This window comes from Stenotrophomonas sp. KH_029 (assembly GCF_057839765.1).
Genome location: NZ_CM174498.1, coordinates 2,631,858 through 2,687,419, shown reverse-complemented (window position 1 = coordinate 2,687,419; position 55,562 = coordinate 2,631,858). Strand labels below are relative to the sequence as shown.

The following is a 55,562-nucleotide window of genomic DNA, read 5'->3' as shown; positions in this document are numbered from 1 at the left end:
CCCGGCCTTCTACGGGATGATGCCGGCCTCGATCAGCCACGAAGGCTATTCGGCCAAGCCGATGCATTCGTACTGGGACAACTTCTGGGCGCTGCGCGGCTACAAGGACGCGGCGATCATCGCCAGCACCCTGGGCAAGCTGGATGCGATGCAGATCAGCGCGTCGCGCGACCAGTTCCGCGATGACCTGCAGGCCTCGCTGCTGGCCGCGGTAAACCTGCACAAGATCGATTACCTGCCCGGGTCGGCCGAGCTGGGCGACTTCGATGCCACTTCCACCACCATCGCACTGGCCCCGGGCGGTGAACAGGGCCGGCTGCCGCAGCCGTACCTGGACAACACCTTCGAACGTTACTGGACCGAGTTCGAGCAGCGCCGCGACGGCAAGCGCGAATGGAAGGACTACACCCCCTACGAATGGCGCAACGTCGCCGCGTTCGTGCGCCTGGGCTGGCGCGACCGTGCCTGGCAGGCCACCGGCTTCTTCTTCAACGACCGCGCCCCGCAGGCGTGGAACCAGTGGGCCGAAGTGGTCTCGCGCACTCCGCGCAAACCGTTCTTCGTCGGTGACCTGCCGCACGCCTGGGTGGCCTCGGACTTCGTGCGTTCGGCGCTGGACATGTTCGCCTACAACCGCGACGTCGATGACAGCCTGGTGCTGGCCGCCGGCGTGCCCTCGCGCTGGCTGGAGGCACCGGGCATCGCGGTCAAGGGCCTGCGCACGCCCAACGGCCTGCTCAACTACGCGCTGGTCCGCAACGACAAGCAGCTGGTGCTGGAACTGCCGGCCGGGCTGGTGCCGCCGCACGGCGGGGTGATCCTGCCGTGGCCCTACAGCGGTGAGCCCGGCGACACCACCATCAACGGCGAAGCGGCGCAGTGGTTGAACGGCGAGCTGCGCATCACCCAGGTGCCGGCCCGGGTCGAGATCGACATCCCGGCCGCGGTGCGCCGCGCCGAACGCAAGGTGCCGTAATGCAGCCGATGCAGGCATTGCGCATCGGCTGCGCCGGGTGGCTGTGCGCGCTGCTGCTGGCCGCCGTGCCGGCGCTGGCCGGTGCGGCCGACCGCGCCGATGCGGCCGCGCCGGGCATGAGCATGGTCACCTTCAACCTGCACCACGACCGCGAGGACTGGCCGGCGCGGCGCCGGGTGATCCTGCGCGAACTGCAGGCATTGCAGCCGGACGCGATCGCGCTGCAGGAGGTGATCCAGAAACCCCGGGTGCGCAACCAGGCCGCCTGGCTGGCGCGCAGGCTGGGCTACGACTACCAGTTCGTTTCCACCGACCCGCCCGGCAGCGCCAAACGCTATGGCAACGCGCTGCTCACCCGGCGCCCGGTGCTGGCGCGCAACGAACACCTGCTGGCGCCGCTGGGCGACTACCGCACCGTGGCGCACCTGCGCATCGCCATCGACGCACACGCCGTCAATGTCTATGCCACCCACTTGAACGAACGCAGCGATGCCGACGGCAGCCGCATCCGCGCCGAGCAGGTGGCCGATCTGTTGCGTTTCATCGCCGCCACCGCCGACGGCGCCCCGGTGGTGATTGCCGGGGATTTCAACGCGCTGGTCGATGCCGGCGACCTGAGTGAACTGCGCAACCGCTACGGCGACAGCTTCGGCAGCGTGCACGTCAATACCGCGCAGTCCCCGGTCAGCACGCTCAACCGGCACTACTTCGATGCGCCACGCCGCATCGACCACATCTTCTTCCAGCAGGACCAGCTGCTCGCGCGCGAGGCAACGCTGCTGTTCGACCAGCCCTATGCCGAAGGCCGCTGGGCCTCGGACCATTACGGGGTCTGGACGCGGCTGCAGTTCGCCCCCAGCCCGGGCAGCCCGGCCGCCACCACGCCCTGATCGGGGAAACGCAGCCACGCGTGGCGTGGCTCTCCCCCCGGGTTGCGTGGCCGCGTCGATAGCGTAGAGCCACGCCATGCGTGGCTGTTCCTGCACCATCGGCGCGCAACCGGCGCGTTACGGAACGGTCTGCTCGCTGATCTTTTCCCACGCCTGGCCGTCGCGCGTACGCCAGGTGCCGCCCGTGGCGCAGCACCCGCCGGCGCCGAACGCCATCCGGCCAAGCACCGCAACCACCGCGCCGTCTTCCTGCCGCAGCGACTGCCGCTGGCAAGCGGTGAAGAAGGGGTAGGGCGGCGGAGCCAGTACCTCGGTAAGCGTGACCGCCTCATCAGGCCCACGCGTCACCCGGAACACCTTGCAGTCCTGCGCGAGCAGTTCGACGTCAGCGCCCCCCAGCCGGTTGCGGACGACATCCTCCGGTGCGGCATCGCGCAGGGCGATGGCGTCCTTGCTGAGCACGGGCGGGTCGGGCTGGCAGGCGCAGAGCGCGCACAGCAGCAGCGGGCACATGGGCAACAGCAGGCGCAGGTTCATCGGCCGAGCATGCCACAGCAGGCCGTAAACGCAGACAGCGGCCCGAAGGCCGCTGTCTGCGTTTGCTGGTGACGCCTGGCCGGTATCAGCCCTTGTCGTGCTTTTCCGGATCCTGCGGCTCGGCCTGCACCACGTCGGTGGAGGCTTCATCGCTGGTGTCGGCCGGCGCGGCCGGATCGGCAGCGTCGTTGCCGGCCACGGCCTGACCGGCGGCGTTGCCGAACAGCTGGCCGCTGCGCGCGACCGGGGCGGTGTCGACCGCTTCGGCGCGTGCCACCGGCGCCGGGGCGGCCGCTTCGGGCTGGGCCCGGGCAGCGACCACGGCATCGAGCATGCTGGTCTGCACTGGGCGCGGGGCCTGTACCGGGGCGGCTTCAACGACGGTCGGGGCTGCGACCGGGGCGGCTTCCACCGCCGGGGCAGCAGCGACGACCGGCGCCGCTTCCATCACCGGGGCGGGCACAACCACCGGGGCCGGGGTCGGCTCCGGGGCAGCGGCCACGGCCGGGGTCTGCGCCACCGGCTCCACCGCCACCGGGGCAGTGGCCACCGGCGCGGCCGGCGTCACCACCGGGGCCACGGCGACCGGGGTCACCACGGCAGCCGGTTCGGCGGCAACCGGGGCGACCGGAGCCGGTGCCGGTTCCACCACCGGGGCAGCGGCCGCAGCCGGGCGCGGGGCCTGGACGGCAGCGACCGGCGCGGTGGCTTCCACCCGGGCCGGGGCCGGGGTCGGGCTTTCCACGAACGGGACGCGGTCGGTGTAGGAGGCCGGGGCCTTTTCGGCCGCCGCTTCAGCCACCGGGGCCGGGCTCGGCTCGGCCGGGGCGGCGTTCACCACCGGGCTGCTGACCACCGCTGCCGGTGCGGCAGCGGCGACGGCGGCGACCGTCGGGGCCGGGCGCGGAGCCTGGACCGGTGCGGCGGCCGGCGCACTGCCGGCTTCGTCATCGAACTCGAACTCCGGCTGCGGCTGGCCGTTGTCGGCGGCCTGGCGCTCGAAGGCGGCGGTGTTGCCACCGTCCAGATCGCCGTCCTGGTCGTCGCCGTCGTCATCCAGACCGTTGTCGTCGCCATTGAGCCCATCGCTGCCCGCTGCCTGCTCGCCATTGCCACGACGACGACGACGGCCACCGCGACGGCCGCGACGACGGCGCGAGGCGCCTTCGCCATTGGCATCGTCGCCATTGGCCGGCGCATCGCCGTGATCCAGCGCATCGCCTGCGTCGGCTTGGGTCGCTGCGCCGGCCTGCTCGGCCTGCGCGGCGGTATCGGCCGGGCGCTCGGTGCCATCCAGCGCATCGCTGACGGTCAGTGCGGCAGCGGCCAGCACGGCGGCATCGGCCGGCGTTGCAGCGGCCTGCACCGGCTTGGCGGCGTCGGCCTGCGGCTGGCGGGCCGGGCGTTCACCGGCCACGGCCTTGTCGGCCTCGCCCTGCGGCGGCCGGGGCTGCTTCTGCTTCAGCTTGGGCTGCTGCTGTTCATTGCGCGGCTTGGCCGGCTGCTGCTCGTTGCGCGGCTTGCCCTGGCCGGGCGCCTGCACCTGCGCGGCATTGCCGTTGGCCGGAGCGGCGGCGGTGTCCTGGCGGCGCTCGTCGCGACGCTCGTTCTTGCCGCCGCGCTCGCCACCACGCTCGCCACGTTCACCGCGCTGGTCCTTGCCACGGCCCTGGGCCTGCTGGCCGCCGCCGTTGCCGTTGCGCTCACCGCGCTCGTCGCGGCGACCGTTACGGTCCTTGTTGCGGTCCTTGTTGCGGTTGTTGCGGTTGCCGTCCTGGGCCGGGCGATTGCCCGCCTGCGGGGCGGCGGCCGGAGCCGGTTCGCCACTGAAGATGCGCTTGAGCCAACCGACCACGCCGGTTGCCGCCGGTGCGGCCACCGGGGCAGGGGCGACCGGCGCCGGTGCGGTTTCCGGTTCGGGCGCTTCGCGCACCGGGGCCGGCTGGCTGTGCTTGACCTGGGTCACCGCCGGGGCCACCGGGATGTTCAGCTGGGCCTTGGTCAGGGCGTGCACCGGCAGCTTGCGCGGGGTGCCGCGCTGGTAGCTCGGCTTGCCGCTGTCCTCGCCCAGCTCGTTGTCGCGCAGGCGCGTGACTTCGTAGTGCGGGGTATGCAGCTGCTCGTCGGCCACGATCACGATCGGCGCGTCATGGCGCTGTTCGATTTCCCGCAGCGCGCCGCGCTTTTCGTTGAGCAGGTAGTTGGCGATCTCGACCGGGGCCTGGACCAGTACCTGCCCGGTGTTTTCCTTCATCGCATGCTCTTCGGCCACGCGGATGATGGCCAGCGACAGCGACTCCACGCTGCGCATGCGGCCATGGCCATCGCAACGCGGGCAGATGATCTGGCTGGATTCGCCCAGGCTCGGTCGCAGGCGCTGGCGGCTCATTTCCATCAGGCCAAAGCGCGAGATGCGGCCCAGCTGCACGCGTGCACGGTCGTACTTGAGCGCGTTCTGCAGGCGGTTTTCGACTTCGCGCTGGTGCTTGTTGGAGGCCATGTCGATGAAATCGATCACCACCAGGCCGCCCAGGTCGCGCAGGCGCAGCTGGCGGGCCACTTCTTCGGCCGCTTCCAGGTTGGTCTGGAACGCGGTGTCCTCGATGTCGCTGCCCTTGGTGGCGCGCGAGGAGTTGACGTCCACGGCGGTCAGCGCTTCGGTCTGGTCGACCACGATCGAACCGCCCGACGGCAGGCGCACGTTGCGCTCATACGCGCCTTCGATCTGCGATTCGATCTGGAAGCGGTTGAACAGCGGGATGTCGTCCTTGTAATGCTTGAGCTTGCGCAGGGTCTGCGGCATCACCTGCTGCATGAACTCGCGGGCGGTCTCGTACAGCTCCTCGGTGTCCACCAGGATCTCGCCGACGTCGGCGCGCAGGTAGTCGCGCAGGGCGCGCACGATCAGGCGCGATTCCTGGTAGATCAGGAACGGAGCCGGCTTGGTCAGCGCCGCTTCGGCGATCGACTTCCACACCTGCAGCAGGTAGTCCAGGTCCCACTGCAGTTCTTCGGCATCGCGGCCGACGCCGGCGGTGCGGATGATCACGCCCATGTCGTCGGGGATGTTCAGCTTGTCCAGCGCTTCCTTCAGCGCGGCGCGGTCTTCGCCCTCGATCCGGCGCGAGACGCCGCCGGCGGTCGGCGAGTTGGGCATCAGCACCATGTAGCGGCCGGCCAGCGAGATGAACGTGGTCAGGGCCGCGCCCTTGTTGCCACGCTCTTCCTTGTCCACCTGGACCACCACTTCCTGGCCCTCGCGCAACAGCTCGCGGATGCCGGCCTTGTTGTGGTCGACCCCGGCCTGGAAGTAATCGCGGGAGATTTCCTTCAGCGGCAGGAAGCCATGGCGCTCGCCACCGTACTCGACGAAGGCTGCTTCCAGCGACGGCTCAAGGCGGGTGATGCGGCCCTTGTAGATGTTCGACTTTTTCTGTTCCTTGGACGGCTGTTCGATGTCGATGTCGTACAGCGTCTGGCCATCCACGATGGCTACCCGCAGCTCTTCGGCCTGCGTGGCGTTGATCAGCATTCGCTTCATACTTGCGTTCCTCGCGCGCTGCTACCGCGCGGAACGCCATGGGGTTTCGCTTCTGGTCACGCTTCGACGCCCATCGCGCAGGCGCGGGGAGGACGGCTTGGGTTTCCAGCGCTACAACACCACGGCAGGCCGCGGGAGCGCTTCTTTGTGTTTTGGTTTGGGTGTTACGGGGCCGGAGGCAGCTGTCAGCCAGGCTGGAGCGCCACAGGGACATGTTTTTCAGCACAAATGCTTGTCAGGCATCCGGCGATGGCCGGGACCGCCGGTGAGCCGCTAACATGGCCGCCCCGGGGGCGGTGGCTGCAGCACTGTGCCGGAATCGCGGGAAGTCGGGCTTCTGGCCCAGAGCAACTTCCAACGAAATCAATCCCTTATCTCGCCCGCCGAGTGTAACAGAATAAAAGGCCAATGACCGTTACCGAGCCCACCCCCAAAGCCGCTGAAGCCATGACCAGCGTACGTATCATCACTGTCCCGGCCGACCGCGCCGGGCAACGCCTGGACAACTTCCTGCTCGGCCAGCTCAAGGGTGCACCGCGCAGCCTGATCTACAAACTGGTGCGGAGCGGGCAGGTCCGGGTCAACGGCGGCCGTGCCAAGGCCGAGCGCAAGCTCGAAGGCGGCGACGAAGTACGGGTCCCGCCGGTTCGTCTCACTGAAGAAGGAGACAAGGCCGGGCCGCCGCCTTCGTTCATGAAACGTCTGGAAGATGCCATCGTGTTCGAGGACGATCGGCTGCTGGCGCTGAACAAGCCGTCCGGCGTGGCCAGCCACGGCGGCAGCGGGATCAGCTTCGGCGCGATCGAGACCCTGCGCGCGCTGCGCCCGGGCAAGACCCTGGAACTGGTGCACCGGCTGGACCGGGACACCTCCGGCCTGCTGATCGTGGCCAAGAAGCGCTCGGCCCTGAGCGAACTGCAGGCGCTGCTGCGTGAAGACCACGGCGCCGGCATCCGCAAGCGCTACCTGACCCTGCTGGTGGGGCGCATGCCCGACGGCACCATGACCGTGGACGCGCCGCTGCACGTGGGCCTGCGCCAGGGCGGCGAGCGCCACGTCCAGGTCAACCCGATCGGCAAGGAGTCGATCAGCCACTTCAGCGTATTGGAGCGCAAGGGCGGGCATTCGTACTGCGAGGTGCGCATCGAGACCGGCCGCACCCACCAGATCCGCGTACACGCCCAGCACCTGGGCCATCCGGTGGCCGGGGACGACAAGTACGGCGATGCGGACGTCAACAAGCGGCTGCGCGAGCAGATCGGTCTCAAGCGCCTGTTCCTGCACGCCGCCTCGCTGGAGTTCGCGCTGGACGCGGGCAAGACCCCGTACCTGATCAACGCGCCGCTGGCCGATGAGCTGGTGGAGGTGTTGAACCGGTTGAAATAGTGCCGGCGTAGGCCGCATCGACGGGGTAGGTACCGACCGTTGGTCGGTACGCGCCCACGCCAATCACCCCAGGCCGGCATGACCAACGGTCATGCCCTACCGCTTCCCGCCCACACGGGCCAGCCTCACCATTTGAACAACACCAGGCTGATCGCCAGGCTGCCCATGCCGGCCACCAGGCCGTACACGGTTTCGTGGCCCTTGGCGTAGCGTTTGGCCGCCGGCAGCAGCTCGTCCAGGGCCAGGAACACCATCACCCCGGAAATCAGCCCGAACACCCAGCCGAAGGTGGCGTGGTTGAGCATGCCCGACAGCGCGAAGTAGCCGATCGCCGCGCCCACCGGCTCGGCCAGCCCGGACAACAGGCTGGCGCCGAAGGCATACCACTTGTTCTGCGTGGCGAAGTACACCGGCACCGCGATGGCGATGCCTTCGGGGATGTTGTGGATGGCGATGGCGAACGCCAGCGGCATGCCCACCGCCGGGCTTTCCAGGGTGGCAAAGAAGGTGGCCAGGCCCTCGGGGAAGTTGTGCGCGGTGATCGCAATGGCGGTCAGCAGGCCCACCCGCCGGATATAGGCCTTGTTGTTGTCGCGGAACAACGGGTCCTGCTTGTCCAGGCTCTCGTGCGGATTGGGAATGAGGTGGTCGATCACCACGATCAGCAGCACCCCGGCCAGGAACGCGGCGGTGCCGTAGGCAAAGCCCAGGCGCGCGTCATAGGCCTGGGTGAACGAGTCGATCGCCTTGTTGAGGATCTCGGTCAGCGACACGAACACCATCGCGCCACCGGCAAAGGCCAGCCCGAACGCCAGCAGGCGCGGGTTGGGGCGGCGCGAGAACAGCACCATCAGGCTGCCCAGGCCGGTGGCCAGGCCGGCGGCCAGGGTTACGCCCAGTGCGATCCAGACGTTTTCAGAAGAGATTTCCAACATGCGCCACGGCATCCTTGTTCAAGTACGGCGCGCCCCGGTGGAGGCGCGCGACGGGAGGCGTGGCGAAGGCTGACCTCGATCAGGGGGGGCAATCAACCGCCCCGGCGCAACCGCTCTTCCACGGCAAAGCACTCATCGGGCTTGGGTTGCGGCGGATTGAAGCTGACCGGCACCTGGATGGTGGTCGATACCGTCTGCCCGGCGCGGGTGGCGGCCTTGAACTGCCAGCCCTTCACCGCCTTGCTGGCCAGTTCGTCGAGCTGGATGTTGCCGCTGCCGGTCACCAGGTTGACCTGGGCCGGCGCGCCGTCGCTGGCGATCACCACCTTGAAGGTGCTGGTGCCGCCGATGCCCTGGCAGGCCAGTTCGATCGGGTACTGCGGTGGCGGGGTCTTGACCGCGGCCACCTCGGTCGGCGCGGCTACCGGGGCTTCCGGCGCGGCCGGCTGGTTGCAGCCGGCCAGGGCGGTCAGGGCGATGCTGGACAACACAAGGGTCTGCAGTTTCATGGGAATCACTCCGTCAGGGCCGAAGCCCTGGCTGCACAGATGAAGTCGTTTTCGCTCAGCCCGCCCACGTCGTGGGTGGAAAAGCGCACCACCGCGCGGTCGTAATGCACCCCCAGGTCCGGGTGGTGGTCCTCGCGGTGGGCCACCCAGGCCAGGGCGTTCACGAACGCCATGGTTCGATGGTAGTCCTTGAAGCGGAAGGTGCGGGTCAGCGCCTGGCCCTGCTCGGCCAGCTCCCAGCCCGGGACCTGCGCCAGCAGTTCGGCCACCCGGGCCTGGCCCAGCTTGTGGTCGCTGCCCTTGCGCGGCACGCAGTGCGCCTGTGCCAGCGGAATCGAGTCGGCCATGAAAATCCTCCACTCCAATGTTGTTGCGGGATGCCTGAACGATGCGCCGCCCGGTGTATAAGCCGAATGAGCGCATAACATGTAAGCCGCTAGAATAGCCCGATGATCCAGATATCCGACACTGCCCAGACCTATTTCCGCAAGCTGATCGAGCGTGAGGCCGTGCCCGGCATGGGCGTGCGCCTGAGCGCGGTCGACCCCGGCACCCCGCGCGCCGATGCCCGCCTGGAGTTCGCCGAGCCGAGCCAGTTGCTGGGCGATGAGTGGGCGGTGGACTGCGACGGCTTCACCCTGTTTGTCGATGCCCCCAGCGTGGGCTGGCTGGATGGGGCCGAGATCGACATCGTCAGCAACGCCGCCGGCAGCCAGCAGCTCACCATCAAGGCACCGAAGATCAAGGGCGAAGCCCCCGGCCAGTCCGATTCGCTGATCGAACGGGTGCGCTGGGTGGTGGAGAACGAAGTGAACCCGCAGCTGGCCTCCCATGGCGGCAAGGTGGCGGTACAGGAAGTCTCCGCCGACGGCGTGGTGCTGCTGCGCTTCGGTGGCGGTTGCCAGGGTTGCGGCATGGCCGATGTCACGCTCAAGCAGGGCATCGAGAAGACCTTGATGGGCCGTGTGCCGGGCATCACCGCCGTGCGCGATGCGACCGACCACGACAGTGGGCACGCACCGTACATCCCGCGCGGCACGGCCGCCTGATCGCGCTGCGTGCCATTGCGCCGGGCTGACGAGATCCTCGATTGGCTGCTGGCACGCCAGCCGGACAACCGCATCCTTGAGAAAACCACCGGCCTGCCCTATGGGTGGGGCCTGTGGCTGCGCGCGCTGACCCCGTTGCCGCGACCGTTCCGCGCCGGCGAGGTAATCGCCGTGCTGATCGGGCGCCCGTTGCCGGGCCCGCCCGGCCGACTGCCGTCGCTGGGGTCGGTACAGGCCCTGCGCCGCCTGCTCTGGCAGGGCTGGGAACCGGCGCCGCGCGACCAGCGCTGGATGCGATGGAGTTCGGCCGGTATCAGCTTGTTGCTGCACGTGCTGTTTGCGGTGTTGCTGTTGTGGGTGGCCCTGGTGCGCCCGCCGGCTGAACCGGAACAGGGCGGCGAAGGCGAACGCATCGAAGTGTCGCTGGTCGGCCGCGGCACCCTGCAGGAGCAGGGCGGTGGCGAACCTGCCGCTGCTGCCGCGACCGCCACCGCCACCGCTGACACCGGCGCGGCGCCGGCGTCCACGCCGACCGCATCGGCATCGGCGCCACAACTGCCGTCCGAACCGACCGCCAGCGAGCCGCAGCCGGCCCCGCCCAGTGAGGTCACCCCAGCGGTGGAACAGCCGGTGCAGGCCACCGAGGTGGCGCAGGCCACGACCGATTTCGTGGTGCCGCCCACCAGCGTGGCGCGCACCGAAGTGCGCGTGGTGCCGCGCCAGCCGCAGGACATCGCGGTGCGCGAACGCAGCATCCCGCTGGTGCAGGCGCCGGCGCCGGTTGCGGCCGTACCGGCCCTGCGCCCGCTGGCCCCGGCGCTGCGCAGCCCGGAACTGGCCGTGCGCGAGCGCGAGGTCAGCGTGCCCAACGCGCCCGCCCCGACCGTGCCCGTGCCCGGCCCGCAGGTGGAGGCACGCCTGCCGCAACGCGAGCTGCAGGTGCGCGAACGCCAGATCCAGCCGGCGCCAGCGGCCACGGTGGCGGTGGCCGCCGTGCCGCAGCGGGAGATCGTGGTGCCCGGGCGCACGCCGGAGTTGTCCGTGCGCGAGCGCAGCGTGCCCAATGCCACCACGCGCCCGGCACCGCCGAGCCCGGTGCCCGCGACCGCCAGTGCCAGCACGCCCAGCCCGACCGCGACCTCGTCCACTGCACCGGCGGCGGCGCGCAGCAGTGCGCCTGCGCCTGCGGCCAAGCCCGCCGCCGACCCGGGCAACTGGGCCACGCCGACCCGCGGCGACGACTGGGGCGCGGCCAACCATCCGCAGGATGCCGACCTCAATGGCCGCGCGGTCGCGGCCATCGGCAACCGCGGCGGAAGCCTGTTCAATGCCGACGGCAGCGCGCGCGTGCCCAGCCAGGACGGCAAGGGCGCCGGCGAACGCGGCGCGCCCGGCGGCGACAAGGACGGCTGGACCAAGGAGCGCATCGCCCAGTCCGGCACCTGGCTCAAACGCCCGCCGTACAACTACACGCCCACCTCGCTGGACAAGTACTGGGCGCCGAACGAATCGTTGCTGGCCGAATGGGTGCGCAAGGGCATCAAGGCCGTGGAAATTCCCATTCCCGGAACCAACAGCAAGATTTCCTGCGTGGTGTCGATGCTGCAGTTCGGCGGCGGCTGCGGCCTGACCAACCCGAACATGCAGGACCAGCCGGCCGTGGCGCGGCCGCCGCCGGATATCCCGTTCAAGAAAGAGCTGCAGGAAGACAACGGCAGCCGCTGAGGCTGCGCCTCAGCGGCTGCCGTTGTCCGCGCATTCCAGCTTATCCCCGCGCCGTTGGCGCGCCCCCTTGAACAACAAGGGGGCTCCTGATGGATGCGTTACGGGGCTTGCAGAGCGTGTGGGGATGTTGCGCCGGTAGAGCCACGCCATGCGTGGCTGGCAGCTGCGATGACGCCGGGCCGGAGAGCAGCCACGCATGGCGTGGCTCTACCTGGTGTGGGGTGTGCCTGATCCGGCGTGGGGCTACCGGTCCACGTCCACATCGGCATCCTGCAACGCCACGAACGCCCAGAACGGTACGTTGCTTTCGCTCCAGAAGCCGCTGGCTTCGTCGAGCACGTCCAGCAGGGTGTCGAAATCGGCGGCCGCCTGGGCGCGTAGCGCGTCGGCGTCGGTGAAGAACAGCGCATAGCCGTTGGCCGGCAGCCAGGCCAGGTCGCGCAGGCTGTCGGTCAGCGCATCCCAGTTGCCGCCGAAGCCGGACGGAAAATCCAGCCGCGTGGCGATCCGCATCAGCAGCGTGCGCTTGTCCCGGCAACCGTCCAGGTCGATCTGCACCACGCGCAGGCCGGCGTCGCGCATCGCCGCCGACAGCGGCCCCACATCGTCGTTGCCGATCGCATACACGCCGGCATTGTTGATGTCGTGCAGGCCCATCTCGAATCCATCATGGTTCATTGCCAGCTCCCGGCCGGTGGAACATCGAAACTGCGGAAGGTCTCGTAGTGGTCGTCGGTATAGAACCAGCCGGTCGGCGGGGTGCCGCCGGTGACGATGCGGCGTGCGCCGCGGTTGCCGGCCCCGGGGGTGTCCACCGTGTACTCGTGGTAATAGCCGCGCGGGCGCGGCGGCAGGCGTTGTTCGCGGTTGCCGAACACGCTGCCGTCCTGGCGGTGCGGGAACGGGCCGCCGCGCTGGATCAGGGCGATGGTCTGCCGCGCCTGGGCCGGCAGGAAGGCCGGCAACGGGTCGTGCGCCGGACTGGCGCGGGCCGGTTCGGCGGCGGCCGGCTGGGTCAGCGACGGGGCGAACTGCGGCGCCGGTGGGCGCTGCAATAGTTTGGCCGCGGCCAGCCCGCCGACCAGCAGCACGATGGCGACCAACAACAGCAGGGGCTTGCGCATGGGTGGGGGCAGGGCAGCGGAGGGTGGCCACTACTCTACTGCGATTGCGACACGCGGCGATGAGGCGCAGCCGAACGCCGGCTTGGCCGCCGTGGGCGGTTATCGCGATGTCACATCGATGCAGCGGCGCCACCAGTTTTCCTTTACATCGCCCTTGGTATGCTTGGCGACCATCCCCATCATCCACAGCGCAACGCCCGGTCTTCGCCGGGTGAGTGAGCTACCAGGAGAACCACATGGCCTACACCCTGCCCAAGCTGTCCTACGCCTATGACGCGCTCGAGCCGCATATCGACGCGGCCACGATGGAAATCCACCACACCAAGCACCACCAGACCTACATCAACAACGTCAACGCGGCCCTGGAAGGCACCGAGTTCGCCGACCTGCCGATCGAAGAGCTGGTGAAGAAGACCAAGTCGCTGCCGGAAAACCTGCAGGGCCCGGTGCGCAACAACGGTGGCGGCCACGCCAACCACAGCCTGTTCTGGACGGTGATGTCGCCCAACGGCGGCGGTGCCCCGGTTGGTGAAGTCGCCAAGGCGATCGACGCCCAGCTCGGCGGCCTGGAAAAGTTCAAGAAAGCCTTCACCAAGGCCGCGCTGACCCGCTTCGGCAGCGGCTGGGCCTGGCTGAGCGTCACCCCGGACAAGAAGGTGGTGGTGGAAAGCAGCGCCAACCAGGACAGCCCGCTGATGGACGGCAACACCCCGATCCTGGCGCTGGACGTGTGGGAACACGCCTATTACCTGAAGTACCAGAACCGTCGCCCGGAATACATCGGCGCGTTCTTCAACGTGGTCGACTGGAACGAAGTCGAGCGTCGTTACCAGGAAGCGATCGCCTGATCGATCCCGCCAGGGACCGATGAAGACGGCCAGGCAGCGATGCCTGGCCGTTCTGGTTTTGGCGTTCGTTGGCGCCGTGCGCTCAGGGCGCGCTGGCCGGCAGTGCCGACTGCAGCCGCAGGGTGGCCATCACCCCCAGCCGCAGCGCGCCGGCGCCGGCCTCGCCGCCTTCGCCGGGCGGCAGCCGCAGTGCCTGCTGGCCGATCCCGTCGAAATGCTTGACCTGGAACAGCACGTCCAGCCCGTGGCCGCGCGCGCTGCCCGCTGCCGAGGGCGGGTCGACGCGTTCGCCCGGGTTCTTGCGTGCCGGCTGGAAGCCGGGCGAGCTGCGCACCAGTTCGGCGGTGTCGGCGGCGAAATCCCCGGCGATCAGCGACGGCAGGCCCTCGGCGGTGGCGCCGATCCAGGTCATCAGGTCGCTGGTCTGGTGCTGGCGCACCTGCGCCTGGTCCTGTTCCGGGCGCAGCCGCGCCACATAGATGTTGACCAGCTCTTCGCGCAGCTTGACCCGCAGCATCCCGGCCGCGCTGTACAGGCCCGGCGGGTGCAGCAGGGTCACCCCGTCCTCGCTGACCGGCAGCCGGGTCAGCATCGCGCTGCCATGGCGCAGTGCCTGGCTGGGCGGGTCGGCGGTGACGAAATCGCAGCTGTAGCGCAGCCGCGTGGCCAGCCAGCAGGCCGGGTTACGGCCCTGGGTCTGCAACACCCGCTGTACCGCGATCACATCCGGCTGCAGGCCCTGCAGCAGCTGCAGCACCTGGTCGCGCTGCTGTTGCCACTGCGCTTCGTCCTGGCTGGGCAGTTCCAGGGTGGCTACCGTCAACAGGCGCGGCTGCGGCTCGGCCGGGTGCGGCTGCGCCGGCGCGCCGGGGGCGGCCAGCAGCAACAGCAGCAGCCAACCCGGCCGACGTTCGGTGACAGCAGTCCAGAGGATGCGCATAACGATAAGTTTACGCTTTGTCCGTGGACGCTTCGTGACTTCCGACGCGATCGGCCATGTCTGCCTGCCATGCCGGGGGCGCGCTGTCACGCAGCTGTGCAGCGTGCGCTGGGGTAGCCGCTTCCGGTACCCTTGCCGCCTTCCGTATTTGCAGGACAACCCCACAGGATGAGCACGATCGCCGCCGCCAGCGCAGGCAAGGGAAAGATGCCGCGCCAGATTCCGTACATCATCGGCAATGAGGCCTGCGAGCGGTTCAGCTTTTACGGGATGCGCAACATCCTGGTGCAGTTCCTGATCACCTCGCTGTTGCTGCAGGAGATCACCGCCGAGGGCCGGGCGGGCGAGGCCAAGGACATCATGCACAGCTTCATGATCGGCGTGTACTTCTTCCCGCTGCTCGGTGGCTGGCTGGCCGACAAGTTCTTCGGCAAGTACCACACCATCCTGTGGTTCAGCCTGATCTACTGCGCCGGCCACGCCTGCCTGGCGCTGTTCGAGGACAGCCGCCAGGGCTTCTTCCTCGGCCTGGGCCTGATCGCGCTGGGCGCCGGCGGCATCAAGCCGCTGGTGGCTTCGTTCATGGGCGACCAGTTCGACCAGGGCAACAAGCACCTGGCCAAGATCGTCTTCGACGCCTTCTACTGGATCATCAACTTCGGCTCGCTGTTCGCCTCGCTGCTGATCCCGCTGGCGTTGAAGAACCTGGGCCCGCAGTGGGCCTTCGGCATCCCGGGCATCCTGATGTTCGTGGCCACCTTCGTGTTCTGGTTGGGCCGCAAGCGTTACGTGCTGGTGCCGCTGCCGCCCAAGGACCCGCATTCGTTCGGCAACGTAGTGCGCACCGCGCTGTCGGCGCAGCTGCCGGGCAAGGGCCGTCCCGGCCGCACCCTGGCCATCGCCGGCGCCGTGCTGGCGGTGGCCTCGCTGGGCCTGGTGGGCAGCCTGGGTATCGTGATCTGCCTGTGCATCGCGCTGGTGCTGGTATTGGCCGGCGTGGGCGGCGGTACCTGGATCCAGCTCGACCGGGCCCGCGCGGTGCACCCGGCCGAAGCGGTCGAGGGCGTGCGCTCGGTGCTGCGGGTGCTGGTGATTTTCGCGCTGACCACCCCGTTCTTCTCGTTGTTCGACCAGAAGGCCTCCACCTGGGTGCTGCAGGGCCAGCAGATGGCCATGCCGTCGTGGTTCACCGCCTCGCAGATGCAGGCGCTGAACCCGCTGCTGGTGATGATCCTGATCCCGTTCAACAACCTGGTGCTGTACCCGGCCCTGCGCCGCTTCGGCTTCGAGCCCACCGCGCTGCGCCGCATGACCGCCGGCATCGCCTTCAGCGGCCTGGCCTGGATCGTGGTCGGCGGCATCCAGGTGATGATGGACGGCGGCAACGTCATGTCCATCTTCTGGCAGATGCTGCCGTACGCGCTGCTCACCTTCGGTGAGGTGCTGGTCTCGGCCACCGGCCTGGAGTTCGCCTACAGCCAGGCACCGCAGGCGATGAAGGGCGTGGTGATGAGCTTCTGGAACCTGACCACCACCATCGGCAACCTGTGGGTGCTGCTGTCCAACGCGGCGGTGCGCAACGACACGGTGACCCACAACATCGCCAGTACCGGCCTGAGCGAGGCCGCGTTCCTGATGTTCTTCTTCGCCGGCTTCGCGTTCCTGGCGGCGTTGGCCTTTGGTTGGTATGCCAAGCGCTATCGTATGGTCGACAACTACCGCACCGCCTGAGCCCCGCCATGACCCCCGTCAATCTGCTGCTGATCGCCATCACCGTCCTGGTGTCGTGGATGGCATTCAACAACCGCAAGCTCGGCGACCGCCTGATCCTGTGGCCGCCGGCGCTGGACCGCCATCGCCAGTACGACCGGCTGATCACCTACGGCTTCATCCACGCCGACCTGGCGCATCTGGCCTTCAACATGATCACGCTGTTCTTCTTCGGCGGCCAGATCGAGAAGGTGATGCTGCAGCTGACCGGCAGCTACCTGACCTATCCGGCGTTCTACCTGGGGGCGCTGGTGGTGTCGATCCTGCCCAGCTACCTGAAGAACCAGAAGAACCCGAACTACCTCAGCCTGGGCGCGTCGGGTGCGGTGTCGGCGGTGTTGTTCGCCTTCATCCTGCTCAGCCCGTGGAGCGTGATCTTCGTGTTCTTCATCCCGGCACCGGCGATCATCTACGCGGTGTTCTACGTGGGCTACAGCATCTGGATGGACCGCAAGGGCGGTGACCGCATCAACCACAGCGCGCACCTGGCCGGTGCCGCGTTCGGGGTGATCTTCATGCTGGCCATGCAGCCGAGCATCTTTGCCCACTTCCTGCGTGAACTTGGCAACCCGAGCTTCCGCCCGCTGGGCTGAGCCGGTGGTGGCGTACCGACCAACGGTCGGTACCTGCCACCGCTGCCGGGGATCTGGTAGGTCACGGCCGTTGGCCGTGACCTGTCTGCCGTGGCGCCGCTGGCCGCCTATGCGGGCTTCTTGCTGTCGGTGCCGTAGGCGCTGAGCAGGCGGGCATAGACCTCGTTGTCGATCTGGTCGAATTCCCAGCCCTGGGTCTGGCCGTTCACGGCCAGCTGGAACAGGCCTTCCAGCAGCGAGCTGTCGGCATCGCCGGGGGCGGGGGAGGTGAGTGCATTGTCCATCAGGACCTCCTTGTAGAGCGCGATCGGTCAATCAGGTATCGCAAAAGCCGTGCCAGCTTTCGCGCCCTGTCCGTAACCGATATCGGCTTGAGCGGATCAGACTTTAGCCGCGCCCCAACCGGCGTCTTCGCACCGGCGCGGCCATGGCCGGGTGCGTGTCGGTGCGGGGTGGCAGCAGGCCTGCCGGTCGGGGTTGCGGCCGGATGTGACGCTGTGCGTCCAAGCTTGCCCCTGTTCAGACTTCACACGATCATGGCGCTACGCTGCGCACTATCGCGTCAGTCGCCGCAGGAGACACCGCCCATGGCTTCGGTCACCCCGCCCGGATTGGCTTACGAGGTGGAGCATGATCTTGCCAACCACCGGTTCCAGGCCCGGGTCCAGGGGCATCTGGCGCTGTTGGACTACCAGATCCAGGTCCGCCGCCGACGCAAGCACATGGTCATCACCCACACCGAAGTGCCCGAGCCGATCGCCGGCCGGGGCATTGCCGGGGAGCTGACCAAGGTGGCCCTGCGCTACGCGCGCGAACACAAATTCAAAGTGGTGCCGGCGTGTGCCTACGCCGAAGCCTTCATGCAGCGGCATGAGGAATACGACGACCTGCTGGCGGGCTGACCGCGGCCGGTCCTGCTTCAGGGACGAGAGATCAAGATGCTGGATATCCACAAGGGGATTGCAATGAACAACGTAGTAAACCGTCGCGCGCTGCGCGCCAGCGCGTTGGCACTGGCCGTGGGCCTGGTGCTGGTGGCCGGCTGCAAGCGTGACGCCGACAGCACCGCGCCGGCGCCGGCCGAAGGCACCGCCGCAACGCAGCCGGGCACCATCGAAACCCCGGCCGCGACCAGCGCGCCGGTCGAACTGCGCGATGTGATCGAGACCTCGCCGCAGGCCGTGGTCGGGATCAGCTACCCGGCCGACATCGCGCGTTACCCCGGCCTGGCCAAGGCCTTGTCCGACTACGCCGGCAGTGCCCGCGGCGAACTGCAGCAGGCCGTGGACGGGTTGGGCAACGACAAGCCGACCATGCCCTACGAGCTGTCGCTGAGCTTTGAGAAGGTGCTGGAAACCCCGCAGCTGGTAGTGGTCAGCGCCGACGGCAGCCGCTACACCGGCGGCGCCCACGGCGAGCCGCTGGTGGCCCGCTTCGTCTGGCTGCCCGAGCAGCAGCAGATGCTCACCGCCGACAAGCTGGTGGCCGATGCCAAGGGCTGGAAGGCGGTCAGCGACTACGTGGCCGACCAGCTGCGCGAGCGCGTGGCCACCCGCCTGAGCAGCGAAGACATGGACCCGGGCCAGCTGCAGGAATCGCTGCGCAGTGCCAGCCGGATGATTGCCGACGGCACCGAGCCCAGCGCCGACAACTTCCGCCAGTTCCAGCCGCTGACCGGGGCCGACGGCAAGATCAGCGCGGTGCGCTTCGTGTTTCCGCCCTACCAGGTAGGGCCGTACTCCGATGGCACCCAGACCGTGGATGTTCCGGCCAGCGTGCTGGCACCGCATGTCGGTGCGCCGTACGCAGGCCTGTTCGCCGCCGGTTGAGCGGGGGAGGCGGGGTGGACGCGGGACTGCAACGGCGGGTAACCGAATTGCTGCAGGAAGCAGGGGTCGCCGTGGGCGGCGACCGCCCGCACGACATCCAGGTGCATGACCCGCGGTTCTACACGCGGGTCATGGCCCAGGGCTCGCTGGGCCTGGGCGAAAGCTACATGGATGGCCAGTGGGATGCCGCCGCGCTGGATGACTTCCTGTTCCACCTGATGCAGGCCCACCTGGACGAGCGCGTCCATGGCTGGCGCGAGCTGGCCGACGCGCTCAAGGCGCGGCTGTTCAACCTGCAGGCCGGCGCCGGCAGCTTGGAGGTGGGCAAGCGCCACTACGACCTGGGCAACGACCTCTACCAGGCCATGCTCGGCCAGCGCCTGGTCTACAGCTGCGGCTACTGGGCGCACGCTTCCAACCTGGATACCGCCCAGGCCGCCAAGCTCGACCTGATCTGCCGCAAGCTCGGGCTGCGCCCGGGCCAGCGCGTGCTCGACATCGGCTGCGGCTGGGGCGAGGCGCTGAAGTTCGCCGCCGAACGCTACGGCGTTTCGGGGGTGGGCATCACCATTTCCCAGGAACAGGCCGACTACGCCCGCCGGTTGTGCGCCGGCCTGCCGATCGAGATCCGCCTGCAGGACTACCACGACGTCGATGAAACCTTCGATGCGATCCTGTCGGTGGGCATGTTCGAGCACGTCGGCGACAAGAATTACCGCAGTTATTTCGAGGTGGTCCGGCGCTGCCTGCACCCGCACGGCCTGTTCCTGCTGCACAGCATCGGCAGCAACCTCTCGCGCCACCGCACCGACCCGTGGATCGCGCGCTACATCTTCCCCAACTCGATGCTGCCCTCGGCCGCGCAGATCACCGCGGCCTTCGAAGGATTGTTCGTGCTGGAGGACTGGCACAACTTCGGCACCGACTACGACCGCACCCTGCAGGCCTGGCGCGCGAACGTGGAAGCAGCCTGGCACCGCCTGGACCCGCAGCGTTACGACGAACGCTTCAAGCGCATGTGGCGTCTCTACCTGGCCGGCGCCATGGCCAGCTTCCGCTGCCGGCATGCGCAGCTGTGGCAGCTGGTACTGTCCCCGCAGGGCGTGCCGGGCGGGTATATCACGCCGCGCTGATGCGGCAGCTGCAAATGCAACCGCAACCGCAACTTCGACTGCGACCGCATTGGTAGGGGCGCACCCCGGTCGACTGCACGGACATTGCCCACATCCGGTAGGGGCATGGAAATCATCGAGGCCGGCTCGGCAGAATGATTCCGCTACCCCACCATCGGCTACGCTCCCACCATGGAAGAACCGCCCACCGCCGTACACTCCGCACTAGACGCCGCCCGGCGCCACGTCGACGCCGCCTTCAACGGCACCGCCAACGCCGACCTTGCACTGTGCAATGCATGGACCATCCTGCAGCACGCCCTCGTCAACGAACCCACCAGCATCCCGCTGCTGACCTGCCAGGGCGCCGTGGCCTGCGACCAGGGCGACTACGCTGGCGCACGCCTACTGCTGGAGCGGGCACTGGCCTTGGGCAGCAGCGATGGAAATACGGCGTTCAATCTGGGGGTGGCGTTGTTCAATACTGGCGAAACCACACTGGCAAGAAGGCAGTTCTCTCGGGCGAGCACGCAGTCCGCCGATCCGCAGACTTGGGCGGCCTATTTCGATCCGCAGGCAGGCTGAAAGCGCCGATTGAGATCGTCGCCGAATCGGTATCCACGGCTGGCCAGGTAGGGTCGGTTTCCAAACGACTGCCGATACCGCTGATCGGCGCGACGAACGCATAGCTTCGATCGAGGAAGGCGGTGACCTCACCACACGGCAAAGTCGTCGTCTCCGGCTCGGGTCATGCCCATCATCGGCCGGGGATCAGCACGTGCAGTCGTCCGGGGAGCGACCCTACCAGCGGGCGGGTATGCGGCGGCGTTGAGGCTCACGGCAGGAGGGCACCCCATAAAAAACCGCCCGGCATTGCCGGGCGGTCTGGGTTCAACCCGCGTCGCCGGAGCGCGCGTTACTTCTTGCCATCCCCACCGCTCAACCCACGCTTCTCCAGCAGCGGTTCAATCTGCGGCTCATGCCCGGCGAAGGTGCGGAACAGTTCCATCGCATCCACGCTGCCGCCCTTGGACAGCAGGGTGGCGCGGAAATGGTCGCCGTTCTTGCGGCTCAGGCCGCCGTTTTCGCGGAACCACTTCTGGGTGTTGGCGTCGAGCACTTCGGACCAGATGTAGGCGTAGTAGCCGGCCGAGTAGCCGCCCATGATGTGGCTGAAGTACGGGGTCTTGTAGCGCGGCGGGACCGGTGCGTAGTAGATGCCGTCCTTCTCCAGCGCGGCGCGCTCGAAGGCCATCACGTCCTTGGCGGCCGGCACCTGGTCGGCGCCGATCTGGTGCCAGCGCTGGTCCAGCATCGCCGCGCCCAGGTACTCGGTGGTGGCAAAGCCCTGGTTGAACTTGGCCGCTGCAATCACCTTGTCCAGCAGCGCCTGCGGCATCGCGGTGCCGTTCTGGTAGTGCTTGGCGTAGTTCTTCAGGATGGCCGGGTTGTCCGACCACATTTCGTTGACCTGCGAGGGGAACTCGACGAAGTCGCGCGGCACGGCGGTGCCGGAGAAGTAGGGGTACTTCACGTTGGAGAACATGCCGTGCAGGGCATGGCCGAACTCGTGGAAGGTGGTGGTCACTTCATCCCAGGTCAGCAGCGAAGGCTTGCCGGCCGGCGGCTTGGGGATGTTGAGGTGGTTGGCCACCACCGGCTTGAAGCCGGTCAGCGCGGACTGGGACACATACGAATTCATCCAGGCGCCACCGCGCTTGGAGGCGCGTGCGTAGGGGTCGAAGATGAAGATGGCCAGCTGGCTGCCGTCGGCGTCGAACACGTCGTAGACGGTGACGTCTTCGTGATAGGTCGGCAGGTCGGTGCGCTGCTTGAAGGTCAGGCCGTATTCCTGGTTGGCGGCGTAGAAGACGCCGTTTTCCAGCACGTTCTTCAGCTCGAAGTAGGGCTTGAGCTGGGATTCGTCGAAGTTGTACTTGGCCTGGCGAACCTTCTCGCTGTAGAAGGCCCAGTCCCAGGCTTCGAGCTGGAAGGTGGGCTTGCCGGCGGCCTTCTGCTCCTGGTCGATCATGGCCTGCAGGTCGGCCGCTTCGCGCTTGGCGTTGGCCACCGCGGCCGGGGCGAGCTGGCCAAGCATGGCGTTGACCGCTTCAGGGGTCTTGGCGGTCTGGTTGGTCAGGTTGTAGGCGGCGAAGTTGGCAAAGCCCATCAGCTTGGCCTTGTCGGCGCGCAGCTGCATGATGCGCGAGACCAGGGCGGTGTTGTCGAACTCGCCGCCGCGGCTGCCGCGGGTGATGGAGGCTTCGTAGATCTTCTGGCGCAGCTCGCGGTTGGCCAGGTTGGTCAGCGGCGGCTGGCCGGTGGTGTTGAGCAGGGCGATGACGTACTTGCCGTCGAGCTTGCGCGCCTTGGCCGCTTCGGCGGCGGCGGCGATCTGTTCGGCCGACAGGCCGTCGAGCTGCTTGACGTCATCGACGACCACAGCCGAGGCGTTCACTTCGTTCTGCACGTTCTGGCTGAACTTGGTGCCCAGGTTGGCCAGTTCGGCGTTCATTGCCTTGAGCTTGGTCTTGTCGGCGTCGTTGAGCTTGGCGCCGGCGCGCACGTAGCTGTCGTAGTACTTCTCGACCAGGCGCACGCCTTCGGCGTCCAGGCCCAGCTGGGCACGGGTGTCATACAGGGTCTGGATGCGGGCGAACAGCTTGCCGTTCAGGGCGATGGCATCGCTGTGGGCGGCGAACCTGGCCGAGTAGTCGGCCTGCAGTTTCTTGCGGGTGTCGTTGGTGTCGGCGCCGACCAGGCTGAAGAACACGGTGGTGGCGCGGTCCAGGGTGTCACCGCTCTTTTCCAGGGCGATGAGGGTGTTGTCGAAGGTGGGCTTGGCCTTGTTGTTGGCGATGGCCTCCACTTCCTTGAGCTGCTGGGCCATGCCGGCGTCGAAGGCGGGGGCGAAGTCGCTGTCCTTGATCTTGTCGAACTGCGGGTAGTGCAGCGGCAGGGGGCTGTCGGCGAAGAACGGGTTGGCCTGCTGGGCGTTGGCGGCGGCGGGGGCTGCGGCGACGGCAGAATAGGCAGGCAGGGCAAGGCCGAGGGTCACGGCGACGGCAAGGGCAAGGCGGGTGGTCAAGGGGAATTCTCCGGTCAGACAAGTGCCCGAGGTTAACCCGGGGCGGTTGGCCTGGGCTTGTGTCGAAAGGCATGTTGAAAGCGTGGAGCGTAAGGCGCGGTTGGTCTGGAGCGTGGCGCAAGGTGGCTGGGGGGCCGCGGGGCACGCTGTGAATACATCCCTGTAAGCTCGTGGGCGCCATCCATGGCGCCCAACGGCCCCGCGGCCCCCCAGCCACCTCGCGCGCCCCACATCGCGACGTCTCATTGTGAGCACTAGCCTCTCGTCCGGCGGGGAGGGTGGTGCCGGCCGCTGGCCGGCTCTCCATGAACTCCTCCGCGTCAGCGCCACCCCACGGCCGGGTACCCGTTGCCCCGTTCATCCCCACCACGGCGCTAAGATGCTTTTTTGCGCAGGAGCTCGGCCATGACCACCGCCTTTGATTTCTCGTTCGTGGACCTCAGCGGCCAGCCGCAGGCGCTGGAGCAGTACCGGGGCAAGGTGCTGTTGCTGGTCAACGTGGCCAGCAAATGCGGCTTCACCCCACAGTACGAAGGGCTGGAGGCGCTGTGGCGGGACTACGCGGCGCGCGGGCTGGTGGTGATCGGGTTCCCGTGCGACCAGTTCGGCCACCAGGAGCCGGGCAACGCCGAGGAGATCGGCAGTTTCTGTTCGCTGACCTACGCGGTGGATTTCCCGCTGTCGGACAAGGTCGAGGTCAACGGCGAGGGCGCCCATCCGCTGTGGCAGTGGCTGAAGGCGGAAAAATCCGGGGTGCTGGGCACGCGCGGGATCAAGTGGAACTTCAGCAAGTTCCTGGTCGGCCGCGACGGGCAGGTGCTGCAGCGCTATGCGCCGACCGACAAGCCCGAGTCGCTGCGCGGCGACATCGAGGCGGCGCTGGCGTAACGCCAGGTTATGCCCGGCTCCCCTGGATCACCGGATTGCCAAACGTCCCAGCCACGCATGGCGTGGCTCTACCGCGGCGGTGGGGTCAGCCGCCGGCCTGGCGGTTGCGTACTTCCTCGGGCAGCAGGGCCAGGATGTCGGCGACGATTTCGGGCAGGCTTTCTTCGCTGTAGCCGCGATGCACGCGGGCGATGCTGCCGTCGTGACCGATGATGAACATATGCGGGATGGTCTTGATGCCGTACTGCTCGCTGACCACGCCCTTGGCGTCGTGGAGGTAGTCCAGCGGAGGGGCGGAACGGCTGCGGGCGATGGCGTTGAAATCGGCGCGCGGTTCCTTGAGGTTGACCGCGTAGACCTGCAGGGCATCGTGACCGATCAGCTGCTGCAGGCGGCCGAGTACCGGCAGTTCCTTGCGGCACGGGCCGCACCAGGAGGCCCAGAAGGTGACGATGACGATCTTGCCGCGCTGGCTGCCCAGGTCGACCACATCACCCTTGCGGTCCTTGCCCAGGACCTGCGGCGGGATATCGCCGGCCTTCGGTGACGGGGTGGCCGGCGCTGCGGCGTTGGCGGCCAGGCCCACGGCAAGCAGCAGGTAGGCGAGGGCGGGGCGGATCTTCCTGATCATCGGCGCGGTTCCGGAGGAGCCGGGCGAGATGCCGGGCTGGGGCGGAATATAGCCGATGCCTGGCCGGGCTGGGGCACTGCCGTCGGCCGTGAAAAGCGTCCGACCCTGGGTTGGACCTACCGCTGATTAATCGCTGCGCACGCGCCCAACGGCCGGGGCGACCCTGGCCGATCGCAGTTGGCCGGAGCCGCTCGACGGCCGGCAGCGCCGGCCGCCGCTTATTTTTCGACGAAGGCGCGTTCGAACACGTAGTGGCCCGGGGTGCCGATGCGCGGGGAGGTCTGGAAGCCGCGGCTGTCCAGCACGGTGCGCAGGTCGGCCAGCATCTGCGGGCTGCCGCAGATCATGGCGCGGTCGTGCTCGGGGTCCAGCGGCGGCAGGCCGAGGGTCTTCTGCATTTCGCCGCTTTCCATCAGCGAGGTCAGGCGGCCCTGGTTGGGGAACGCCTCGCGGGTGACGGCCGGGTAGTACAGCAGTTTGTCGCCGATCAGTTCGCCGAGGAATTCGTGCTCGCGCAGTTCCTTTTCGAACAGCTCGCGGTAGGCCAAGTCCTTTTCGTACCGCACGCCGTGGGTGAGGATCACCTTGTCGAAGCGTTCGTAGGTTTCCGGGTCCTTGATCACTGACAGCCACGGTGCCAGCCCGGTGCCGGTGCCGAGCAGGTACAGGTGCTTGCCCGGGTGCAGGTCGCTGATCAGCAGGGTGCCGGTGGGCTTCTTGCCGACCAGTACCTTGTCGCCGGGCTGGATGTGCTGCAGGCGCGAGGTCAGCGGGCCGTCCTGCACCTTGATGCTGAAGAACTCCAGGTTCTCTTCCCAGTTGGCGCTGGCGATGGAGTACGCGCGCAGCAGCGGCCGCGTTTCGGTTTCCAGGCCGATCATCACGAACTGGCCGTTCTCGAAGCGGAAGCCGCTGTCGCGGGTCGTGGTGAAGCTGAAGTAGGCGTCGGTCCAGTGACGGACCTCAAGCACCGTTTCGGCGCCGAAAGCGGAAGACATGGGGGTGGGGTCTGATCTGTTTTGTCCCGGCCAGTTTATCCCAAATGAGATAAATTCTCATTGACTGGCCGGAAAGCCTTGCGGAATGGGGGTTTCAGCGGTAGCCGGCAGCCTGCAGCTCGAACAGTTCGGCATAGCGGCCGCCCTGGGCGATCAGCTCGGCATGGGTGCCGCTGGCCTCGATCCGCCCGCCGGCCAGCACCAGGATGCGGTCGGCCATGCGTACCGAGGAGAAGCGGTGCGAGATCAGCACGGCGGTGCGGTTGTCGGACAGTTCCTTGAACCGCTGGAACACTTCGAATTCGCTGCGCGCGTCCAGGGCGGCGGTGGGTTCGTCGAGGATCATCACCTGCGCATCGCGCATGTAGGCACGTGCGATGGCGATCTTCTGCCACTGCCCGCCGGACAGGTCCACGCCCTGCTTGAAGCGGCGGCCGATTAGCTGGTCGTAGCCGTTGGGCAGGGCGTTGATGACCTCGTCGGCCATGCCGCGGCGGGCGGCATCGCGGATGCGCGCGTCATCGGTCATCGCCTCCACTAGGCCCACGCCGATGTTCTCGCCGGCGCTGAGGTTGTAGCGCACGAAATCCTGGAAGATCACCCCCATGTTGGCGCGCAGGTCGTCCAGGTCGTAGTCGCGCAGGTCGCGGCCGTCGAGCAGGATGCGGCCTTCGTCGGGGTCGTACAGGCGCGCCAGCAGCTTGACCAGGGTGGTCTTGCCGGCGCCGTTTTCGCCGACCAGGGCCAGGACTTCACCGGCGCGCAGCTCGAAGTCCAGGTGCCGCACCGCCCAGTGTTCCGCATCGGGGTAGCGGAAGCCGACGTTGTCGAACACGAAGCCGCGCGTGATCGGCTGCGGGATCGGCACCGCGTCGGTACGCGAGTGGATTTCCGGCTGGATCTGGAAGAACGAGAACAGGTCGTCCAGGTACAGCGCCTGCCCGGCCACCTGCGAGAAGCCGATCAACAGGCCTTCCAGCAGCTGGCGCAGGCGCAGGAAGCTGCCGGCCAGGAAGGTCAGGTCGCCGATCGAGAAATCGCCGCGCACCGTGCGCCAGGCGATGTAGGCATAGGCGGTGTAGTAGCCCAGCGTGCCCAGGGCGGCCAGCAGCGTGCCCCAGAACGCGCGTTTGCGCGCCAGTGCGCGGTTGGCATGGAAGAACTTGTCGGCCAGGTATTTGTACCGCTCGATCAGGAAGCGATGCAGGTTGAAGATCTTCACTTCCTTGGCGGTTTCCACGCTGGCCCCGATCTGGCGCAGGTAGTCCAGCTGGCGGCGCTCGGGGGTCCACTGGAAATTGAGCGAGTAACCGGCCGCGTTGAAGTGCGATTCGCCGATGAACGCCGGCACCAGCGCTATCGCCAGCAGCAGGATCAGCCACGGTGCATAGACCAGCAGGCCCACCGCCAGGCTGGCCACGGTGATGGCGTCCTGCACCTGGCCGAACAGCTGGCTCATCAGGTTCATCCGGCCCATGGTCTGGCGCCGCGCGCGGTCCAGCTTGTCCTGCAGGTCGGGGTCTTCGAAGTCTTCCAGGTCCAGCTCGGCGGCGTGTTCCATCAGCCGCACGCTGGTGACGTTGGTGAACAGCTCCGAGAGCAGGCTGTCGGCGTAGTTGACCGCCCGGCCGAGCAGGTCGGACACGATCGCCAGGCCGAACTCCAGCGCCAGCAGGCCCAGCAGCGGGTTGAGCAGGCCGCTGGACAGCGCCTGGCCGAACGGCGGGAAGCCGGCCTCGTGCTGGCTCAACTGCAGCGCGGCATCGATGATCAGCTTGCCCACGTACAGCATCGCCACCGGCAACAACGCGCGGATCAGGCGCAGGCCGAGGCTGGCGCTGGCCAGCGCGGGGCTGGTCTGCCAGACCTGGCGCAGGAACGGCGGCAGGTTGCGCATCGCCTGGAAGCGTTCGCGCAGGCTGGGATTTTTCTGGCCGGTAGCGCCGGCGGCGGGGGAGGCGGGCATGCCGCCATTGTGCGCGCCCGCGCCGTGGCGGAGGGATGAATACCTTGCACGCGACACCGCCATCGTGCGCACCGGTCCCAACCGGCAGGTGCCGACCGTTGGTCGGCACGCTGCACCGGTAGTGCCGGCCGCTGGCCGGCTCCTGGCGATGTCTGGATTTGCCTGGAGCCGGCCAGCGGCCGGCACTACCGACCTTGTTTGGATCTGCGTGGAGCCGGCCGGCGGCCGGCTCCACCGGGTTATGGAAGCGGCGGCAGCAGGCCAGCGCCCAGCCGGTTCCAGGCGTTGATCACCGCCACACCCACGCTCAGGTCGCTGATGCCCTTTTCATCGAAGTGCGGGGTCAGCGCGTCGAAGGCGGCATCGGACGGGGCGGCATCGGGCAGGCGGGTCAGGGCTTCGGCCCAGCCCAGTGCGGCGCGCTCGCGCGCATCGAAGAAACGGCTTTCATGCCAGGCCGGCAGGGTGTCCAGCTTGCGCGGCTCGATGCCGCCCTTGCGCAGGGCAGTGCCGTGCATGTCCATGCAGTAGCCGCAGCCGTTGATCTGCGACACGCGCAGGAACACCAGCTCCATCAACGTCGGATCGATCGAGCTGTCATGCACGGCCTTGCTGGTGGCCAGCAGGCCCTTGATGGCCTCATTGGCCAGGCGGAAATAGGGAACGCGGGGCGAAGCGGACATTGCAGACTCCATGACGGCCCCTGTGGCCGTCTTCATCAGGAGGACGCGCCAGCACCGCGCGCTGTGACAAGCCCGCTGAGTTTTTCCGGATTGAGCACGCTGAGCACGCGCACGATGCGCCCGTCGTCGATGCCGACCAGGGTCACCGAGTGCAGCTGGTCGCCCTGGAAGCGCAGGATCGCCGGTTCGCCGTTGACCTGGCCGATCCGCGCCGGATGCGCGCCATTGCGCCGGGCGATGGCCCAGTACAGCTGCGCGATGCGTTCGGCGCCCAGCAGCGGGCGGATCGCGGCGGTGACCCGCCCGCCACCGTCGGAAATCATCTCGGCATTGGCGTGCAGCAGGGCGCGGATGGCGTCCTGGTCGCCGGCCTGGGAGGCATGCATGAAGCGGGTCAGCAGGTCGCGGTGCTGGCCGGGGCTGACCGCAAAGCGGGGCTTGCCGGCCTGCAGGCGCTGGCGCGCGCGGTGCACCAGCTGGCGACAGTTGGCCTGGCTGTGCTCCAGCAGCGGGGCGATCTGCGGGTAGTCGTAGTCGAACACGTCCTTGAGCAGGAACGCGGCACGCTCGTCCGGGCCGAGCTGTTCGAGCAGGGCCAGGAACGCCACCGAGATCTGGTCGGCCACGGCATGGCGCTGGGCCGGGTCGTGCAGCGGGTCCGGGTCCAGGGCGATCTCCAGCGGCTCGGGCAGCCACGGCCCCACGTACTGGATGCGGGAGTTGCGTATGGCGCGCAGGCGGTCCAGGCCCAGCCGGGTGGTGGCGGTCACCAGCCAGCCCTCGGCATCGGCGATGGCGGCGGTGTCGGCGCCCTGCCAGCGCAGCCAGGCGTCCTGGACGATGTCCTCGGCGTCGCTGCGGCTGCCCAGCAGGCGGTAGGCCAGGGCGAACAGGCGGGGGCGATGGGTCTGGAAGGTGGTGGTGGTGTCCATGCCGGGAGGACGCCGCAGCGTGCGGGTCTGTGACAGAGCGGGGGGTTACTGTGCCAGCAATCGCGCCTGGCGGTGGCGATCTGCCGCATTGCGCCGCCAGCGGCCGGCAACGCCACCGCCAGCCCCGGCGGGGGGGTAAAATGGCGGGCTCAACCCCCGCCAGCCTCCAGCAAGCGAGCAAGTCGTGACATCGATCAAGCAGGAAGACCTCATCCAGTCCATCGCCGACGCGCTGCAGTACATCTCGTACTACCATCCGGTCGATTACATCAAGAGCCTCAACGCCGCCTATGAGCGCGAGGAATCGCCGGCCGCCAAGGAGGCGATGGCGCAGATCCTGATCAACTCGCGCATGTGCGCCGAGGGCCACCGGCCGATCTGCCAGGACACCGGCATCGTCACCGTGTTCCTGGAAATCGGCATGAACGTGCGCTGGGACGATGCCACCATGGGCGTGGAGGACATGGCCAACGAAGGCGTGCGCCGCGCCTACAACTACCCCGACAACAAGCTGCGCGCCTCGGTGCTGGCTGATCCGGCCGGCAAGCGCATCAACACCAGGGACAACACCCCGGGCGTGGTCAACGTCAAGGTGGTGCCGGGCGACACCGTCGAGGTGATCGTGGCGGCCAAGGGCGGTGGTTCGGAAGCCAAGAGCAAGTTCGCCATGCTCAACCCGTCCGACTCGATCGTGGACTGGGTGCTCAAGACGGTGCCGACCATGGGCGCCGGCTGGTGCCCGCCGGGCATGCTCGGCATCGGCATCGGCGGCACCGCCGAGAAGGCGATGCTGCTGGCCAAGGAATCGCTGATGGAGCCGATCGACATCAACGAACTGAAGGCGCGTGGCGCCTCCAATCGTGCCGAAGAGCTGCGCCTGGAACTGTTCGACAAGGTCAACGCGCTGGGTATCGGCGCGCAGGGCCTGGGCGGGCTGACCACGGTGCTGGACATCAAGGTCAAGGACTTCCCGACCCACGCGGCCAACCTGCCGGTGGCGATGATCCCCAACTGCGCGGCTACCCGCCACGCGCACTTCACCCTGGACGGCAGCGGCCCGGTGATGCTGGACCCGCCGTCGCTGGAAGACTGGCCGCAGATCACCTATGACGCCTCCAAGGGTACCCGGGTGGACCTGGACACCATCACCCCCGAAGACGTGGCCAGCTGGAAGCCGGGCCAGACCCTGCTGCTCAACGGCAAACTGCTGACCGGCCGCGATGCCGCGCACAAGCGCATGGTGGAAATGCTGGACAAGGGCGAGCCGCTGCCGGTGGATCTCAAGGGCCGCTTCATCTACTACGTGGGCCCGGTCGATCCGGTACGCGACGAAGTGGTGGGCCCGGCCGGCCCGACCACGGCCACCCGCATGGACAAGTTCACCCGCCAGGTGCTGGAGCAGACCGGCCTGCTGGGCATGGTCGGCAAGGCCGAACGCGGCCCGGCGGCGATCGAGGCGATCCGCGACAACAAGTCGGCCTACCTGATGGCGGTGGGCGGTTCGGCCTACCTGGTGTCCAAGGCGATCAAGGCCGCCCGCGTGGTCGGCTTCGCCGACCTGGGCATGGAGGCGATCTACGAGTTCACCGTGCAGGACATGCCGGTGACCGTGGCGGTGGATTCCACCGGCGAATCGGTGCACCAGACCGGCCCGCGGGAATGGCAGGCCCGGATCGGCAAGATTCCGGTGGTGGTGGCCTGACCCGTCGGGTGCCGACTGACGGTCGGCACCCCGATGGCAGAAAACGGCGCCCGCGGGCGCCGTTTTCCGTTGTCGATCACGGTAGGCGTTGTGGGGCGCTGCCGATCGCAATCGGTGCCGCCGGACGCGGTGGGCATCGCCGATCGCGGTAGGCACCGACCGTGGGTTGGTGCGCGCTCAGCGCCGTGCGTCCACCAGCATGCGCACCGCCAGCCCGCCCAGCACCGTGCCCATCAGCCCGCGTTGCACGGTCTGCCAGCGCGGGCGTCCGGCCAGGAACGTGGCGATGCTGCCGGCGGCCAGCACGATCAGCGCATTGACGCCCAGGCTGGTGGCGATCTGCACCAGCCCCAGGGCCAGCGATTGCGTCATCACGCTGCCGTGTCCGCCCGGCTGGATGAACTGCGGTAGCAGCGACAGGTAGATCACCGCGATCTTCGGATTGAGCAGGGCGGTCAACAGGCCCATCGCGAACAACCGGCGCGGGCTGTCGCGCGGCAGCTCGCGCAGCTGGAACGGCGAGCGCCCACCCGGGCGCAGCGCCTGCCAGGCCAGGTACAGCAGGTACAGGGCGCCGGCGATGCGCAGCACGTCATAGGCATGCGGCACGGCCATCAACAGCGCGGTGATGCCCAGTACCGCGCACAGCAGGTACACCAGGAAACCCACGGCGATCCCCGACAGCGACACCAGCCCGGCCGCGCGACCCTGGCAGATCGAGCGCGACACCAGGTAGATCATGTTCGGCCCCGGGGTGAGCACCATGCCCAGCGCGATCAGCCCGAAGGCGAACAGGGTGGATGTGGCGGGCATGCGGCGGCTCCAGTGGCAGGTGCCGGCCATGCTAGGCGCGTGCAGCCGGCGCCGACAGGCACAGCGCCTGCCGCCATGGCGGCCGATCTGTACCTGCGTGGCGCTGCGCGCGGGCGGCCGCAGGCATAATCGGCGTTTTCCCGCCGAGGCTGCACCGATGCGCATCACCCTGTACGGCTCCCCCAGCACCGCCTCGCTGGTGGTGCATTGGCTGCTGCTCGAACTGGAGCTGGCGCACGAACTGGTGCTGCTGGATTTCGAGCAGCGCCAGCACAAGACCGCCGCGTACCTGGCGCTCAACCCGGCCGGGGTGGTGCCGACCCTGGTGATGGACGGCCAGGTGCTGACCGAAGCGGCGGCCATCGCGCTGCACCTGGCCGACCTGCATCCATCGGCCGGGTTGTTGCCGGCCAGCGGTACCCCGGCGCGCGCAGAAGCCTATCGCTGGATGTTCTGGAGCGCCAACACGGTGCAGCCGGCCTACCGGGCCTGGTTCTATGCGCATGAGTTCGCCGGCGGCGAGCAGACCGAGGCGGTCCGCCAGGCCGCGCGCGAACGGCTGGAGGCGGCCTGGCAGCAGCTGGCCGCGCACCTGCAGGCATACGGGCCGTACATGCTGGGCGCGCAGGTCAGCGTGGTCGATTTCATGGTGGTGATGCTGCTGCGCTGGTCGCGCAACATGCCCAGCCCCAGCGACACCTGGCCGGTGCTCAAGGCCTATGCCGACCGCTTGAAAGCGCGGCCGGCGTTCGCCGAGGTGTACCGCCGCGAAGGCATCACCGACTGGCGCTGACGCCGTCGTGCGTCCGCGCGCGCTGCGGCATCGGTCGACGAGCTGGTCGAAGGTCTTGTGCGCCCCCGCGCCAGGCCGGTGGAAGGGGCGAATGCGGCGGCGCCGGGCCGGGCGGCAGTGCTACATTTAGCCCACGCGCGCCGGCCGCCGCCGGCCCCCGAACAAGGAGCACGCCCATGCCAAGGATGCTGTCCGCACTGCTGCTGTCCCTGCTGCTCACCGCCTGCAGCAGCGATGGCGACCCCTACGCCGCGCCCAGCCTGCGCGAGGTCACCGCCGCCAACCAGTGCATGGACCAATGCCAGCGTCGCCATGACAGCTGCATGACCAGCCGCACCGACTTCGGCAGCACCGATAGTTGCGGCGCCGGCGTGGCCACCCAGCGCGACACCCGCTGCGACAAGATCGACAACCCCGAGCTGCGCAAGTCCTGCCAGGCCAGCGCCGACTACTGCCGCAACCGCCTGCCCGCACTTACCTGCGGCGAAGACCGCAGCCGCTGCATGAGCGGCTGCGGCTGACGCATCCCTGTGTGGCAGGGATCTACCGTTGGGATCCGAGCATGGCCGGAGTTTACCTTCGGCATCCCTGCATGGCAGGGATCTACGGCAGCAGCGCCAGCACCGTTTCCGGTGGCCGGCACAGGTGCACCCCGCGCGGGGTGCGCACGATCGGCCGGTTGATCAGTGCGGGGTGTTGCAGCATCGCCTCGATCAAGGCGGCGTCATCCAGCGCCGCATCGGCCAGCCCGAGTTCGGCATAGGCCGCTTCCTTGTCGCGCAGCAGGGCGCGTGCACCCAGGCCCATCGCCGCCACCAGCGCCTGCAGCGTGGCGCGGTCCGGCGGATCCTTGAGGTAGTCGATTACGGTCGGTTCGATGCCGTGCTCGCGCAGCAGCTGCAAGGCCCCGCGCGAATTGCTGCAGCGCGGGTTGTGCCAGATCGTCACCGCCATCAGTACCACTCCAGCAACGACACGCCCAGGCCGATGTAGGTGGCCTTGTGGTTGTAGTCGATCATGCTTTCGCCGTAGCCGTCGAACACCTGCACATGGCCGCGCAACAGGTTGCTGATCGGAAAGCCGTAGTCCAGCTGCAGTGCGCCGTGCGAGCGGTCGCCGCCGCGCAGCGAATGGCGTGCCATCAGCGAAACTTCGTGGCCATTCCTGTTCCAGGTCAGGGTGGCGTCGCCGCGGCCCATGTAGTCCTCGATGTCCGGGTTGTTGTCGTCCTTGCGGTCTTCGGGCAGGCGGTACCACGGGCGCAGCACCAGCGCCCAGTTCTCGCGGTCCAGGCCGACGTTGAGGATCACCCGGTTCCAGCTGCGCGACAGCGGGTCGGCGCGGCCGTTGGACATGTGGTTGAGGCTGATCCCGGTCATGCGCCCGCGCCAGCCGCCGATCGAGTAGCCGTTGCGGAACACCATCATCACTTCCGGTTCGTAATTGGTTTCGCGGAACGGGCGCGAGTTCTCGGCGTTGTAGGCCTGCCAGCGCGAGCTCTGGGTATAGCCGGCCCAGATGTCGCCGTTGTCGCCGAACAGGTTCTCCACCACCTTGGTCTTGAAACTGAGCTGGAACTTGAGCTCGTTGCTGTCCAGCAGCTGCGGGGTGGCGACCGTGTTGGCCGGGTTGGGCGATTGCGGGGTCTGGTTCTTGTCGCTGGTCCAGAACGCCGGCAGCAGGTACACCGGCTTGTAGGCACGCAGCTGGAACGCGCCCAGCTTGGAGTCCTGGGCCAGTTCCCAGCGGCTGTCCAGCAGCGAGCCCTTGCCGGCGTTGGCCAGCGCATCATCATGTCCGTCGCTCTTGAACAGTTCGCCCAGCCGCTGTTTGGCGCGCTGGGTGGCCGGGGCATCGGCCTCGGCGCTGCGCGCGGCCTGGCGCTCCTCGCGGCGGGCCTGTACGGCCGCGGCCGCGGCGGCATCGGCGGCCACGGTCACTCCGCGGGTATGCCCGAACAGCTTGTCGTAGCAGGCCAGGCGCGCCGCGTCGGTGTCCACCAGGGCGCAGGCCTCCGGCGATGCCGGGGTGGGCGCCGCTTCCTGCGCGGCCAGCGGCAGGCAGGGGATGGCCAGGGCCAGGGCGGTGAACAGGGCGGAGCGGGGGCGCAGGATCATCATGAAAACAGGGCCAGGTGGCAAGAATGAATGGGGTGTGCGGCGACAGTGTGGCCGTTGGCCCGGGATCGTGCCAGCGCACCGCGTTCACACCGCTGCCGCGTTTATGCCCGGCGGCGGTGTGCGCAGGATGTGAAGCCCGGCCCGGCCGGGCGGCTCAGAAGAACCAGGCGAAGGCGAACAGGCCCAGCATGGCCAGGACCAGGGCCAGCTTCAGGGCGAAGCCGAGCAGGATGCCCAGCCAGGTGGCCAGGCCCACCTTGGTGGAACGGCCCAGTTCGCGGGTATGCCAGTACTCGCCGGCCAGTGCGCCCAGCAGCGGCCCGGCCAGCAGCCCGATGGGCATGAAGAACAGCCCGGCGATGCTGCCCAGCAGTGTGCCCCACAGTGCCTTCCTGCTGGCGCTCACGCGCTGGGCGCCGACCACCGTGGCCAGGATGTCCACCGCGAAGGAGAGCAGGGTCAGCAGCCCGAGCAGGGTCAGCGGCAACCAGCCCACATGCGCGAAGCCATCTGCCCAGGCCGCCACCAGCAGCCCGGCAAACACCAGCGGGATGCCGGGCAGGGCGGGCAACACGACGCCGGCAATGCCGACCAGGACCAGGACGGCCGCTAGCAGATACAAGATGAATGAATGGTCCATGCTGTCCGGTATGGTAGGGGGAAATGGGGTTGACAATGCCGGGATTTGGCAATTGCTTTTTCGTTTTGCCCGGGTTAAGTTGCAGGCGCTGAGCTTGGCAAGGTCACCGTGGATCGTGGCCTGATGATGGTAGATCTTCCGGATCCGCTGCATCGTTGCACCTCGCTTCCCCCTTGCTGTCAGCCGCCCAACCAGGCGTATCCAACAACAAGACAGTTCTAGGGAGTAGCTAAGATGAGCGAGAAGGGCACCGTCAAGTGGTTCAACGACGCGAAGGGCTTTGGTTTCATCAGCCGTGAAAGCGGCGAGGACGTGTTCGTGCACTTCCGTGCGATCGAATCTGCGGGCTTCAAGAGCCTCAAGGAAGGTCAGGCGGTCGAGTTCGAAGTGGTCAACGGCCAGAAGGGCCTGCAGGCCGACAAGGTGAAGCCGCTCTAAGCGCACACCGGTTTGCCTGGAGGCAGACATGAAAGGGCCCGCGCAAGCGGGCCCTTTTTTGCGCGTCCGCTCGGTCCGGCCGCGATCAGCGCAGGATCACCTTGCCGTTGACCACGCGCACGTAGGTGTTCTCGCGGATGCCGCCCAGGTCGCGCTGGTTGACCACCACGGTGCGGCCATCGTCCATGCGCACGGTGATGTCGAAGGTGTCGCTGGTGACGTTCTTCTGGATCTGGTTGCCGGCCAGCGCACCGCCGACCGCGCCTGCGGCGGCGGCGATGTTCTTGTTGCCGCGGCTGCCGCCGGTGTGGTCGGAGATTTCATGCCCGGCCACCGCGCCGACGATGCCGCCCAGGATCGCGCCGGTGGCGGTCGGCGCGGTACGCCCGGAGGCCACCTGGTTGATCCGGGTGACGATGCCGCAGTCGGCGCAGCGGTCGTTGTTGTAGCTGTTGCCCTGGTTGCCGTAGCCATTGTTGTAACCACTGCTGCCATAGCCCGGCGAGGTGGTGGCGCAGCCGGCCAGCGCGACGGTGGCGACGGCGGCGGCAGCGATGAGTTGGATCTTCATGGTGGTTCTCCTGGCCAGAAGGGGTGGTCGAATGCGTCTGGTGCGCATGGCGCAGATCCTGTCCTGTCCTACGTGAACAGCGTGCCAATCCCGACCGGCCCGGGTGGCTGGCAGATGAATCAGCGGAAGTCCTGGTGGCAGGCCTGGCAGCCGGTGTCGAGTTTCTCCACCAGCGCGGCCATGCCGGTACAGTCGACCGGTGGCGCCGCCAGCCCCTGGTTCAGGCTGGCGCGCAGGGTGCTGGCGTGCTGCTGGAAGCCCGGGCTGTCCTTCAGGCCGGGGAAGGCCAGGTCCAGGTCGTTGGACAGCGAGCGCAGGGTCTGCAGGCGCGGCACGCTGTCGGCCAGGCTGCAGCGGTTCTGCGCCTGGGCATCGCGCAGCAGCTGCACCTGCCGGGCCATTACGTTCATCAGGGCCTCCGGGAAGGGATCCTGCCGGGCCTGGATGGCGCGGGCGACCATCACCGTGGCGATCAGGCCGACCAGCAGGCCGAGCACGCCGACGACCAGATAGCGGTAGGCGGCCGAGGCGCGGCGGGGCGGAGTGGTGGCTGGCTGCATGGACGGCGTCCGGTGGGTGGCGATGGCTGATCTTACGGTGCGTCCTGTGGATGGGGCGTCCGCTGGACCGCGCAGGCCTCTAAAATGCGCCGATGAACGACGTACTGCGCGAACGATTTGCCGGCATCGACCGGTTGTATGGGGTGGGCACCGTGGACCTGCTGTCGACCCGCAAGGTGGCGGTGGTGGGCATGGGCGGGGTGGGCTCGTGGGTGGTGGAGGCGCTGGCGCGCACGGCGGTGGGGCAGCTGACCCTGATCGATGCCGACGATATCTGCGTGTCCAACACCAACCGCCAGCTGCCGGCCCTGGCCGGCCAGTACGGCCGCAACAAGGCCGAGGCGATGGCCGAGCGCTGCCGGGCGATCAACCCGGACATCCAGGTGGAGGCGATCGCCGCGTTCCTGACCGTGTCCAACATGGTGGAACTGCTGGACCGCGATTTCGACCTGGTGATCGATGCCTGCGACAGTTTCCGGGTCAAGGTGGAAACCATCGCCTGGTGCCGCCGCCGCAAGCTGCCGATCCTGACGGTGGGCGCGGCCGGTGGGCGCACCGATCCGACCCTGGTGCGGATCCGCGATGTGTCGCGCACCGAGCACGACGCGATGATGGCGCTGATCCGCAAGAAGCTGCGCAGCGATTTCAACTTCCCCAAGAACGCTTCGCGTTACTTCGGCGTGCCGGCGGTGTATTCGCTGGAGAACGTGAAGTACCCGCAGGCCGACGGCAGCGTATGCGGCATCCGCCCCAATCTCGGTGCGGACGCGGCGCTGAAGCTGGACTGCGGCGCCGGCCTGGGCGCGGCCACCCACATCACCGGCGCGTTCGCCTTCGCTGCGGTGGGCAAGGCGCTGGAGATGCTCATGAAGCCCAGGAAGAGCGCTACACCCACGTAGTCGCCACCGTTGGTTGGCTGCTCGGAAAGCCGAAGCCAAACAGCCGCCAGGTCAACGCCTGTCCGAGCAGGGCGGGGGCGTGTGGGTTGGCGGGACCCTCCACCGCATGGATGCGGTGGCGGAGCCTCCACGGATGGATTCACGGCGTGTCCCGCCAACCCATCCGTCCCGGCGCACTACAGGCAAGCGTTGGGTCGGCGGCCTTGGGTGTGGCCGGGTTTTCCGGCAGCCGGCCAATGGCCTATAGGATTTGCGGCAGTTGTGAGCGGTGGGCGCCGTTATGGCAGGCCGAACAGCCGCTTCGCGTTCGCCGTGGTCTGGGCGGCGATGTCCTCGGCTGGCTGGCCGCGCAGGCGTGCGACGGTTTCCAGAATTACCGGCAGTCGTGCGGGTTCGTTGCGCTCGCCGCGGATGCCGGCATCGGGCTGGTCGGGTGCGTCGGTTTCCAGCAGCAGCTGTTCCAGCGGCATCTGTGCCACCAGCCGCTGCAGGCGTTGCGCACGGTCGTAGGTCAACGGACCGCCCAGGCCCAGCAGGAAGCCCAGTCTGTGCAACTGCCCGGCCTGCTCCGGACTGCCCGGGAAACTGTGCACCACCCCGCGCAGCCCGCCCACCTGTTTGATCGCCGCGATCACCGCGTCCACTGCGCGACGGGCATGCACGATCACCGGCAGGTCGAACTCGCGCGCCAGCCGCAGTTGTCCCACGAAGTACTGCTGCTGCAGCTCCGCATCGAGTCCCTCGACGAACAAATCCAGCCCGCATTCGCCCACCGCGCACGGGCGCTCGCGCTCGATCCAGCCGCGCAGGTCGTCGAGATCGCTGGCCCGGTGCTCAGCCAGGAACATCGGGTGCAGCCCATAGGCCGGGTACAGGCCATCGGCGGGCCGGCAGGTATCGCGCAGCTTGGGCCAGCTGGCGGCGGTCACCGCCGGCACCACCTGGGTGCGCACGCCGGCGGCGCGCGCGCGTTCGATCACCTCGGCGCGGTCGGTGTCGAACTCGCCGGCGTCGAGGTGGCAATGACTGTCGACCAGGATCACGCGCGGCGCTTGCCCGGCAGGGCAGGCGGCGTCACTGCGCCGCGGCTTTTCCAGTTGGCCAGCAGCAGCGTGCCCATCCCGAGCAGGATCTCGTCGACGAACGGCACCGGGTCGGGAATGAACAGGGTCAGCGCGAACAGGCCGGCGGTCAGCTTGAACAGCGTGGGGTAGCGCAGCCGGCGCGCCCATTCCAGCACCGGCAGCAGCAGGGGGTTGGCCATGACGCTCTCCTCGACAGATGCTGTAAACGCTATCACGAGCCCCGTTGCGACAGAACCTGAATGGGGAAAGGTGGCGTGTACGGAATGTGGAGATTCCGTTCAGGGTCGACGTGCTGGAATTCGCTCAAGAACGTTGCGGATGGTCCGCAAGGAGCCGGTTATGAAAAGTACAACTACTACTGCTTTGGTCGCCGCTGGCGCGCTGCTTGTCGGCGGTATCGCCACCGCTGCTTTCATGAAGAGCGGCAATTCTTCGTCCGACGCGGTGACCGCAGCACAGACCCGGCCCAACCTGGACACCTCTCCGCTGGCCGACGACGGTGCCCGCACCGATGCGCTGGCCGTGGAAGACAAGGCCGGCAGGCTGGAATACGCCGACGTGGTCAAGGTCGACCCGCTGACCAGAAAGGAAAAGGCCTACGCCACCGTGATCGGCACCGAGCCGGTGCGCCAGACCTCCACCACCCAGACCCCGCATGAGGTCTGCCAGGACGTGGTGGTGCAGGAGCGCCTGCCCGAGCGCGACGGCAATGTCGGCGGCACGGTGGCTGGTGCGGTGATCGGCGGCCTGCTCGGCAACCAGGTCGGTGGCGGCAACGGCAAGAAGGCCGCCACCGCAGCCGGTGCCGTGGCCGGCGGCCTGATCGGCAATCAGGTCGACAAGCGCCATGTGGGCGGCCGCGTGGTCAACCGCACCGAGCGCCAGTGCCATACCGAAACGGCGACCTCCGAGTCCACCAAGGTGACCGGCTACAACGTGACCTACCGCAATGAGGACGGCACCACCGGGACGATGCGCATGGCCAGCAAGCCGGGCAACCGCATTCCGATGGGCACCACCAATGCGGTCACCGGCTACAACGTGACCTACCGTTACGACGGCGTGGAAAAGACGGTGAAGATGGACAACAAGCCGAGCAGCGACCGCCTGCCGGTGGTCGATGGCCAGCTGGTCACCCAGACCGCGGCGCTGGATTCGAACAAGCAGTAACCGCGTGGTGAGATGCGTAAGGCGACAGGCCGGCGAAAGCCGGCCTGTTGCGTTTGGGAAGAGGGAGATGGCGCACGCTGCGGGCGAATGCTGATGCTGCGATCACCATCCTTGCTCGTAGAGCCGGGCTATGCCCGGCTGCTGGTGCCGTTGCTCGTGATTTTGACCTGCCCCCCCTTGGAGCGAGCCGAGCATCGCAGCGGCATCGGGGGCGAAGAGGCGCGGGTGTCTGAGCGCAGCGAGTTCCGCGCCGTCCCCCGATGACGCGAGAAGCGCAGGGCACCGACGGGCAACGCCCGGCGGCGAGCGGACGGGGGCGTGTTCTTTGGTTACTTTCTTGCACGAGCAAGAAAGTGACTCGCGCCCCGAAGGGGCACGAAACGCGTTTGATCCTGCCTTGGCTTCTTGCAGATCCGGCCAGCACCCATTGGCCTACCCTTGCGCCTTCTGCGAAGATCCAGATCGGCTTATTCCAAGGAACCTGCATGAGCATCTTCGATCTGCGCCTGGAGACCGACCGGCTGATCCTGCGCCCACCCCGCGTCGAAGACTTCGACGCCTTCCTGCAGTTCTGCGCCGACCCGCAGGTGATGCAGCACCTCGGTGGCGTACAGCCCCGCTCGCAGGCCTGGCGCAGCTTCTGCTGCCTGGCCGGCAGCTGGCATCTGTACGGCTTTTCGATGTTCTCGGTGATCGAAAAAAGCAGCGGCGACTGGGTCGGGCGGATGGGCCCGTGGCAGCCGCTGGACTGGCCGGGCCCCGAAGTGGGCTGGAGCATCAGTCGCGCGCACTGGGGCAAGGGCTATGCGCCGGAGGCGGCGATCGCCAGCATCGACTGGGCGTTCGACGCGCTGGGCTGGGACGAGGTCATCCACAGCATCGATCCGGCCAACGAAAATTCCAAGGTAGTCGCGCGCAAGCTCGGCAGCACCCTGCTGCGCATGGATGAGCTGCCGCCGCCGCACGATGGCAAACCGATCGAGATCTGGGGCCAGTCGCGCGCGCAGTGGCGGGCGCGCCGCGCCGGCTGAGCGCCATGCTGCACCCGCGCTTGGCAAGCGGCGCAGGTTGCAGCCAGACTTCGGGCGTGGTCGCTTTGGCCGCGTGTCACGGAGGCTGATGGATGTTTGCCGTGGTTCCCGATCCGATTCCCGCACGCATGAAGGGCCTGAACCGGGCCGAGGTCTGCGATGCCAATTTCATTGAATTCGTCCAGCAGTGGCGCGGTGAGGCCGCCCCGCGGCCGGCGCCGGATGCACCGATCCTGCCCGGCAGCACGCTGGATGCGCAGGGCTTCGATGCATTGTTCCAGTCGCAGCTGGTCAGCCGCCACCTGGACCTGATGGCGCGCGTACTGCGCGTGCAGAACAAGGTCTTCTACACCATCGGTTCGTCCGGCCACGAAGGCAACGCGCTGGTCGCGCGGCTGGCCCGGCACACCGATCCGGCATTCCTGCATTACCGCTCCGGCGCGTTCATGGCCGAGCGCTTCGCCAAGCTGCCGGGGATGGACCCGGTGATGGACGCGGCGCTGTCGTTTGCCGCCAGCGGCGACGACCCGGCCAGTGGCGGGCGGCACAAGGTGTGGGGCAGCAAGCCGCTGTGGGTGCTGCCGCAGACCTCGACGATCGCCTCGCACCTGCCCAAGGCGCTGGGCACGGCGATGGCGATCGAAAGCGCGCGCCGGATCGGCCACACGCTGCCGATTCCGGCCGACAGCGTGGTGATCTGCTCCTTCGGCGATGCCTCGGCCAACCACGCCACCGCGCAGACCGCGTTCAATACTGCGGCCTGGGCCGCCTACCAGCGGCTGCCGGCGCCGGTGCTGTTCATCTGCGAAGACAATGGCATCGGCATTTCGGTCAAGACCCCCGACGGCTGGATTGCCGAGAGCTTCAGCCACCGCCCGGGCCTGGACTACTTCTACGCCGACGGCCTGGACCTGGCCGCCGGCCATGCCCAGGTGCAACGCGCGCTGGACCATTGCCGGCACACGCGCCGGCCGACCTTCCTGCACCTGCGCACCACGCGCCTGATGGGCCATGCCGGTACCGATTTCGAAATCGAATGGCGGCCGCTGCCGGAACTGTGCGCGGCCGAGGCGGCCGACCCGCTGCTGCGCTCGGCGCAGATCGCCATGGCCTCGGGCTGGATGCGCCCGGAGCAGGTGCTGCAACGTTACGAAGCGATGCGCGTGCGCTGTTTTGCCGCCGCCGCAGAGGCCGATCGCCGGCCCAAGCTGGAAGGACTGGCGCAGATCATGGCGCCGCTGGCGCCGTATTCGCCGGCCGCGGTGCAGGCAGAAGCCGGCCGTGTCGCCGCGCCCGAGGCGCGCCTTGCCGCGTTCGGCAGCCAGGCGCAGCTGCCCGAGCGGCAACCGCCGCGGCACCTGGCCATCCAGATCAACCAGGGCCTGCACGAACTGATGGCCAAGTACCCGTCCACGCTGCTGTTCGGCGAGGACGTGGCGCACAAGGGCGGGGTGTATACGGTCAGCAAGGGCCTGCTCAAGGCGTTCGGGCCGCGCCGGGTGTTCAACACGCTGCTGGATGAAACCATGATCCTGGGCATGGCCCAGGGCCTGGCCAACCTGGGCATGCTGCCGATCCCGGAAATCCAGTACCTGGCCTACCTGCACAATGCCGCCGACCAGCTGCGTGGCGAAGCCTGTTCGCTGCAGTTCTTCTCCAACGACCAGTACCGCAACCCGATGCTGGTGCGGATCGCCGGGCTCGGTTACCAGAAGGGGTTTGGCGGGCATTTCCACAACGACAACTCGATCACCGCGCTGCGCGACATCCCCGGCCTGGTGGTCGGCTGCCCGTCGCGCGGCGACGATGCGGCGATGATGCTGCGCACCCTGGCCGCGCTGGCCCAGGTGGACGGGCGGGTGTCGGTGTTCCTGGAGCCGATCGCGCTGTACATGACCAAGGATCTGTACGAGCCCGGCGATGGCCAGTGGTTGTTCCCGTACCCCGCGCCGGAGCAGACCCTGCTGCCGGGGCAGGGCCGGGTATATGCGCCCGACGCCAGCGACCTGGTGATCTTCACCTATGGCAATGGCGTGCCGATGAGCCTGCGCGCGGCGCGCAGCATCGGCCAGGAACTGGGCTGGCAGGTACGGGTCGTGGACCTGCGCTGGCTGGTGCCGCTCAATGCCGCCTTCATCGCCGAACAGGCCGCCGACGCGCAGCGGGTGCTGGTGGTGGACGAGGGCCGGCACAGTGGCGGGGTGGGCGAGGGCGTGATCACTGCGCTGGTTGAGGCCGGGCTGGGCCACCTGCCGCTGCAGCGGGTCTGCGGGGCCGACACCTATACCCCGCTGGCGGGGGCAGCAATGTGCGTGCTTCCAAGCGACAATGCCCTGGTAGGCGCCGCCCGGGTTCTGGCGCAGGATCTCTGACGCATGTGTGGATTGGCTGGAATGCTGCTGCCCGCTCCGGAACTGGAGCAGGCGGCGCTGGAACGATTGGCGCAGCGCATGGGCGATGCGATGGTGCACCGTGGGCCCGACGACAGCGGGGTATGGGCCGATCCGGCCAGCGGCATCGCGCTGGCGCACCGGCGCCTGAGCATCCTGGACCTGTCGCCGCTGGGCCACCAGCCGATGGCCTCCGACGATGGCCGCTACGTCCTGGCCTACAACGGCGAGGTGTACAACTTCGCGGTGCTGCGCGCCGAGCTGGAAGCGATGGGGCACCACTTCCGTGGCCATTCGGACACCGAGGTGCTGCTGGCCGCATTCGTGGCCTGGGGCCTGGATGAGACCCTGCAGCGCGCCAACGGCATGTTCGCCATCGCGCTGTGGGACCGCGCCGAGCAGTGCCTGTGGCTGGCCCGCGACCGGGTCGGCAAGAAGCCGCTGTATTACGGCTGGGCCGGCGCCAGCCTGGTGTTCGGCTCGGAGTTGAAGGCGCTGTGGCAGCACCCGGACTTCGACAACGGGGTCGACCGCGATGCGCTGACCCTGCTGCTGCGGCTGGATTACATTCCCGCGCCGCACTGCATCCACAGCGACTGCTTCAAGCTGATGCCCGGCCGGCTGCTGCGGCTGGACGCGGCCGCCGTGGCCGCCGGCCCTGCCGCGCACCGGCCCGACCAGCAGCAGGTGCCGTTCTGGAACGCGCGCGAGCGCATGCAGCAGGCGCTCGCGCTGCCGTTCATCGGCAGCGACGACGATGCCGAAAACCAGTTGGACGGCTTGCTGCGCGATGCGGTCGGGCTGCGCATGGTGGCCGATGTGCCGGTCGGGGTGTTCCTGTCCGGCGGCACCGATTCGTCGGTGGTGGCCGCGCTGATGCAGTCGCAGTCGTCCACCCCGATCCACAGTTTCAGCATCGGCTTCCAGGATTCGGACCACGACGAGGCACCGCTGGCCAAGGCGCTGGCGACTCACCTGGGCACCGACCACACCGAGCTGTACGTCAGCGGCGCCGATGCGCTGGCGGTGGTGCCGCAGCTGCCGGCGATGTTCGACGAACCCTTCGCCGACGCCTCGCAGGTGCCCACCGCGCTGGTGGCCAGGCTGGCCCGCGGCGCGGTGACCGTGGCCCTGTCCGGCGACGGTGGCGATGAACTGTTCTTCGGCTACAGCCGCTACCAGCGCGCGCTGCGCAACTGGAACCTGCTCGGCAAGGTGCCGGCGCCGCTGCGGCGCTGGATGGCCAGCCACGCCCATACGCAGGGCGAGGCCTCGCGTACCGGCGGGCTGGCCGCGTTGCTGGCTGAAACCGGCGCGCGCGGCATCGGCGATGTCTACCGCAACCGCATCTCGCGCTGGCGCGACCCGGTGGCGGCGGTGCAGGGCGCGCACGGCGCCAGCAGTTTCTATGACCTGGCCGACCCGCTGCACGGTGCCGGTTCGCCGGCCGACGCGATGATGCTGGCCGATTTTTCCACCTACCTGCCCGACGACCTGCTGTGCAAGGTGGACCGCACCAGCATGGCGGTCAGCCTGGAGGCGCGCGCGCCGCTGCTGGACTGGCGGGTGGCCGAATTCGCCTGGTCGCTGCCGTTGTCGATGAAGCACCGCGACGGGGTCAGCAAGTACCTGCTCAAGCGCGTGCTGGGCCGTTATGTGCCGCAGGACATGGTGCACCGGCCCAAACGCGGCTTCGGCGCACCGGTCAGTGCCTGGCTCAGGGGCGAGCTGCGCGGCTGGGCCGACGACCTGCTGGATCCGGCGCGGCTGGCCGCCGAAGGCGTGTTCAACGTCGAGGCGGTGGTGCCGTTGTGGCAGCAGTTCCAGCAGGGCGAGCGCAAGTGGCATACCCACCTGTGGAACGTGCTGATGTTCCAGGCCTGGCAGGCGCATTGGCAGCAGGTGCGGGCGGCCGTGCTGCGGACGTGAGGCGGTACGCAGGCGCGTAACGGACAGGCAGCCTCCGGATCGACTGCCGCAACGCCCCAATGGTGGTGCCGGACCTGCCGTCTTCACCGGCGCCAACGGTGCCTCCGCCTAGGCTGGTCTTTCCCCCAACGGAGACCTCCCCATGGCCGAAGTGAAGATCGCGGTACTGGTTGGCAGCCTGCGCAAGGGCTCGCACAACAAGGCGCTGGCTCATGCGCTGGAGAAACTGGCCGCCGGCAAGGCGCGTTTCGAGCATGTCCAGATCGGCGACCTGCCGCTCTATGACCAGGACTTCGACAAGGACTATCCTGCCCAGGGCGTGCGCCTGAAGCAGCAGATCCGCGACGCCGACGCGGTGCTGTTCGTCACCCCCGAATACAACCGCTCGATCCCCGGGGTGCTCAAGAACGCCATCGATCTGGGCTCCCGCCCGTATGGCGACAGCGCCTTCGCCGGCAAGCCTGCCGCCGTGGTGGGCGCCTCGATCGGGGTGATCGGCACCGCGCTGGCCCAGCAGCACCTGCGCAACGTGCTGGCCTACCTGGATATGCCGGTGCTGGGCCAGCCGGAGGTGTTCCTGCACTTCAAGGACGGCCTGATCGACGAGGCGGGCAACATCGCCAACGAGGGCACGCAGCAGTTCCTGCAGGGCTTCATGGACACTTTCCTGGCCTGGATCGCCACCCACGGCAGTCAGCATTGAGCCGGGTGCTTCTGCGATAATGGCGCCGGACGCACGGCCAGCGGTCGTGCGGCACGCGCGGCGATGCATGCCCGCCATGCAGGTATGCCCAGCTCATCCACCGCTTATCCACAGGGTTATGCATGGCTGTGGCGGTCGCTCCGTGCCTACCATGCCCCATGCTCCGCACTGCAGGAAGTACGCCCCGACATGTCCGCCCGCTCTGGCTTCCGTTCCGACCGCAAAGATCGCGGTGACCGCTTCGACCGCGACGAATCGCGGATCGACCAGCTGCGCGTGCCGCCGCATTCGATCGAGGCCGAGCAGGCGGTGCTGGGCGGGCTGATGCTGGCCCCGGAAAGCTACGACCGGATCAACGACCAGCTGACCGAGACCGACTTCTACCGCCGCGACCACCAGATGATCTACCGCGCGATCCGCGAGCTGTCCGAGCGCGACCGCCCGTTCGATGCGGTGACGCTGGGCGAATGGTTCGAATCGCAGGGGCGGATGGAGCTGGTCGGCGACGGCGCCTACCTGATCGAACTGGCCAGCACCACGCCGTCGGCGGCCAATATCGCCGCCTATGCCGAGATCGTGCGCGACAAGGCGGTGCTGCGCCAGCTGATCCAGGTCGGCACCGACATCGTCAACGACGGCTTCCAGCCCGAGGGCCGTGAAAGCAGCGAGCTGCTGTCGGCGGCGGAAAAATCGGTGTTCGCCATCGCCGAGCAGGGCGCGCGCGGGCGCACCGATTTCGTAGCCATGCCCGGTGCGTTGAAGGATGCCTTCGAGGAGCTGCGCAACCGCTTCGAGAACGGCGGCAACATCACCGGCCTGCCGACCGGCTACACCGATTTCGATGCGATGACCTCCGGCCTGCAGCCGACCGACCTGATCATCCTGGCCGCGCGTCCGGCGATGGGCAAGACCACCCTGGCGCTGAACATCGCCGAGTACGCCGCGATCAAGTCCAAGAAGGGCGTGGCGGTGTTCTCGATGGAAATGTCGGCCTCGCAGCTGGCGATGCGCCTGATTTCCTCCAACGGCCGCATCAATGCCCAGCGCCTGCGTACCGGCCAGCTGGAAGACGAAGACTGGAGCCGGGTTACCGGCGCGATCCGGATGCTGAAGGAAACCAAGATCTTCATCGACGACACGCCGGGCGTGTCGCCGGAGATCCTGCGTTCCAAGTGCCGCCGGCTCAAGCGCGAGCACGACCTGGGCCTGATCGTGATCGATTACCTGCAGCTGATGAGCGTGCCGGGCAACAGCGAAAACCGCGCCACCGAAATTTCGGAGATCTCGCGTTCGCTCAAGGGCCTGGCCAAGGAGCTGAACGTGCCGGTGATCGCGCTGTCCCAGCTCAACCGCTCGCTGGAAACGCGTACCGACAAGCGCCCGGTGATGGCCGACCTTCGCGAATCGGGCGCTATCGAGCAGGACGCGGACATGATCGTGTTCATCTACCGCGACGATTATTACAACAAGGAAACCTCGCCGGACAAGGGCCTTGCCGAGATCATCATCGGCAAGCACCGAGGCGGCCCGACCGGCTCGTGCAAGCTCAAGTTCTTCGGTGAGTACACCCGGTTCGACAACCTGTCGCACGATTCGGTCGGTTCGTTCGAGTAGCGCCGAAGCGCTACGGTAGTGCCGGCCGCTGGCCGGCTCCTATGGGAACTGTCATCGTGCAGAGCCGGCCAGCGGCCGGCACTACCGTTTCATCGGCTTATTACCGGTTTCGTCGCAGAACGGTTGCATCGTGCCCGGACAGGGCGCGATGGTGTTATGCGGGCGGCGGGGTGCCGCCGACGGAGACCGACGATGAAAACCCTGTTCGCGCTGGGCGTGTGGTGCCTGCTGCTGGTGCTGTGCTGGCCGCTGGCGATCCTGGCCCTGCTGGCCTGGCCGCTGGTGTGGCTGGTCAGCCTGCCGTTTCGCCTGGTCGGCATCACCTTCTCGGCGCTGTTCGCGTTCCTGCGCGCGCTGTTGATGCTGCCGGCACGGCTGCTGGGTGGTGGTAGCCGGCCGCTGGCGGCCTGACGGCTCTGGTAGGGGCGGTTCCCGAACGACTGCCGATGGCGCCGATCATCGCGGCGAACGCATGGTCCCGACCGGAGATAAGCATCGCCTCGTTCATTGTCATGCGTTACCGGGCGCGGGAACGCCATCGGCAGTCGTTCGGGAACCGACCCTACCAAGGCATTCAGTCCGCGGCGATGGTCCGAATGCTCGCGGTAGGTCGTGTTGCCCACAAAAAACCCCGCCTTGGCGGGGTTTTTCGTTTCCAGGCAACGCCGGCCAGCGGCCGGCACCACCGGAGTTTTCAGTTCGCCTTATGGATCGCGCGCTTGCTCACGGCCATGGCCGCGTCATGCACCGCTTCGGACAGCGACGGGTGGGCGTGGCAGATGCGCGCCAGGTCGTCGGACGAACCGTTGAACTCCATGGTCAGCACGCCTTCGTGGACCAGTTCGGACACGTTGGCGCCGACCAGGTGCATGCCCAGCACGCGGTCGGTCTCGGCATGCGCCAGCACCTTGACGAAGCCGGCCGGCTCGATCATGGCCACGGCGCGGCCGTTGGCGGCGAACGGGAAGCTGCCGGCCTTGTACGGAATGCCTTCGGCCTTGAGCTGCTGCTCGGTCTTGCCGACCCAGGCCAGCTCCGGCTCGGTGTAGATGACCCACGGAATGGTGTCGAAGTTGACGTGGCCGGGCAGGCCGGCGATCAGTTCGGCCACCGCGATGCCTTCCTCGAAGCCCTTGTGCGCCAGCATCGGGCCGCGCACGCAGTCACCGACCGCCCAGACGCCGTCCACGCCGGTGTGGCAATGGTCGTCTACTTCGATCTGGCCACGCTCGTTGATCCTGACGCCGGTGCCTTCGGCCAGCAGGCCCTTGGTGGCGGCGCGGCGGCCAACGGCCACCAGCAGCTTGTCCACGATCAGGCTCTTTTCGCCTTCGGCATCGGCGTAGGTCAGGGCGACTTCCTTCTTCTTGCCCTTGCCGGTCACTTCGGCCTTGGACACCTTGGCACCCAGGCGGATGTCCAGGCCCTGCTTCTTGAATTCCTTGGCGGCGGCCTTGGCCACTTCGGCATCGGCGGCGGCCAGGAACTCCGGCAGGGCTTCGAGGATGGTCACTTCCGAACCCAGGCGCTTCCACACGCTACCCAGTTCCAGGCCGATCACGCCGGCGCCGATCACCGCCAGGCGGGCCGGCACTTCGGTGAAGTCCAGGCCGCCGACGTTGTCGACGATGGTGTCGCCGTCGAACTTGGCGAACGGCAGTTCGATCGAGTCCGACCCGGCGGCGATGATCACGTTGGTGCCCTTGAGCTCGACGATGGAACCGTCGTGCTGGGTGACCTTGACCACGTTGCCCGGCTGCAGCTCACCAAAGCCGTAGTAGGCGGCGACCTTGTTGGCCTTGAACAGCATGCCGATGCCGCCGGTGAACTGCTTGACGATCTTGTCCTTGCGGCTAACCATCGCTTCGACGTCCATCTTGGCATCCTTGAAGCTGATGCCGTGGTCGCCAAAGATATGGCCCATGTTCCAGAACTGGCGCGAGGAATCCAGCAGCGCCTTGGACGGGATGCAGCCCACGCGCAGGCAGGTGCCACCCAGGGCCGGCTTGCCGTCCTTGCCCAGGGCTGCGTCGATGCAGGCGGTCTTCAGACCCAGCTGCGCGGCGCGGATGGCGGCATGGTAGCCGGCCGGGCCGGCACCGATGACGACGACGTCGAATTGTTCAGCCATTGATAGTTCCTTGTTGCATTCCCGAGCTTCGGTCGAAGCCGGTGGCGCGCAGGCGCCGGGGGGAGAGCAGGGGTCGCACCCTGAAACCAGCACCCCTCCGCGCAGGCGCGGAGGGGTGGTAGGTCTTACAGGCCGAACAGCATGCGGCCGGGGTTTTCCAGCTGGTTCTTGATGTCCACCAGGAACTGCACCGAGTCCTTGCCATCGATGATGCGATGGTCGTAGGACAGCGCCAGGTACATCATCGGCGCGATCACGACCTGGCCGTTCTGGGCGATCGGGCGTTCCTTGATGGCATGCATGCCCAGGATCGCGCTCTGCGGCGGGTTGATGATCGGGGTGGACAGCAGCGAACCGAAGGTGCCGCCGTTGGTCACGGTGAAGGTGCCGCCCTGCAGTTCTTCCAGGCTCAGCTTGCCGTCACGGGCCTTCTTGGCGTAGTCGGCGATGGTCTTTTCGATGTCGGCAAACGACATGCGCTCGACGTTGCGCAGCACCGGGGTGACCAGGCCCTTGTCGGTCGACACGGCGATGGAGATGTCCGAGTAGCCGTGGTAGATGACGTCGTCGCCGTCGATGGAGGCGTTGACCAGCGGGAAGCGCTGCAGCGCGTTGGCCGCGGCCTTGACGAAGAAGCTCATGAAGCCGAGCTTGATGCCATGGGCCTTGACGAACTCGTCCTGCAGGTCCTTGCGCGCGGCCGAGACCTTGGACAGGTCGACCTCGTTGAAGGTGGTCAGCATGGCCGTGCTGTTCTTGGACTGCATCAGGCGCTCGGCGATGCGCTTGCGGATGCGGGTCATCGGCACGCGTTCTTCCGGACGCGCGCCACCGGCCTTGCCGGCGCCGCCGTTGCGGGCGAAGTTGACGATGTCTTCCTTGGTCACCGCGCCATGGCGGCCGGTGCCGGACACGTCGGCCGGGTTGACGCCTTCGGTGATGGCCGAGAAGCGCGCGCCCGGGGGCAGGGCATCGGCAGCGGACTTGGCCGCCGGTGCCGGCGCAGCGGCGGCAGCCGGTGCAGCAGCGGCCGGCGCGGCCTCGGCCTTCTTCTCTTCGGCAGCCGGGGCCGGAGCAGCAGCCACGGCGCCTTCTTCGATGACGGCTACGACCTGGCTGGAGGTCACGGTGGCGCCCACCTCGAACTTGATCTCCTTCAGCACGCCATCGACCGGCGAGGGCACTTCCAGGACGACCTTGTCGGTTTCCAGATCAAGCAGGTTTTCATCGCGCTTGACGGCATCGCCAACCTTCTTGTGCCAGGTGGCGATGGTGCCGTCGGCGACGGATTCGGGCAGTACCGGGGCTTTGACTTCGGTGGCCATGCGGGAGCTTCCTGGTTTGTCTTTTCTAGAATGAGGGGGAGAGTTATTCAGCGACCGAGTCGTTGAACGGGTTGACCAGGGCATCGGCGATCAGCTTCTGCTGTTCGATGATGTGGTCAGCCATGTGTCCAGCGGCCGGCGATGCCGAACGGGCGCGACCTGCGTAATGGATGCTCTGGCCATCGGCCAGGCAGGCCTGCAGGTGGTGGCGGATCTGGTACCAGGCACCCTGGTTCTGCGGTTCTTCCTGACACCACACCACATCGGCCGCCTTGCCGTACTTCTTCAACTCCGCGGCCAGGGCCACGCGCGGGAACGGGTACAGCTGTTCGACGCGGATGATGGCCACATCGTCCTGGCCACGCTTGGTCTGGTCTTCCAGCAGGTCGTAGTAGACCTTGCCCGAGCACAGCACCACGCGCTTGACCTTCCTGGCATCTGCGCCGGCATCGCCGATCAGGTGCTGGAACTGCCCGTTGGCCAGTTCGTCCAGGGTCGACACGGCCAGCTTGTGGCGCAGCAGCGACTTGGGCGACATCACGATCAGCGGCTTGCGGGTGGTCATGCGCATCTGGCGACGCAGCATGTGGTAGGCCTGCGCCGGGGTCGACGGCACGCACACCAGCATGTTCTCCAGCGCGCACAGCTGCAGGAAACGCTCCAGGCGCGCCGAGCTGTGCTCCGGGCCCTGGCCTTCGTAACCGTGCGGCAGCAGCAGGGTCAGGCCGGTGATGCGGCCCCACTTGGCTTCGCCGGCAGCGATGAACTGATCGATCACGACCTGGGCGCCGTTGGCGAAATCGCCGAACTGGCCTTCCCAGATGCACAGGGTGTTCGGATCGGTGGTGGAGAAGCCGTACTCATAGGCCATCACCGCTTCTTCGCTGAGCAGCGAATCGATGATGGTGGCCTGTTCGGGCGATTCAACCAGCTGGCGCAACGGCAGGTAATAGTTGTCGGTCTTCTGGTCGTGCAGGATCGCGTGGCGGTGGGTGAACGTACCGCGGCCCACGTCCTGGCCGACCAGACGCAGGCTGTTGCCTTCGTCCAGCACGGTGGCGTAGGCCAGGTTCTCGGCAAAGCCCCAGTCGCCCGGGATCTCGCCAGCGGCCATCTTGCGGCGGTCGTCGTACACCTTGGCCACGCGCGAATGCAGTTCCACGCCCTCGGGAATGGTGTTGATCAGCGTGGCCAGCTGCTTGACCTTGTCCATCCCCACGGCGGTGGAGACCTCATCGGACAGCTTGCCGTTGAGCAGCTTGGGCCAATCGACGTACATCCTGCTGGTGGCCGGGGTCTTTTCCACCTGGGCCAGCTCGGTGGTCACTTCACCGGCATCGAGCTTGTTGCGGTAGGCATCGACCAGCGCCTTGCCACCGTCGGCCGGGATTACCCCGGCCGCTTCCAGCTTGGCCGCGTACAGCTCGCGGGTGGTCTGGTGCTTGCGGATCACCTGGTACATCAACGGCTGGGTGATCGCCGGTTCGTCGGCTTCGTTGTGGCCCCAACGGCGGTAGCACATCAGATCGATGACCACGTCCTTGGCGAACTTCTGGCGGAACTCGAAGGCCAGCCGCGCGGCGAACACCACCGCTTCGGGATCGTCGCCGTTCACGTGCAGCACCGGGGCGGCGATCATCTTGGCCACGTCGGTGGCATAGCGCGTGGAGCGCGTATCCAGCGGATTGGAGGTGGTGAAACCGACCTGGTTGTTGACCACGATGTGCACCGTGCCACCGACGGCGAAGCCGCGGGCCTGGGACATCTGGAACAGCTCCATCACCACGCCCTGGCCGGAGAAGGCCGCATCGCCGTGGATCAGGATCGGCATCACCTGCTTGCGCGCGGTATCGCCGCGGCGCTCCTGGCGCGAACGCACCGAGCCGGCCACGACCGGGTCGGCGATTTCCAGGTGCGACGGGTTGAAGGCCAGCGCCAGGTGGACCGCGCCGCCGGGGGTGGCGATGTCGGCCGAGAAGCCCATGTGGTACTTCACATCGCCGGCCGAGGCATGGTCGTCGTGCTCGAACTTGCCTTCGAATTCGTCGAACAGCTTGCGCGGGCTCTTGCCCAGCGTATTGACCAGCACGTTCAGGCGGCCGCGGTGGGCCATGCCGACGACCACGTCCTTGACGCCATCCTTGCCGGCGTCGCGGATGATGGTGTCCATCATCGGGATCAGCGCATCGCCGCCTTCCAGCGAGAAGCGCTTCTGGCCGACGTACTTGGTATGCAGGTAGCGTTCCAGGCCTTCGGCGGCGGTCAGGCGCTCCAGGGTGCGGCGCTGGGTGTCGGCATCCAGGTTGTAGTTGCCCCCGGCCGTTTCCAGGCGCTGGTACAGCCACTGGCGCTGTTCGACCTCGGAGATGTGCATGAACTCGGCACCGATCGAGCCGGTGTAGGTCTTCTGCAGGCGCTCGAGCAGGTCGCGCAGTTTCATCCGCGGCTGGCCGGCGACGCCGCCGGTGCTGAATTCGCTGCCCAGGTCGCTGTCGGACAGGCTGTGGAACGGCAGCCCCAGGTCCGGCGGGTTGGTCGGCGGGGTCAGGCCCAGCGGGTCCAAGCGGGCACCGAGGTGGCCACGCGAACGGTAGGCGGTGATCAGGCGGCCGACATTGCGCTCGCGCTCGTCGCCGGCACCGGCGGCAGCGCCGCTGTTGGCCGCGTTCTTGCCGGCCTCGGTGATGTGGGCGATGACGGCCGAGTGCGGAATGTCGCCGGCTTGGCGGCCCTCAAAGCCGTCGAAGTAGGTCTTCCATTTGGGATCGACACTGTCCGGAGAAACGAGGTACTGCTCGTACAGATCCTCGATATAGGAGGCGTTGCCGCCGGCGAGCTGCGAAGACTGCGCAAACTGCTTCAGTAGATTGTCCACGATGGAGTGTCGGATTCGCTTGTGGGGTAAGGCTTCGGTGATCCGGCAGGCAAAGATGAATAGCACTGCGCGGGCGGTAGCTAACTGCGCAAATTGTACCCGCATCGGAACAGGAAGGGGCAGCGCCGGGCCGGTGGCGGGAACCGCGGTGTCATTCCCAGACAGGTTCGGGCCGGTGGCGTGAACTACAGCCCGATCGCGCGAAGTTCGCCACATTCACGCGAACGTTCCCATACGCGCTGCAAACCATCCTGCAACGGCTGCGAACGTGCTGGCAGCGCAAGCCCGGCTTCGCCGTCGAAGCGGTGCCCACCGAGACGAAAGTAGTAGTCGCCGGCATCGTTGAGCAGGCAGGCCGAGGCCAGGGCCTGGTCGACCGGGTCGCTGACCTGACGCAGCCGGAACACGCTGGGCAGGCGCTGCAGCAGCCCCAGCAGGGGCGAGCCGGTGCGGGCGATGGCCCGGGCGTCATGCACGATCAGCCAGGCCTGCTTGGGGTGGCGGGCGCTGCCGAAGCGGCGCAGCGCCTCCAGCACCGGGGCGGCGTCGAGCAGGCCCGGGTCGAGTTGGTGGCTGTGGATCCACAGCCGGCGGCGGGCACGGTGGACCAGGGCGGTGGTGATCGCCAGGGCCTGTTCGGCGGTGGCGATGTTGACCGCACCGGCCAGCACCCGGCGCATGCCCTGGTGGGCGATGCCGGCCTCCTCGAACACCTCGCCCTGGGGCAGGAATCCCTGGCGGGTGTAGAACACGCGGGCCGGCAACTGGGCGTGCAGGGTCACTTCGGCCCGGCCGGCGGCCTTTGCCGCCTCGACCAGGGCCAGCAGCAGCGCCTCCCCGACGCCCTGGCCGCGCCAGGGCCCCAGCACCGCCATCCGCCCGATCCGGCCGTCCGGGGTCAGCCGGCCGGCGCCGATCGGCTGGCCGTGCGCGTCGCTGGCCAGCACGTGCACGCTGGATGGGTCCAGCGCGTCGGCCTCCCGTTCGGCCGGCACCTGTTGTTCCTGCACGAACACGGCCTGCCGGACCCGGTGCAGCGCGGCGTGCTGCGCCGGATAGGGAACCACCGCGACCTGGAAACCGGGGCCGGCCACGCTCACTGCCGCGGGGGGCTGTCGTCGTTGTCGTCGAAATCGACGATGACCTCGATACCGTCCTCGTGGATGGTCACTTCATGCACATCGGCCTGGATGTCGTCAGCGTCGATGACCTCCACCGTGTCGGTACCGTCGATGATTTCGTATTCGGCCACGTCGCCGTCGTTGTCATCGAAGTCGTCGTCCAGCAGCTGGTAGAAGCCGCCCTGGACCAGGGCCTGCACCGCGTCGCGGCCCTTGGCCGAGAGCTTGCGGTACAGGCCGGCGCCGAACTGCTCGGTGCCGGCCAGGGTCTGGGCGTCCTTGACCGGCAGGGCGAATTCCAGCCCGCTGCAGTACAGGCTGGCACCGCGGCTGGCGCGGCGCCAGGCCACGCGCGCCCAGGGATGGCGCTGCAGTTCCAGGCCGGCGCCCAGCGCGGCTTCGATCTCCTCGCGCGGCAGCGGCTGGCCGTGCGCCATCACCTCGCCGGCGGCGCGGTAGGTGGTGATGAAGCGGCCGAACCAGTCGCCGAGCTTGTCCGGGTCGTTCATGCGGATCGCGTTGAGCGCCTCGACCACGCGGTTCATCGCCACCACGTCGATCTCGTTGGGGTCGGCCGGCACCTTCAGGTCCGGGTCCTGGTAGCGGATCGACTCGTCGGCATCCAGGATCAGGGTGTCCAGGTAGTCGCTGATCAGCTCGGCCGAGGCCGGCGCGCGCATGCCGAAGGAGAAGGTCAGGCAG

At 67.9% G+C, this 55,562-nt stretch carries 53 protein-coding genes (2 of these 53 cut by a window edge); 25 read left to right on the top strand and 28 right to left on the bottom strand.

Translation table 11 applies throughout. From position 1 onward, the window contains the following. Both AC3ITM_RS12185 and AC3ITM_RS12180 read left to right on the top strand, forming a co-directional pair. Positions 1-976, top strand: the 3' end of a protein-coding gene (locus AC3ITM_RS12185; RefSeq protein ID WP_489270098.1) for a discoidin domain-containing protein. It extends 2,183 nt beyond the left edge of the window; only the last 976 of its 3,159 coding nucleotides appear in the window; its start codon lies off the left edge, out of view; it ends in the stop codon at positions 974-976. Continuing rightward, entirely contained in the window at positions 976-1,866 is an 891-nt protein-coding gene (locus AC3ITM_RS12180) for an endonuclease/exonuclease/phosphatase family protein (protein WP_489265303.1), read from the top strand. Before AC3ITM_RS12185 ends, AC3ITM_RS12180 begins: the two co-directional genes overlap by 1 nt. A gap of 117 nt (positions 1,867-1,983) precedes the next feature. Here the strand turns inward: AC3ITM_RS12180 and AC3ITM_RS12175 are convergent, their stop codons facing one another. Together AC3ITM_RS12175 and AC3ITM_RS12170 are read right to left on the bottom strand one after the other, a co-directional pair. After that, the gene (locus AC3ITM_RS12175) at positions 1,984-2,403 is read right to left on the bottom strand and encodes a hypothetical protein (protein ID WP_489265302.1); all 420 of its coding nucleotides are present in this window, start codon (positions 2,401-2,403) and stop codon (positions 1,984-1,986) included. A gap of 85 nt (positions 2,404-2,488) precedes the next feature. Beyond that, on the bottom strand, positions 2,489-5,944 hold the full coding sequence (locus tag AC3ITM_RS12170; protein ID WP_489265300.1) for an Rne/Rng family ribonuclease: 3,456 nt from the start codon (positions 5,942-5,944) through the stop codon (positions 2,489-2,491). Between the two features lie 408 nt (positions 5,945-6,352). On the opposite strand from AC3ITM_RS12170, the gene AC3ITM_RS12165 reads away from it, so the two are divergent. Beyond that, on the top strand, positions 6,353-7,330 hold the full coding sequence (locus AC3ITM_RS12165) for an RluA family pseudouridine synthase (RefSeq protein ID WP_429000393.1): 978 nt from the start codon (positions 6,353-6,355) through the stop codon (positions 7,328-7,330). Positions 7,331-7,455: 125 nt separating this feature from the next. Here AC3ITM_RS12165 and zupT read toward each other — a convergent pair whose 3' ends face one another. From zupT to AC3ITM_RS12150, 3 genes are all read right to left on the bottom strand, one after another. Then, complete coding sequence (gene zupT / locus AC3ITM_RS12160; RefSeq protein WP_228886844.1) at positions 7,456-8,265, bottom strand: zinc transporter ZupT; 810 nt, start codon at positions 8,263-8,265, stop codon at positions 7,456-7,458. Between the two features lie 92 nt (positions 8,266-8,357). Then, positions 8,358-8,774, bottom strand: coding sequence for an energy transducer TonB (locus AC3ITM_RS12155; protein ID WP_489265298.1), 417 nt, complete (start codon positions 8,772-8,774; stop codon positions 8,358-8,360). A gap of 5 nt (positions 8,775-8,779) precedes the next feature. After that, the gene (locus tag AC3ITM_RS12150) at positions 8,780-9,121 is read right to left on the bottom strand and encodes a 4a-hydroxytetrahydrobiopterin dehydratase (RefSeq protein WP_489265297.1); all 342 of its coding nucleotides are present in this window, start codon (positions 9,119-9,121) and stop codon (positions 8,780-8,782) included. A 102-nt stretch (positions 9,122-9,223) separates the two neighbouring features. On the opposite strand from AC3ITM_RS12150, the gene AC3ITM_RS12145 reads away from it, so the two are divergent. Both AC3ITM_RS12145 and AC3ITM_RS12140 read left to right on the top strand, forming a co-directional pair. Beyond that, the gene (locus AC3ITM_RS12145) at positions 9,224-9,823 is read left to right on the top strand and encodes an NfuA family Fe-S biogenesis protein (protein WP_489265295.1); all 600 of its coding nucleotides are present in this window, start codon (positions 9,224-9,226) and stop codon (positions 9,821-9,823) included. A gap of 9 nt (positions 9,824-9,832) precedes the next feature. Next, complete coding sequence (locus tag AC3ITM_RS12140; protein ID WP_489265294.1) at positions 9,833-11,548, top strand: hypothetical protein; 1,716 nt, start codon at positions 9,833-9,835, stop codon at positions 11,546-11,548. 243 nt (positions 11,549-11,791) lie between these two features. On the opposite strand, the gene AC3ITM_RS12135 is transcribed toward AC3ITM_RS12140, so the two are convergent. Together AC3ITM_RS12135 and AC3ITM_RS12130 are read right to left on the bottom strand one after the other, a co-directional pair. Continuing rightward, positions 11,792-12,226, bottom strand: a complete 435-nt coding sequence (locus AC3ITM_RS12135) for a barstar family protein (protein ID WP_489265292.1) — start codon at positions 12,224-12,226, stop codon at positions 11,792-11,794. Beyond that, positions 12,223-12,672 carry a guanyl-specific ribonuclease gene (locus AC3ITM_RS12130; RefSeq protein WP_489265291.1) on the bottom strand — a complete coding sequence of 150 codons (450 nt, stop codon included), beginning with the start codon at positions 12,670-12,672 and terminating at the stop codon, positions 12,223-12,225. The genes AC3ITM_RS12135 and AC3ITM_RS12130 overlap by 4 nt, the downstream gene beginning before the upstream one ends. A gap of 236 nt (positions 12,673-12,908) precedes the next feature. Between AC3ITM_RS12130 and AC3ITM_RS12125 the strand changes: the two genes are divergently transcribed. Continuing rightward, on the top strand, positions 12,909-13,520 hold the full coding sequence (locus tag AC3ITM_RS12125) for a superoxide dismutase (protein WP_489265290.1): 612 nt from the start codon (positions 12,909-12,911) through the stop codon (positions 13,518-13,520). An 82-nt stretch (positions 13,521-13,602) separates the two neighbouring features. Here the strand turns inward: AC3ITM_RS12125 and AC3ITM_RS12120 are convergent, their stop codons facing one another. Then, entirely contained in the window at positions 13,603-14,460 is an 858-nt protein-coding gene (locus tag AC3ITM_RS12120; RefSeq protein ID WP_489265288.1) for an endonuclease/exonuclease/phosphatase family protein, read from the bottom strand. Between the two features lie 168 nt (positions 14,461-14,628). Between AC3ITM_RS12120 and AC3ITM_RS12115 the strand changes: the two genes are divergently transcribed. Both AC3ITM_RS12115 and AC3ITM_RS12110 read left to right on the top strand, forming a co-directional pair. Then, a complete protein-coding gene (locus AC3ITM_RS12115) occupies positions 14,629-16,191 on the top strand; it encodes a POT-type proton-dependent oligopeptide transporter (protein ID WP_489265286.1) in 1,563 nt (520 codons plus the stop codon). Positions 16,192-16,199: 8 nt separating this feature from the next. Continuing rightward, positions 16,200-16,823, top strand: a complete 624-nt coding sequence (locus tag AC3ITM_RS12110; protein WP_228886854.1) for a rhomboid family intramembrane serine protease — start codon at positions 16,200-16,202, stop codon at positions 16,821-16,823. Between the two features lie 107 nt (positions 16,824-16,930). Here the strand turns inward: AC3ITM_RS12110 and AC3ITM_RS12105 are convergent, their stop codons facing one another. Further along, on the bottom strand, positions 16,931-17,107 hold the full coding sequence (locus tag AC3ITM_RS12105) for a hypothetical protein (protein ID WP_228886855.1): 177 nt from the start codon (positions 17,105-17,107) through the stop codon (positions 16,931-16,933). A gap of 303 nt (positions 17,108-17,410) precedes the next feature. Here AC3ITM_RS12105 and AC3ITM_RS12100 point away from each other — a divergent pair, with 303 nt between their 5' ends. The 4 genes from AC3ITM_RS12100 to AC3ITM_RS12085 all read left to right on the top strand — a co-directional run bounded on the left by AC3ITM_RS12100 (position 17,411) and on the right by AC3ITM_RS12085 (position 20,349). Continuing rightward, positions 17,411-17,725, top strand: coding sequence for a GNAT family N-acetyltransferase (locus AC3ITM_RS12100; RefSeq protein ID WP_228886856.1), 315 nt, complete (start codon positions 17,411-17,413; stop codon positions 17,723-17,725). Positions 17,726-17,788: 63 nt separating this feature from the next. Next, positions 17,789-18,652 carry a DUF3298 and DUF4163 domain-containing protein gene (locus AC3ITM_RS12095; RefSeq protein WP_228886857.1) on the top strand — a complete coding sequence of 288 codons (864 nt, stop codon included), beginning with the start codon at positions 17,789-17,791 and terminating at the stop codon, positions 18,650-18,652. A gap of 14 nt (positions 18,653-18,666) precedes the next feature. Further along, positions 18,667-19,785 carry a cyclopropane fatty acyl phospholipid synthase gene (gene cfa / locus AC3ITM_RS12090; RefSeq protein ID WP_489265283.1) on the top strand — a complete coding sequence of 373 codons (1,119 nt, stop codon included), beginning with the start codon at positions 18,667-18,669 and terminating at the stop codon, positions 19,783-19,785. A 171-nt stretch (positions 19,786-19,956) separates the two neighbouring features. After that, positions 19,957-20,349 carry a tetratricopeptide repeat protein gene (locus AC3ITM_RS12085; RefSeq protein WP_489265282.1) on the top strand — a complete coding sequence of 131 codons (393 nt, stop codon included), beginning with the start codon at positions 19,957-19,959 and terminating at the stop codon, positions 20,347-20,349. Positions 20,350-20,680: 331 nt separating this feature from the next. Here the strand turns inward: AC3ITM_RS12085 and AC3ITM_RS12080 are convergent, their stop codons facing one another. After that, positions 20,681-22,852: a M3 family metallopeptidase gene (locus AC3ITM_RS12080; protein ID WP_489265280.1), complete on the bottom strand. Its 2,172-nt coding sequence runs from the start codon at positions 22,850-22,852 to the stop codon at positions 20,681-20,683. Positions 22,853-23,257: 405 nt separating this feature from the next. Here AC3ITM_RS12080 and AC3ITM_RS12075 point away from each other — a divergent pair, with 405 nt between their 5' ends. Further along, positions 23,258-23,740: a glutathione peroxidase gene (locus tag AC3ITM_RS12075; RefSeq protein ID WP_489265278.1), complete on the top strand. Its 483-nt coding sequence runs from the start codon at positions 23,258-23,260 to the stop codon at positions 23,738-23,740. Positions 23,741-23,825: 85 nt separating this feature from the next. Here AC3ITM_RS12075 and AC3ITM_RS12070 read toward each other — a convergent pair whose 3' ends face one another. The 5 genes from AC3ITM_RS12070 to AC3ITM_RS12050 all read right to left on the bottom strand — a co-directional run bounded on the left by AC3ITM_RS12070 (position 23,826) and on the right by AC3ITM_RS12050 (position 28,950). Then, the gene (locus tag AC3ITM_RS12070) at positions 23,826-24,371 is read right to left on the bottom strand and encodes a TlpA family protein disulfide reductase (protein ID WP_489265276.1); all 546 of its coding nucleotides are present in this window, start codon (positions 24,369-24,371) and stop codon (positions 23,826-23,828) included. Positions 24,372-24,589: 218 nt separating this feature from the next. After that, positions 24,590-25,369: a ferredoxin--NADP reductase gene (locus AC3ITM_RS12065; RefSeq protein WP_489265274.1), complete on the bottom strand. Its 780-nt coding sequence runs from the start codon at positions 25,367-25,369 to the stop codon at positions 24,590-24,592. Between the two features lie 94 nt (positions 25,370-25,463). Continuing rightward, complete coding sequence (locus AC3ITM_RS12060) at positions 25,464-27,335, bottom strand: ABC transporter ATP-binding protein (protein WP_489265273.1); 1,872 nt, start codon at positions 27,333-27,335, stop codon at positions 25,464-25,466. Positions 27,336-27,574: 239 nt separating this feature from the next. Beyond that, positions 27,575-28,018 (bottom strand): carboxymuconolactone decarboxylase family protein, encoded by a 444-nt coding sequence (locus AC3ITM_RS12055; RefSeq protein ID WP_489265272.1) that lies wholly within the window; start codon positions 28,016-28,018, stop codon positions 27,575-27,577. Positions 28,019-28,053: 35 nt separating this feature from the next. Then, positions 28,054-28,950: an RNA polymerase sigma-70 factor gene (locus tag AC3ITM_RS12050; protein ID WP_489265270.1), complete on the bottom strand. Its 897-nt coding sequence runs from the start codon at positions 28,948-28,950 to the stop codon at positions 28,054-28,056. 184 nt (positions 28,951-29,134) lie between these two features. Between AC3ITM_RS12050 and AC3ITM_RS12045 the strand changes: the two genes are divergently transcribed. After that, complete coding sequence (locus AC3ITM_RS12045; protein WP_489265268.1) at positions 29,135-30,652, top strand: fumarate hydratase; 1,518 nt, start codon at positions 29,135-29,137, stop codon at positions 30,650-30,652. A 177-nt stretch (positions 30,653-30,829) separates the two neighbouring features. On the opposite strand, the gene AC3ITM_RS12040 is transcribed toward AC3ITM_RS12045, so the two are convergent. Beyond that, on the bottom strand, positions 30,830-31,465 hold the full coding sequence (locus tag AC3ITM_RS12040) for a LysE family translocator (protein WP_228886867.1): 636 nt from the start codon (positions 31,463-31,465) through the stop codon (positions 30,830-30,832). 157 nt (positions 31,466-31,622) lie between these two features. On the opposite strand from AC3ITM_RS12040, the gene AC3ITM_RS12035 reads away from it, so the two are divergent. Both AC3ITM_RS12035 and AC3ITM_RS12030 read left to right on the top strand, forming a co-directional pair. Continuing rightward, complete coding sequence (locus AC3ITM_RS12035) at positions 31,623-32,258, top strand: glutathione S-transferase family protein (RefSeq protein WP_489265267.1); 636 nt, start codon at positions 31,623-31,625, stop codon at positions 32,256-32,258. A gap of 176 nt (positions 32,259-32,434) precedes the next feature. After that, entirely contained in the window at positions 32,435-32,779 is a 345-nt protein-coding gene (locus AC3ITM_RS12030) for a hypothetical protein (protein WP_489265265.1), read from the top strand. An 82-nt stretch (positions 32,780-32,861) separates the two neighbouring features. Here the strand turns inward: AC3ITM_RS12030 and arsC are convergent, their stop codons facing one another. The 3 genes from arsC to AC3ITM_RS12015 all read right to left on the bottom strand — a co-directional run bounded on the left by arsC (position 32,862) and on the right by AC3ITM_RS12015 (position 35,018). Next, positions 32,862-33,212: an arsenate reductase (glutaredoxin) gene (gene arsC, locus AC3ITM_RS12025; RefSeq protein WP_489265263.1), complete on the bottom strand. Its 351-nt coding sequence runs from the start codon at positions 33,210-33,212 to the stop codon at positions 32,862-32,864. Beyond that, a complete protein-coding gene (locus tag AC3ITM_RS12020) occupies positions 33,212-34,375 on the bottom strand; it encodes a phospholipase A (RefSeq protein ID WP_489265262.1) in 1,164 nt (387 codons plus the stop codon). The genes arsC and AC3ITM_RS12020 overlap by 1 nt, the downstream gene beginning before the upstream one ends. A 157-nt stretch (positions 34,376-34,532) precedes the next feature. Then, on the bottom strand, positions 34,533-35,018 hold the full coding sequence (locus AC3ITM_RS12015; RefSeq protein ID WP_489265260.1) for a DUF456 domain-containing protein: 486 nt from the start codon (positions 35,016-35,018) through the stop codon (positions 34,533-34,535). A gap of 234 nt (positions 35,019-35,252) precedes the next feature. Here AC3ITM_RS12015 and AC3ITM_RS12010 point away from each other — a divergent pair, with 234 nt between their 5' ends. Continuing rightward, on the top strand, positions 35,253-35,456 hold the full coding sequence (locus AC3ITM_RS12010) for a cold-shock protein (protein WP_228886873.1): 204 nt from the start codon (positions 35,253-35,255) through the stop codon (positions 35,454-35,456). Positions 35,457-35,541: 85 nt separating this feature from the next. Here the strand turns inward: AC3ITM_RS12010 and AC3ITM_RS12005 are convergent, their stop codons facing one another. Next, positions 35,542-36,027 (bottom strand): glycine zipper 2TM domain-containing protein, encoded by a 486-nt coding sequence (locus AC3ITM_RS12005; protein ID WP_489265258.1) that lies wholly within the window; start codon positions 36,025-36,027, stop codon positions 35,542-35,544. Between the two features lie 119 nt (positions 36,028-36,146). Further along, the gene (locus AC3ITM_RS12000) at positions 36,147-36,587 is read right to left on the bottom strand and encodes a hypothetical protein (protein ID WP_489265257.1); all 441 of its coding nucleotides are present in this window, start codon (positions 36,585-36,587) and stop codon (positions 36,147-36,149) included. A 92-nt stretch (positions 36,588-36,679) separates the two neighbouring features. On the opposite strand from AC3ITM_RS12000, the gene AC3ITM_RS11995 reads away from it, so the two are divergent. Next, positions 36,680-37,486: a tRNA threonylcarbamoyladenosine dehydratase gene (locus tag AC3ITM_RS11995; protein WP_489265256.1), complete on the top strand. Its 807-nt coding sequence runs from the start codon at positions 36,680-36,682 to the stop codon at positions 37,484-37,486. Between the two features lie 278 nt (positions 37,487-37,764). Here the strand turns inward: AC3ITM_RS11995 and AC3ITM_RS11990 are convergent, their stop codons facing one another. Then, on the bottom strand, positions 37,765-38,529 hold the full coding sequence (locus tag AC3ITM_RS11990) for a TatD family hydrolase (protein ID WP_489265254.1): 765 nt from the start codon (positions 38,527-38,529) through the stop codon (positions 37,765-37,767). After that, positions 38,526-38,750, bottom strand: a complete 225-nt coding sequence (locus tag AC3ITM_RS11985; protein ID WP_489265253.1) for a DUF6116 family protein — start codon at positions 38,748-38,750, stop codon at positions 38,526-38,528. Before AC3ITM_RS11985 ends, AC3ITM_RS11990 begins: the two co-directional genes overlap by 4 nt. A gap of 160 nt (positions 38,751-38,910) precedes the next feature. On the opposite strand from AC3ITM_RS11985, the gene AC3ITM_RS11980 reads away from it, so the two are divergent. From AC3ITM_RS11980 to AC3ITM_RS11950, 7 genes are all read left to right on the top strand, one after another. Beyond that, complete coding sequence (locus AC3ITM_RS11980; protein ID WP_306433099.1) at positions 38,911-39,741, top strand: glycine zipper 2TM domain-containing protein; 831 nt, start codon at positions 38,911-38,913, stop codon at positions 39,739-39,741. Between the two features lie 485 nt (positions 39,742-40,226). After that, complete coding sequence (locus tag AC3ITM_RS11975) at positions 40,227-40,772, top strand: GNAT family N-acetyltransferase (RefSeq protein WP_489265251.1); 546 nt, start codon at positions 40,227-40,229, stop codon at positions 40,770-40,772. Between the two features lie 92 nt (positions 40,773-40,864). Next, positions 40,865-43,144, top strand: coding sequence for a thiamine pyrophosphate-dependent enzyme (locus tag AC3ITM_RS11970; RefSeq protein ID WP_489265250.1), 2,280 nt, complete (start codon positions 40,865-40,867; stop codon positions 43,142-43,144). Between the two features lie 3 nt (positions 43,145-43,147). Beyond that, the gene (gene asnB, locus AC3ITM_RS11965; protein ID WP_489265249.1) at positions 43,148-45,091 is read left to right on the top strand and encodes an asparagine synthase (glutamine-hydrolyzing); all 1,944 of its coding nucleotides are present in this window, start codon (positions 43,148-43,150) and stop codon (positions 45,089-45,091) included. 142 nt (positions 45,092-45,233) lie between these two features. Next, a complete protein-coding gene (locus AC3ITM_RS11960) occupies positions 45,234-45,794 on the top strand; it encodes an NADPH-dependent FMN reductase (protein WP_489265248.1) in 561 nt (186 codons plus the stop codon). Positions 45,795-45,983: 189 nt separating this feature from the next. Continuing rightward, positions 45,984-47,408 (top strand): replicative DNA helicase, encoded by a 1,425-nt coding sequence (locus tag AC3ITM_RS11955; protein ID WP_489265247.1) that lies wholly within the window; start codon positions 45,984-45,986, stop codon positions 47,406-47,408. Positions 47,409-47,600: 192 nt separating this feature from the next. Next, positions 47,601-47,819, top strand: a complete 219-nt coding sequence (locus AC3ITM_RS11950; protein WP_489265245.1) for a hypothetical protein — start codon at positions 47,601-47,603, stop codon at positions 47,817-47,819. 283 nt (positions 47,820-48,102) lie between these two features. On the opposite strand, the gene lpdA is transcribed toward AC3ITM_RS11950, so the two are convergent. From lpdA to AC3ITM_RS11925, 5 genes are all read right to left on the bottom strand, one after another. Next, a complete protein-coding gene (lpdA, locus tag AC3ITM_RS11945) occupies positions 48,103-49,539 on the bottom strand; it encodes a dihydrolipoyl dehydrogenase (protein WP_489265243.1) in 1,437 nt (478 codons plus the stop codon). A gap of 125 nt (positions 49,540-49,664) precedes the next feature. Then, on the bottom strand, positions 49,665-50,864 hold the full coding sequence (gene sucB / locus AC3ITM_RS11940; RefSeq protein ID WP_228887710.1) for a dihydrolipoyllysine-residue succinyltransferase: 1,200 nt from the start codon (positions 50,862-50,864) through the stop codon (positions 49,665-49,667). 43 nt (positions 50,865-50,907) lie between these two features. Beyond that, positions 50,908-53,739 carry a 2-oxoglutarate dehydrogenase E1 component gene (locus AC3ITM_RS11935; RefSeq protein ID WP_489265241.1) on the bottom strand — a complete coding sequence of 944 codons (2,832 nt, stop codon included), beginning with the start codon at positions 53,737-53,739 and terminating at the stop codon, positions 50,908-50,910. A gap of 185 nt (positions 53,740-53,924) precedes the next feature. After that, positions 53,925-54,833, bottom strand: a complete 909-nt coding sequence (locus tag AC3ITM_RS11930; RefSeq protein ID WP_489265239.1) for a GNAT family N-acetyltransferase — start codon at positions 54,831-54,833, stop codon at positions 53,925-53,927. Between the two features lie 2 nt (positions 54,834-54,835). Then, positions 54,836-55,562, bottom strand: the 3' portion of a protein-coding gene (locus AC3ITM_RS11925; protein WP_489265238.1) for a ribosomal protein uL16 3-hydroxylase. Its footprint extends 659 nt past the window's final position; the window shows 727 of its 1,386 coding nt (coding positions 660-1,386); its start codon lies off the right edge, out of view; it ends in the stop codon at positions 54,836-54,838.

Bases quoted from the DNA above. Each gene is read 5' to 3' on its own strand.
- AC3ITM_RS12150 (WP_489265297.1), bottom strand. From the start codon at position 9,121: ATGGCCGACTCGATTCCGCTGGCACAGGCGCACTGCGTGCCGCGCAAG.
- AC3ITM_RS11960 (WP_489265248.1), top strand. From the start codon at position 45,234: ATGGCCGAAGTGAAGATCGCGGTACTGGTTGGCAGCCTGCGCAAGGGC.
- AC3ITM_RS12085 (WP_489265282.1), top strand. From the start codon at position 19,957: ATGGAAGAACCGCCCACCGCCGTACACTCCGCACTAGACGCCGCCCGG.
- AC3ITM_RS12005 (WP_489265258.1), bottom strand. From the start codon at position 36,027: ATGAAGATCCAACTCATCGCTGCCGCCGCCGTCGCCACCGTCGCGCTG.
- AC3ITM_RS12120 (WP_489265288.1), bottom strand. From the start codon at position 14,460: ATGCGCATCCTCTGGACTGCTGTCACCGAACGTCGGCCGGGTTGGCTG.
- AC3ITM_RS12100 (WP_228886856.1), top strand. From the start codon at position 17,411: ATGGCTTCGGTCACCCCGCCCGGATTGGCTTACGAGGTGGAGCATGAT.
- AC3ITM_RS11980 (WP_306433099.1), top strand. From the start codon at position 38,911: ATGAAAAGTACAACTACTACTGCTTTGGTCGCCGCTGGCGCGCTGCTT.
- AC3ITM_RS12020 (WP_489265262.1), bottom strand. From the start codon at position 34,375: ATGATCCTGCGCCCCCGCTCCGCCCTGTTCACCGCCCTGGCCCTGGCC.
- AC3ITM_RS12035 (WP_489265267.1), top strand. From the start codon at position 31,623: ATGCGCATCACCCTGTACGGCTCCCCCAGCACCGCCTCGCTGGTGGTG.
- AC3ITM_RS12125 (WP_489265290.1), top strand. From the start codon at position 12,909: ATGGCCTACACCCTGCCCAAGCTGTCCTACGCCTATGACGCGCTCGAG.
- AC3ITM_RS12155 (WP_489265298.1), bottom strand. From the start codon at position 8,774: ATGAAACTGCAGACCCTTGTGTTGTCCAGCATCGCCCTGACCGCCCTG.
- AC3ITM_RS11950 (WP_489265245.1), top strand. From the start codon at position 47,601: ATGAAAACCCTGTTCGCGCTGGGCGTGTGGTGCCTGCTGCTGGTGCTG.
- AC3ITM_RS12000 (WP_489265257.1), bottom strand. From the start codon at position 36,587: ATGCAGCCAGCCACCACTCCGCCCCGCCGCGCCTCGGCCGCCTACCGC.
- AC3ITM_RS12105 (WP_228886855.1), bottom strand. From the start codon at position 17,107: ATGGACAATGCACTCACCTCCCCCGCCCCCGGCGATGCCGACAGCTCG.
- AC3ITM_RS12055 (WP_489265272.1), bottom strand. From the start codon at position 28,018: ATGTCCGCTTCGCCCCGCGTTCCCTATTTCCGCCTGGCCAATGAGGCC.
- AC3ITM_RS12030 (WP_489265265.1), top strand. From the start codon at position 32,435: ATGCCAAGGATGCTGTCCGCACTGCTGCTGTCCCTGCTGCTCACCGCC.
- AC3ITM_RS12010 (WP_228886873.1), top strand. From the start codon at position 35,253: ATGAGCGAGAAGGGCACCGTCAAGTGGTTCAACGACGCGAAGGGCTTT.
- AC3ITM_RS12050 (WP_489265270.1), bottom strand. From the start codon at position 28,950: ATGGACACCACCACCACCTTCCAGACCCATCGCCCCCGCCTGTTCGCC.
- asnB (WP_489265249.1), top strand. From the start codon at position 43,148: ATGTGTGGATTGGCTGGAATGCTGCTGCCCGCTCCGGAACTGGAGCAG.
- AC3ITM_RS11970 (WP_489265250.1), top strand. From the start codon at position 40,865: ATGTTTGCCGTGGTTCCCGATCCGATTCCCGCACGCATGAAGGGCCTG.
- AC3ITM_RS11955 (WP_489265247.1), top strand. From the start codon at position 45,984: ATGTCCGCCCGCTCTGGCTTCCGTTCCGACCGCAAAGATCGCGGTGAC.
- AC3ITM_RS11975 (WP_489265251.1), top strand. From the start codon at position 40,227: ATGAGCATCTTCGATCTGCGCCTGGAGACCGACCGGCTGATCCTGCGC.
- AC3ITM_RS12130 (WP_489265291.1), bottom strand. From the start codon at position 12,672: ATGCGCAAGCCCCTGCTGTTGTTGGTCGCCATCGTGCTGCTGGTCGGC.
- AC3ITM_RS12165 (WP_429000393.1), top strand. From the start codon at position 6,353: ATGACCGTTACCGAGCCCACCCCCAAAGCCGCTGAAGCCATGACCAGC.
- AC3ITM_RS11985 (WP_489265253.1), bottom strand. From the start codon at position 38,750: ATGGCCAACCCCCTGCTGCTGCCGGTGCTGGAATGGGCGCGCCGGCTG.
- AC3ITM_RS12095 (WP_228886857.1), top strand. From the start codon at position 17,789: ATGAACAACGTAGTAAACCGTCGCGCGCTGCGCGCCAGCGCGTTGGCA.
- arsC (WP_489265263.1), bottom strand. From the start codon at position 33,212: ATGGCGGTGACGATCTGGCACAACCCGCGCTGCAGCAATTCGCGCGGG.
- zupT (WP_228886844.1), bottom strand. From the start codon at position 8,265: ATGTTGGAAATCTCTTCTGAAAACGTCTGGATCGCACTGGGCGTAACC.
- AC3ITM_RS12115 (WP_489265286.1), top strand. From the start codon at position 14,629: ATGAGCACGATCGCCGCCGCCAGCGCAGGCAAGGGAAAGATGCCGCGC.
- AC3ITM_RS12180 (WP_489265303.1), top strand. From the start codon at position 976: ATGCAGCCGATGCAGGCATTGCGCATCGGCTGCGCCGGGTGGCTGTGC.
- AC3ITM_RS12110 (WP_228886854.1), top strand. From the start codon at position 16,200: ATGACCCCCGTCAATCTGCTGCTGATCGCCATCACCGTCCTGGTGTCG.
- AC3ITM_RS12075 (WP_489265278.1), top strand. From the start codon at position 23,258: ATGACCACCGCCTTTGATTTCTCGTTCGTGGACCTCAGCGGCCAGCCG.
- sucB (WP_228887710.1), bottom strand. From the start codon at position 50,864: ATGGCCACCGAAGTCAAAGCCCCGGTACTGCCCGAATCCGTCGCCGAC.
- AC3ITM_RS12170 (WP_489265300.1), bottom strand. From the start codon at position 5,944: ATGAAGCGAATGCTGATCAACGCCACGCAGGCCGAAGAGCTGCGGGTA.
- AC3ITM_RS12015 (WP_489265260.1), bottom strand. From the start codon at position 35,018: ATGGACCATTCATTCATCTTGTATCTGCTAGCGGCCGTCCTGGTCCTG.
- AC3ITM_RS11995 (WP_489265256.1), top strand. From the start codon at position 36,680: ATGAACGACGTACTGCGCGAACGATTTGCCGGCATCGACCGGTTGTAT.
- AC3ITM_RS12145 (WP_489265295.1), top strand. From the start codon at position 9,224: ATGATCCAGATATCCGACACTGCCCAGACCTATTTCCGCAAGCTGATC.
- AC3ITM_RS12135 (WP_489265292.1), bottom strand. From the start codon at position 12,226: ATGAACCATGATGGATTCGAGATGGGCCTGCACGACATCAACAATGCC.
- AC3ITM_RS12175 (WP_489265302.1), bottom strand. From the start codon at position 2,403: ATGAACCTGCGCCTGCTGTTGCCCATGTGCCCGCTGCTGCTGTGCGCG.
- AC3ITM_RS12060 (WP_489265273.1), bottom strand. From the start codon at position 27,335: ATGCCCGCCTCCCCCGCCGCCGGCGCTACCGGCCAGAAAAATCCCAGC.
- AC3ITM_RS12040 (WP_228886867.1), bottom strand. From the start codon at position 31,465: ATGCCCGCCACATCCACCCTGTTCGCCTTCGGGCTGATCGCGCTGGGC.
- AC3ITM_RS12065 (WP_489265274.1), bottom strand. From the start codon at position 25,369: ATGTCTTCCGCTTTCGGCGCCGAAACGGTGCTTGAGGTCCGTCACTGG.
- lpdA (WP_489265243.1), bottom strand. From the start codon at position 49,539: ATGGCTGAACAATTCGACGTCGTCGTCATCGGTGCCGGCCCGGCCGGC.
- AC3ITM_RS12070 (WP_489265276.1), bottom strand. From the start codon at position 24,371: ATGATCAGGAAGATCCGCCCCGCCCTCGCCTACCTGCTGCTTGCCGTG.